This window comes from Halomonas sp. E19, assembly GCF_052439355.1.
Lineage (GTDB): Bacteria > Pseudomonadota > Gammaproteobacteria > Pseudomonadales > Halomonadaceae > Halomonas.
The window spans coordinates 1,254,286-1,310,283 of the sequence record NZ_JBNFWU010000001.1 but is presented as its reverse complement, the minus strand read 5'-3'; the positions used below and the strand labels follow the sequence as shown (position 1 = coordinate 1,310,283).

General features: G+C 66.5%; 49 protein-coding genes and 17 pseudogenes (2 of these 66 cut by a window edge). 44 read left to right on the top strand and 22 right to left on the bottom strand.

The genetic code is table 11. The features are described from left to right. The 5 genes from ACUDAL_RS07030 to ACUDAL_RS07010 form a co-directional block, all read left to right on the top strand. Positions 1-38, top strand: the final stretch of a protein-coding gene (locus ACUDAL_RS07030) for a GNAT family N-acetyltransferase (protein ID WP_444677633.1). The gene continues 451 nt to the left of window position 1, outside the view; 38 of the gene's 489 nt are visible here — the last part of the coding sequence; its start codon lies off the left edge, out of view; the stop codon is at positions 36-38. A 104-nt stretch (positions 39-142) separates the two neighbouring features. Beyond that, positions 143-1,138 (top strand): TRAP transporter substrate-binding protein, encoded by a 996-nt coding sequence (locus tag ACUDAL_RS07025; RefSeq protein ID WP_444677632.1) that lies wholly within the window; start codon positions 143-145, stop codon positions 1,136-1,138. Continuing rightward, a complete protein-coding gene (locus tag ACUDAL_RS07020) occupies positions 1,139-1,681 on the top strand; it encodes a TRAP transporter small permease (RefSeq protein ID WP_444677631.1) in 543 nt (180 codons plus the stop codon). It begins immediately after the preceding gene. Then, entirely contained in the window at positions 1,678-1,875 is a 198-nt protein-coding gene (locus tag ACUDAL_RS07015; RefSeq protein WP_444677630.1) for a hypothetical protein, read from the top strand. Before ACUDAL_RS07020 ends, ACUDAL_RS07015 begins: the two co-directional genes overlap by 4 nt. Then, entirely contained in the window at positions 1,851-2,858 is a 1,008-nt protein-coding gene (locus ACUDAL_RS07010) for a TRAP transporter large permease (protein ID WP_444677629.1), read from the top strand. The genes ACUDAL_RS07015 and ACUDAL_RS07010 overlap by 25 nt, the downstream gene beginning before the upstream one ends. A gap of 74 nt (positions 2,859-2,932) precedes the next feature. Here ACUDAL_RS07010 and ACUDAL_RS07005 read toward each other — a convergent pair whose 3' ends face one another. After that, on the bottom strand, positions 2,933-4,252 hold the full coding sequence (locus ACUDAL_RS07005) for an IS1380 family transposase (RefSeq protein WP_444677628.1): 1,320 nt from the start codon (positions 4,250-4,252) through the stop codon (positions 2,933-2,935). A 65-nt stretch (positions 4,253-4,317) separates the two neighbouring features. On the opposite strand from ACUDAL_RS07005, the gene ACUDAL_RS07000 reads away from it, so the two are divergent. Together ACUDAL_RS07000 and ACUDAL_RS06995 are read left to right on the top strand one after the other, a co-directional pair. Beyond that, on the top strand, positions 4,318-4,515 hold the full coding sequence (locus ACUDAL_RS07000) for a TRAP transporter large permease subunit (RefSeq protein ID WP_444677627.1): 198 nt from the start codon (positions 4,318-4,320) through the stop codon (positions 4,513-4,515). A gap of 71 nt (positions 4,516-4,586) precedes the next feature. After that, the gene (locus ACUDAL_RS06995; protein ID WP_444677626.1) at positions 4,587-4,784 is read left to right on the top strand and encodes a hypothetical protein; all 198 of its coding nucleotides are present in this window, start codon (positions 4,587-4,589) and stop codon (positions 4,782-4,784) included. 13 nt (positions 4,785-4,797) lie between these two features. On the opposite strand, the pseudogene ACUDAL_RS06990 reads toward ACUDAL_RS06995, so the two are convergent. From ACUDAL_RS06990 to rluF, 3 genes and pseudogenes are all read right to left on the bottom strand, one after another. Then, positions 4,798-5,384: pseudogene (locus ACUDAL_RS06990) on the bottom strand (DUF938 domain-containing protein). A gap of 79 nt (positions 5,385-5,463) precedes the next feature. Further along, positions 5,464-5,616, bottom strand: coding sequence for a hypothetical protein (locus ACUDAL_RS06985; protein WP_444677625.1), 153 nt, complete (start codon positions 5,614-5,616; stop codon positions 5,464-5,466). Positions 5,617-5,844: 228 nt separating this feature from the next. Further along, the gene (gene rluF / locus ACUDAL_RS06980; RefSeq protein ID WP_444677624.1) at positions 5,845-7,113 is read right to left on the bottom strand and encodes a 23S rRNA pseudouridine(2604) synthase RluF; all 1,269 of its coding nucleotides are present in this window, start codon (positions 7,111-7,113) and stop codon (positions 5,845-5,847) included. A 215-nt stretch (positions 7,114-7,328) separates the two neighbouring features. On the opposite strand from rluF, the pseudogene hutC reads away from it, so the two are divergent. From hutC to ACUDAL_RS06945, 7 genes and pseudogenes are all read left to right on the top strand, one after another. Then, positions 7,329-8,044, top strand: a pseudogene (hutC, locus tag ACUDAL_RS06975) (histidine utilization repressor). A gap of 208 nt (positions 8,045-8,252) precedes the next feature. Next, positions 8,253-9,501: pseudogene (gene hutI / locus ACUDAL_RS06970) on the top strand (imidazolonepropionase). Further along, positions 9,482-10,315, top strand: coding sequence for a formimidoylglutamase (gene hutG, locus ACUDAL_RS06965; RefSeq protein WP_444677623.1), 834 nt, complete (start codon positions 9,482-9,484; stop codon positions 10,313-10,315). Before hutI ends, hutG begins: the two are co-directional and overlap by 20 nt. Next, positions 10,216-10,458: an arginase family protein gene (locus tag ACUDAL_RS06960; protein ID WP_444679331.1), complete on the top strand. Its 243-nt coding sequence runs from the start codon at positions 10,216-10,218 to the stop codon at positions 10,456-10,458. Before hutG ends, ACUDAL_RS06960 begins: the two co-directional genes overlap by 100 nt. Positions 10,459-10,499: 41 nt before the next feature. Continuing rightward, a complete protein-coding gene (gene hutU / locus ACUDAL_RS06955) occupies positions 10,500-12,191 on the top strand; it encodes a urocanate hydratase (RefSeq protein WP_444677622.1) in 1,692 nt (563 codons plus the stop codon). An 11-nt stretch (positions 12,192-12,202) separates the two neighbouring features. After that, positions 12,203-13,750, top strand: coding sequence for a histidine ammonia-lyase (gene hutH, locus ACUDAL_RS06950; RefSeq protein WP_444677621.1), 1,548 nt, complete (start codon positions 12,203-12,205; stop codon positions 13,748-13,750). A gap of 107 nt (positions 13,751-13,857) precedes the next feature. After that, positions 13,858-15,204: a Na+/H+ antiporter family protein gene (locus ACUDAL_RS06945; RefSeq protein ID WP_444677620.1), complete on the top strand. Its 1,347-nt coding sequence runs from the start codon at positions 13,858-13,860 to the stop codon at positions 15,202-15,204. Between the two features lie 9 nt (positions 15,205-15,213). Here the strand turns inward: ACUDAL_RS06945 and ACUDAL_RS06940 are convergent, their stop codons facing one another. The 3 genes and pseudogenes from ACUDAL_RS06940 to ACUDAL_RS06930 all read right to left on the bottom strand — a co-directional run. Continuing rightward, positions 15,214-15,669: a YchJ family protein gene (locus ACUDAL_RS06940; protein WP_444677619.1), complete on the bottom strand. Its 456-nt coding sequence runs from the start codon at positions 15,667-15,669 to the stop codon at positions 15,214-15,216. Beyond that, a complete protein-coding gene (locus ACUDAL_RS06935; RefSeq protein WP_444677618.1) occupies positions 15,641-16,468 on the bottom strand; it encodes a diguanylate cyclase in 828 nt (275 codons plus the stop codon). Before ACUDAL_RS06935 ends, ACUDAL_RS06940 begins: the two co-directional genes overlap by 29 nt. Positions 16,469-16,602: 134 nt before the next feature. Next, positions 16,603-16,956 (bottom strand): annotated as a pseudogene (locus tag ACUDAL_RS06930) (PAS domain-containing protein); the annotation flags it as partial. 210 nt (positions 16,957-17,166) lie between these two features. Between ACUDAL_RS06930 and ACUDAL_RS06925 the strand changes: the two are divergent. The 17 genes and pseudogenes from ACUDAL_RS06925 to ACUDAL_RS06845 all read left to right on the top strand — a co-directional run bounded on the left by ACUDAL_RS06925 (position 17,167) and on the right by ACUDAL_RS06845 (position 25,153). Then, positions 17,167-17,808: an HAD-IC family P-type ATPase gene (locus ACUDAL_RS06925; RefSeq protein WP_444677617.1), complete on the top strand. Its 642-nt coding sequence runs from the start codon at positions 17,167-17,169 to the stop codon at positions 17,806-17,808. 106 nt (positions 17,809-17,914) lie between these two features. After that, complete coding sequence (locus tag ACUDAL_RS06920) at positions 17,915-18,871, top strand: HAD-IC family P-type ATPase (protein WP_444677616.1); 957 nt, start codon at positions 17,915-17,917, stop codon at positions 18,869-18,871. Continuing rightward, positions 18,778-19,812, top strand: coding sequence for an HAD-IC family P-type ATPase (locus tag ACUDAL_RS06915; RefSeq protein WP_444677615.1), 1,035 nt, complete (start codon positions 18,778-18,780; stop codon positions 19,810-19,812). Before ACUDAL_RS06920 ends, ACUDAL_RS06915 begins: the two co-directional genes overlap by 94 nt. Continuing rightward, positions 19,809-19,937: a hypothetical protein gene (locus tag ACUDAL_RS06910; RefSeq protein WP_444677614.1), complete on the top strand. Its 129-nt coding sequence runs from the start codon at positions 19,809-19,811 to the stop codon at positions 19,935-19,937. Before ACUDAL_RS06915 ends, ACUDAL_RS06910 begins: the two co-directional genes overlap by 4 nt. Next, complete coding sequence (locus ACUDAL_RS06905; protein WP_444677613.1) at positions 19,921-20,181, top strand: hypothetical protein; 261 nt, start codon at positions 19,921-19,923, stop codon at positions 20,179-20,181. Before ACUDAL_RS06910 ends, ACUDAL_RS06905 begins: the two co-directional genes overlap by 17 nt. Positions 20,182-20,239: 58 nt before the next feature. After that, a complete protein-coding gene (locus tag ACUDAL_RS06900; protein ID WP_444677612.1) occupies positions 20,240-20,416 on the top strand; it encodes a Na+/H+ antiporter subunit E in 177 nt (58 codons plus the stop codon). Next, positions 20,413-20,706, top strand: a complete 294-nt coding sequence (locus ACUDAL_RS06895; protein ID WP_444677611.1) for a monovalent cation/H+ antiporter complex subunit F — start codon at positions 20,413-20,415, stop codon at positions 20,704-20,706. Before ACUDAL_RS06900 ends, ACUDAL_RS06895 begins: the two co-directional genes overlap by 4 nt. Beyond that, on the top strand, positions 20,699-21,079 hold the full coding sequence (gene mnhG, locus ACUDAL_RS06890) for a monovalent cation/H(+) antiporter subunit G (protein ID WP_444677610.1): 381 nt from the start codon (positions 20,699-20,701) through the stop codon (positions 21,077-21,079). The genes ACUDAL_RS06895 and mnhG overlap by 8 nt, the downstream gene beginning before the upstream one ends. Beyond that, the gene (locus tag ACUDAL_RS06885) at positions 21,076-21,507 is read left to right on the top strand and encodes a Na(+)/H(+) antiporter subunit B (protein WP_444677609.1); all 432 of its coding nucleotides are present in this window, start codon (positions 21,076-21,078) and stop codon (positions 21,505-21,507) included. The genes mnhG and ACUDAL_RS06885 overlap by 4 nt, the downstream gene beginning before the upstream one ends. Continuing rightward, complete coding sequence (locus ACUDAL_RS06880) at positions 21,411-22,001, top strand: MnhB domain-containing protein (RefSeq protein ID WP_444677608.1); 591 nt, start codon at positions 21,411-21,413, stop codon at positions 21,999-22,001. The genes ACUDAL_RS06885 and ACUDAL_RS06880 overlap by 97 nt, the downstream gene beginning before the upstream one ends. Further along, on the top strand, positions 21,998-22,279 hold the full coding sequence (locus ACUDAL_RS06875) for an NADH-quinone oxidoreductase subunit K (protein ID WP_444677607.1): 282 nt from the start codon (positions 21,998-22,000) through the stop codon (positions 22,277-22,279). Before ACUDAL_RS06880 ends, ACUDAL_RS06875 begins: the two co-directional genes overlap by 4 nt. After that, positions 22,276-22,515 carry a hypothetical protein gene (locus ACUDAL_RS06870; RefSeq protein ID WP_444677606.1) on the top strand — a complete coding sequence of 80 codons (240 nt, stop codon included), beginning with the start codon at positions 22,276-22,278 and terminating at the stop codon, positions 22,513-22,515. The genes ACUDAL_RS06875 and ACUDAL_RS06870 overlap by 4 nt, the downstream gene beginning before the upstream one ends. Next, positions 22,515-22,850, top strand: coding sequence for a hypothetical protein (locus ACUDAL_RS06865; RefSeq protein ID WP_444677605.1), 336 nt, complete (start codon positions 22,515-22,517; stop codon positions 22,848-22,850). Before ACUDAL_RS06870 ends, ACUDAL_RS06865 begins: the two co-directional genes overlap by 1 nt. Beyond that, positions 22,802-23,704, top strand: a complete 903-nt coding sequence (locus tag ACUDAL_RS06860) for a complex I subunit 5 family protein (RefSeq protein ID WP_444677604.1) — start codon at positions 22,802-22,804, stop codon at positions 23,702-23,704. The genes ACUDAL_RS06865 and ACUDAL_RS06860 overlap by 49 nt, the downstream gene beginning before the upstream one ends. Then, positions 23,587-24,279: pseudogene (locus ACUDAL_RS06855) on the top strand (proton-conducting transporter transmembrane domain-containing protein); the annotation flags it as partial. The gene ACUDAL_RS06860 and the pseudogene ACUDAL_RS06855, both read left to right, overlap by 118 nt. A gap of 44 nt (positions 24,280-24,323) precedes the next feature. After that, positions 24,324-24,503 (top strand): annotated as a pseudogene (locus tag ACUDAL_RS06850) (proton-conducting transporter transmembrane domain-containing protein); the annotation flags it as partial. Between the two features lie 290 nt (positions 24,504-24,793). Further along, entirely contained in the window at positions 24,794-25,153 is a 360-nt protein-coding gene (locus ACUDAL_RS06845; protein ID WP_444679445.1) for a hypothetical protein, read from the top strand. Between the two features lie 30 nt (positions 25,154-25,183). Here the strand turns inward: ACUDAL_RS06845 and ACUDAL_RS06840 are convergent, their stop codons facing one another. The 4 genes from ACUDAL_RS06840 to ACUDAL_RS06825 form a co-directional block, all read right to left on the bottom strand. Then, positions 25,184-25,588, bottom strand: a complete 405-nt coding sequence (locus ACUDAL_RS06840; RefSeq protein ID WP_444677603.1) for an ATP-dependent helicase C-terminal domain-containing protein — start codon at positions 25,586-25,588, stop codon at positions 25,184-25,186. Positions 25,589-25,892: 304 nt separating this feature from the next. Beyond that, entirely contained in the window at positions 25,893-26,933 is a 1,041-nt protein-coding gene (locus ACUDAL_RS06835) for a helicase-related protein (protein ID WP_444677602.1), read from the bottom strand. Further along, the gene (locus ACUDAL_RS06830) at positions 26,882-27,382 is read right to left on the bottom strand and encodes a hypothetical protein (RefSeq protein WP_444677601.1); all 501 of its coding nucleotides are present in this window, start codon (positions 27,380-27,382) and stop codon (positions 26,882-26,884) included. The genes ACUDAL_RS06835 and ACUDAL_RS06830 overlap by 52 nt, the downstream gene beginning before the upstream one ends. Next, the gene (locus ACUDAL_RS06825) at positions 27,376-27,711 is read right to left on the bottom strand and encodes a hypothetical protein (protein WP_444677600.1); all 336 of its coding nucleotides are present in this window, start codon (positions 27,709-27,711) and stop codon (positions 27,376-27,378) included. Before ACUDAL_RS06825 ends, ACUDAL_RS06830 begins: the two co-directional genes overlap by 7 nt. Positions 27,712-27,803: 92 nt before the next feature. Here ACUDAL_RS06825 and ACUDAL_RS06820 point away from each other — a divergent pair. After that, positions 27,804-28,837: pseudogene (locus ACUDAL_RS06820) on the top strand (ArsJ-associated glyceraldehyde-3-phosphate dehydrogenase). Next, positions 28,834-30,041, top strand: a pseudogene (gene arsJ / locus ACUDAL_RS06815) (organoarsenical effux MFS transporter ArsJ). The pseudogenes ACUDAL_RS06820 and arsJ overlap by 4 nt, the downstream one beginning before the upstream one ends. On the opposite strand, the gene ACUDAL_RS06810 reads toward arsJ, so the two are convergent. After that, the gene (locus tag ACUDAL_RS06810; RefSeq protein ID WP_444679330.1) at positions 30,013-30,687 is read right to left on the bottom strand and encodes a TetR/AcrR family transcriptional regulator; all 675 of its coding nucleotides are present in this window, start codon (positions 30,685-30,687) and stop codon (positions 30,013-30,015) included. The pseudogene arsJ and the gene ACUDAL_RS06810 overlap by 29 nt on opposite strands. 245 nt (positions 30,688-30,932) lie before the next feature. Here ACUDAL_RS06810 and xdhA point away from each other — a divergent pair. The 8 genes and pseudogenes from xdhA (at position 30,933) to ACUDAL_RS06770 (ending at position 41,764) form a co-directional block, all read left to right on the top strand. Beyond that, positions 30,933-32,403: pseudogene (xdhA, locus tag ACUDAL_RS06805) on the top strand (xanthine dehydrogenase small subunit). Then, positions 32,387-33,591, top strand: a pseudogene (locus ACUDAL_RS06800) (molybdopterin cofactor-binding domain-containing protein); the annotation flags it as partial. The pseudogenes xdhA and ACUDAL_RS06800, both read left to right, overlap by 17 nt. Further along, positions 33,571-34,866 carry a molybdopterin cofactor-binding domain-containing protein gene (locus ACUDAL_RS06795; RefSeq protein WP_444679329.1) on the top strand — a complete coding sequence of 432 codons (1,296 nt, stop codon included), beginning with the start codon at positions 33,571-33,573 and terminating at the stop codon, positions 34,864-34,866. The pseudogene ACUDAL_RS06800 and the gene ACUDAL_RS06795, both read left to right, overlap by 21 nt. Continuing rightward, positions 34,866-35,730, top strand: a pseudogene (gene xdhC / locus ACUDAL_RS06790) (xanthine dehydrogenase accessory protein XdhC). The gene ACUDAL_RS06795 and the pseudogene xdhC overlap by 1 nt, the downstream one beginning before the upstream one ends. A 176-nt stretch (positions 35,731-35,906) precedes the next feature. Next, on the top strand, positions 35,907-37,223 hold the full coding sequence (guaD, locus tag ACUDAL_RS06785) for a guanine deaminase (RefSeq protein ID WP_444677599.1): 1,317 nt from the start codon (positions 35,907-35,909) through the stop codon (positions 37,221-37,223). Positions 37,224-37,348: 125 nt separating this feature from the next. After that, a complete protein-coding gene (locus ACUDAL_RS06780; protein ID WP_444677598.1) occupies positions 37,349-38,011 on the top strand; it encodes a hypothetical protein in 663 nt (220 codons plus the stop codon). A gap of 15 nt (positions 38,012-38,026) precedes the next feature. Then, complete coding sequence (locus ACUDAL_RS06775; protein ID WP_444677597.1) at positions 38,027-40,216, top strand: putative bifunctional diguanylate cyclase/phosphodiesterase; 2,190 nt, start codon at positions 38,027-38,029, stop codon at positions 40,214-40,216. A gap of 175 nt (positions 40,217-40,391) precedes the next feature. Further along, positions 40,392-41,764 (top strand): annotated as a pseudogene (locus ACUDAL_RS06770) (NCS2 family permease). A gap of 48 nt (positions 41,765-41,812) precedes the next feature. On the opposite strand, the gene ACUDAL_RS06765 reads toward ACUDAL_RS06770, so the two are convergent. Further along, positions 41,813-42,412 (bottom strand): sulfite oxidase heme-binding subunit YedZ, encoded by a 600-nt coding sequence (locus ACUDAL_RS06765; protein WP_444677596.1) that lies wholly within the window; start codon positions 42,410-42,412, stop codon positions 41,813-41,815. Positions 42,413-42,443: 31 nt separating this feature from the next. Further along, positions 42,444-43,406, bottom strand: a pseudogene (gene msrP / locus ACUDAL_RS06760) (protein-methionine-sulfoxide reductase catalytic subunit MsrP). A 219-nt stretch (positions 43,407-43,625) separates the two neighbouring features. Here msrP and ACUDAL_RS06755 point away from each other — a divergent pair. Then, a complete protein-coding gene (locus tag ACUDAL_RS06755) occupies positions 43,626-44,630 on the top strand; it encodes a cytochrome-c peroxidase (protein WP_444677595.1) in 1,005 nt (334 codons plus the stop codon). Positions 44,631-44,707: 77 nt separating this feature from the next. Here the strand turns inward: ACUDAL_RS06755 and ACUDAL_RS06750 are convergent, their stop codons facing one another. From ACUDAL_RS06750 to ACUDAL_RS06715, 8 genes and pseudogenes are all read right to left on the bottom strand, one after another. After that, positions 44,708-45,703, bottom strand: coding sequence for an adenosine deaminase (locus ACUDAL_RS06750; RefSeq protein ID WP_444677594.1), 996 nt, complete (start codon positions 45,701-45,703; stop codon positions 44,708-44,710). A 42-nt stretch (positions 45,704-45,745) separates the two neighbouring features. Beyond that, positions 45,746-47,464: a thiol reductant ABC exporter subunit CydC gene (cydC, locus tag ACUDAL_RS06745; RefSeq protein WP_444677593.1), complete on the bottom strand. Its 1,719-nt coding sequence runs from the start codon at positions 47,462-47,464 to the stop codon at positions 45,746-45,748. Then, positions 47,451-47,750, bottom strand: a complete 300-nt coding sequence (locus tag ACUDAL_RS06740) for an ATP-binding cassette domain-containing protein (protein ID WP_444677592.1) — start codon at positions 47,748-47,750, stop codon at positions 47,451-47,453. The genes cydC and ACUDAL_RS06740 overlap by 14 nt, the downstream gene beginning before the upstream one ends. Next, on the bottom strand, positions 47,735-48,346 hold the full coding sequence (locus tag ACUDAL_RS06735) for an ATP-binding cassette domain-containing protein (protein WP_444677591.1): 612 nt from the start codon (positions 48,344-48,346) through the stop codon (positions 47,735-47,737). The genes ACUDAL_RS06740 and ACUDAL_RS06735 overlap by 16 nt, the downstream gene beginning before the upstream one ends. Continuing rightward, a complete protein-coding gene (locus ACUDAL_RS06730; RefSeq protein ID WP_444677590.1) occupies positions 48,283-49,137 on the bottom strand; it encodes an ABC transporter transmembrane domain-containing protein in 855 nt (284 codons plus the stop codon). Before ACUDAL_RS06730 ends, ACUDAL_RS06735 begins: the two co-directional genes overlap by 64 nt. Before the next feature lie 3 nt (positions 49,138-49,140). After that, a pseudogene (gene cydB, locus ACUDAL_RS06725) lies at positions 49,141-50,150 on the bottom strand (cytochrome d ubiquinol oxidase subunit II). Positions 50,151-50,153: 3 nt separating this feature from the next. Then, positions 50,154-51,565, bottom strand: a pseudogene (locus ACUDAL_RS06720) (cytochrome ubiquinol oxidase subunit I). Positions 51,566-51,893: 328 nt separating this feature from the next. Beyond that, positions 51,894-52,858: pseudogene (locus ACUDAL_RS06715) on the bottom strand (calcium/sodium antiporter); the annotation flags it as partial. A 251-nt stretch (positions 52,859-53,109) separates the two neighbouring features. On the opposite strand from ACUDAL_RS06715, the pseudogene ACUDAL_RS06710 reads away from it, so the two are divergent. Both ACUDAL_RS06710 and pqiB read left to right on the top strand, forming a co-directional pair. Next, positions 53,110-54,362, top strand: a pseudogene (locus ACUDAL_RS06710) (PqiA/YebS family transporter subunit). Then, positions 54,363-55,998: the 5' portion of an intermembrane transport protein PqiB gene (pqiB, locus tag ACUDAL_RS06705; RefSeq protein WP_444677589.1), read on the top strand. 41 nt of this gene lie beyond the right edge of the window; only the first 1,636 of its 1,677 coding nucleotides appear in the window; it begins with the start codon at positions 54,363-54,365; its stop codon lies off the right edge, out of view. It begins immediately after the preceding pseudogene.

Below are 55,998 nucleotides of genomic sequence, written 5' to 3'. Positions count from 1 at the left end.
GGTTGGTCGATGGGCATGTCATGTACCGCCTGCTTTAGCCTTGGTCGAGTCCTGTTCGCACCTTCTGAGCAAGGCGATTGACCCTGCCGGGTCGGCTGGGGCATGCTCCACAACGGTTTGACCCAAAAAGGAAATTAGAAAAATGAAATCCTTCTCACGTTGCACGCTGGCACTTGGCGTCTCTTTCGCCTTCATCGCTACCGCCCAGGCGTCGGACTTCGCTGACATGGACCCGGTCACCCTGCGCCTGGCCCATGTGGTAAACGAACAGGACGGCTTCCATATCGCCGCGGTGAAGTTCCAGGAACTGGTCGCCGAGCGCACCGAAGGCGCGGTTTCGATCGACATCTATCCCAATGCCTCGCTGGGTGACGAGCGCACCCTGCTCGAAGGCATGCAGATCGGCACCGTGGACATGGGCGTGATCACCAACGGGCCGGTCGCCAACTTTATCGAAGAGATGGCGGTGTTCGAACTGCCGTTCCTGTTCCCCTCGCCGGAATCCGCCTATGCCGTGCTCGACGGCGAGATCGGCCAGGAGCTACTCGACAAGCTCGCCGATGTCAATCTCAAGGGCTTGGCCTATGCCGAGCGCGGGTTTCGCAACCTGACTAACAGCGAGCGGCCCGTGCGTACGCCGGATGACCTCGACGGGCTGCGTATTCGCGTGATGGAAAACCCGGTCTATACCGACACCTTCCGTACCCTGGGCGCCAATGCCATCCCGATGGCCTGGACCGAAGCGTTGACCGCCATGCAGCAGGGCACCATCGACGGCCAGGAAAACCCGGTGAACGTCATCCATTCGTTCAAGCTCCACGAGACCCAGAGCCACATGACCCTGTCGCGGCACACCTATGCCCCGGCCCTCTTTGTTATGGGCATGCCGGCCTGGAACCGCCTTCCTGAAGCCGCTCAGGACGTACTGACACAGGCTGCGCAGGAAGCCGCGGAGCACGAGCGCCGGGTCAATGCCGAGATGGAAGCCAGCCAGCTCGAGGCGCTGCGTGCCGCCGGCATGGAGATCGTCGACGACCCGGACCTGGAGGCCTTCCAGGAGGCGGTGGCTCCGGTGTACGAGAAGTACGGCGCCCGCTTTGGCGACTACCTGACTCGTATCCAGGAGGCGCTGCAATAAGTGAGCGCTCTGCTGCACGCCCTCACCGGGCTCCTGCAGCGCATCGAACGCGCTCTCGACGCCGTCATCCAGCCCATCGTGTTTATGGGCATGGCGGCGTTGATCGGCGTGATCACGCTGCAGATCGTCTCGCGAGTCTTCTTCACCGCGGTGGGCTGGACCGAGGAAGTGGCGCGGTTCCTGCTGATCTGGGTCACTTTCCTAGGAGCGACTCTAGCCTTCCAGCGTGGGCGACATATCGCAGTGACCTTCGTCGTCGACGCGTTGCCCAATCGCCTCGCTCAGTTGGCTCGCATCGCAGCGGTCCTGGTGGCACTCGGCTTCATGCTCGCTCTCATGGTCATCGGCTATCGCTACATGCAGATACAGAGCTTCCAGCGCTCCGCCTCGCTGCGTCTCTCCATGACGTATATCTATGCCGTGATTCCCCTCTCGGCGGCCATCATGGCCTGGTATGCGCTGGTCGATATCGTCGAACTGATCGCCAAGGGGCCGCGCGCCGTTGAGACCGGAAGCGGCAACGCCGAGGAGCCACCGGCATGACGGGCCTGCTTTTCCTGCTGTTTTTCGCCTTCATGCTGCTAGGTGTGCCGGTCGCCCTAGCCATTGGTGCAAGCACACTGCTGGCTCTCAACGCCCAAGGCGTGCCGTTGATGGTCGTTACCCAGCAGATGTTCCAGGGATCAACTCCTTTGCACTGGTCGCCGTTCCAATGTTCATCCTGGCCGGCGACCTGATGGCCCAGGGCAAGGTAAGTGAAAAGCTGGTCGACTTCGCCGATGCCCTGTTCGGCTTTTTGAAAGGCGGGCTTTCCATTGTCTCGGTCGGGGCCGGCATGTTTTTTGCGGCCATCTCGGGTTCGGGTGCCGCCACCACCGCTGCGGTGGGGTCCAGCCTGGTGCCAGAACTCAAGCGAAAGGGCTACGATCCAGCGTCGGCAGCCAGCCTGATCGCTGCCAGTGGCACTATCGGCGTGGTCATTCCTCCTTCCGTACCGATGATTATTTACGCGGTGGTTGCCCAGCAATCGGTATCGAAGCTGTTCCTGAACGGCATCCTGCCTGGGGTTCTGATGGGCATTGGGCTTGGCACCATCGCCATTATCCAGGCCTACCGGCGCAATTACCCGCGCGGAACGACACTATCCCTGGCCACGATATGGCGCACCTTCAAGAGCGCCTGCTGGGGCTTGATGACGCCGGTTATCATCCTCGGCGGCATTTTTTCCGGGATCTTCACGCCGAGCGAGGCCGCCGTGGTGGCCGTCAACTATGCTCTTCTGGTATCGCTGTTCGTCTATCGCGACCTCACCTTCAGCGAGGTCTATCGCATACTGATCCGCTCGGCGATCACGACATCGGTCATCATGCTTGTCATCGCCACCTCTGCCGTGTTGAGCTGGACCCTCTCGAGCTGGCAGGTACCGGGTGCCATCGCCCAGGCAGTGCTTTCGCTGTCTACCAACCCTTACGTGATCATGCTGCTTATCGTCGCGGTGATCCTGCTCACCGGCGTGTTCATCGAAACCGCCAGTGCCCTGATCATCCTGACCCCTGTCCTGCTGCCACTGGTGTTGCAGCTGGGCATCGATCCGATTCATTTCGGCATCATTATCGTGATGGGTCTAGCCCGGATGTTGCACCGGGTCAGTCAGAAGTCCCCAGATGCCAGGCTCGGTGGGGATAAAAGGGATCTGGGGTGGAGTTTGGCTGCTTTTTGATCAAGTTCCTGTGCTCAGGGCGCACCTCCCCCACCCCCATGTCTTTTCTGTGCCGGGGACAGCACGCCGCGACGCTATCCCGGCACCAGCTTGCTGGCCAACATCAGGAAGAGGTCCTGCTCCGGATACTGGCTGTTCAACATCAGCCGAATGGTCCGTGTGTTGCGAGTGATGACGGCGCCGATCTTCAGCAGCTTCAGGCGGATGGTGTTGACCTGGGCTTGGGCGAAGGCGGTGCGCTTAAGGTAAATCCGACGCAGCCGCTCCAGGAGCAGGTAGGCCAGCCCCGAGAGCAGCAGTCGGTACTGATTGGACCACCATTGGTGGCAGCTGGTGCGGTCTGAGAACAGGAGCTGCTGCTCCTTGATGCGGTTCTCCATCTCGCCTCGGGCGCAGTAGCGGTGGTCGTAGAGCCACTCTGCGCTGCAGCCGCGCAGGTTGGTCACCACGTAGCGGGTGTTGAAGCCACGCCAACTGGTCTCGGATTTGACGACCACCTTTCGTCGGCGCTTCTTCCAGCTCTTGGCGGCGTACTCGATGAAGCCGAAGACTCGCTGCTTCTCACGGGTCTTCTCGAAGCGGATAGCTGACTCGTAGTCGATATCCAGGGCTAGCTTGGCCAGCCGCGGGTTGCCGGCGAGGCCGACGATGTAGTCGACACCGTGGCGCTCGCACCAACTGAGGATCAGCGGGCGGCAGAAGCCGCTGTCGCCGCGGAATACGACCTTTACCTCAGGCCACGCCTGGCGCAGCCGCCGAACCAGCAGGGCAAGAATGGCGCCGGCGTGGTGGGCGGCATCTCGGTAGGCCGGGCGAAGGTAGCTGACCAGCAGCTGATCGCCACAGAACACGAACAGCGGCAGAAAGATGTAGTGGTTGTAGTAGCCGTTGAAGTGCCGCCCGAGCTGCTGGCCGTGCACCCGGTCGTCGGTGGCATCGAAGTCGAGGTAGAGCGGCTTCTTGGGTGGCCGCCGGAACGAGCGGATGAACTGCTCGATCATTTCCTCGTGGATGGTGACCGCCCAGTCCCGATCGGCTTGCTGCTCGAAGCGACACAGCGTGGACTGGCTGGCCAGCACGCCGTCGGTATCGACGGCGGTCTGCAGGGCGATGTCGTGACGCAGCGCCTGGTGGTCGTTGAGATCCTCGTAGCCCAGCGCCAGGCCAAACACGCGCTGCCGAACCAGGGTTTCGGTGCGATGCAGGCAGCGTTGAGGATCGCGGTCATCACTCAGCCGGCGAGCGATAGCGCGGGTCAGGCCCATCTCGCGGTCGAGCTGCCGCAGCAGCAGGATGCCACCGTCAGAGGTGACCTCGCCGCCATCGAAGCTGGCGGTGATCTGACGGCCTTTGCAGCGTGGAAAGGTGGCGGTGGGCGTGGTACATTTTGTCATGGCGGCTGTGTCGGCTAATTCTTGGTTAGGCTCTTGAATTATAACCGATTTTCAGCCGCTTTTTCATGCCTGGTGCAATATTCGGGCTAGCGATCGGCATGATCACCCCGCCGGTGGCGATCAATCTCTATGTGGCATCCTCGGTAACCCAACTGCCACTGGAGCGCATCACGCGCGCCATAGTTCCGTACTTGCTGGGGCTGATCGGCGTGCTGCTGCTGGTAGTTTACGTGCCGATTCTGCTCGGCCTGTCAGGGCATTAAGTCGCACTTGACGCCCAGCCAGCCTGGCCTCAGGCTGGCCAAACCATCGCTGCCTCGCTAAGGAATCCTTCGTGCACCACTCGATTCGAGCCGCCTTCATGCTCGCCGGCCTGTCACTCCTCCTGACCGCCTGTACCACCTATACCTACGACGACGGCAGCCGCAAGACCCTATGGGGTATTCCAGCGGAAGAGGAAACTCGCCGCTACGAAGACGACCACCAGGCAGATGGCGTACGCTACCGCGTACCCGGACAGATCGAAGAATAACGCGGCCGTTGCCTCAGCGGTGGTAGCGCAGCACCACGCTGAGGTTGTTCGCCGGCATCTCGATGGCCTGCTCCAGCATGAAGCCGTACGGGTGGGCCTCGGCAACGACTCGCTCGAGATCGCGCACGCCCCAGCGTGGATCGCGCGCCTTGAGATCGGCATCGAAGGCCGCATTGCTCTCGGCGGTATGCCGGCCATCGCGGCGATAGGGGCCATACAGGTACAGCACACCCCCTCACGCAGCCGCTCAGCGGAACGAGCCATCAGTGCCTCAGTAACTTCCCAGGGCGAAATATGCACCAGGTTGATGGCGACCACGGCATCGAAGGGCCCGGAAGGCCAGATTCCACTGACATCCAGCGGCAAGGGCTCACGGAGATTGCCAAGCCCAGCATGGGCACACCAGGCTGAGATGGACGCCCGCGCCTCCGGGTTCGGGTCGCTTGGCTGCCATGTCCAGCCAGGCCGAGCCTGCGCGCAGTGCACGCCATGCTCACCGCTACCGCTGGCCACTTCCAGCACCACCGCGTGGTCAGGTAACACCTGAGACAGCACATCAAGAATCGGCTGGCGATTGCGTGCGGCGGCGGGACTATTCATTCGGCGATTCATGAAAGCTGAGGGTCCTGCAATACGTGGGGAGAAGAGCAATGCCCCAGCAAGGTGCCGGGGCAAAGCGTCAACGGCGGCGCTGGGAGTCCTGCCCTTGCGAAGAGCGATTCTGGCGGCCGCGGAAGCCATCCAGCATCTGCTTGCCCTTGCGCTTGAGTCTCGCGCGGTTTTCCGGCTTGCGCAGCCACCAGGCGGCTGCCATTCCTAAAAGCTTCCTCATCCTGACCTCCTTTGTCCGGCATTGCCCTTTCTGTATGGCTTGCGGTTTGCGAAGAATCAAGCGTAAGCGGTCCATGGCGCCCAGCGGTCGCAAAGACAGCCATTCTTTGCCAAGGTAAGACAGCCACTATCATCAAGGAGGACGCCATGACGCGCACGGCACGTGTCGAACCCATCACGGAAGAGCAGCCTGAGGCCATCCTCGTATCAGGCTGGCGGGTTGTGGATGTCACGGATCCAAGTTCGCCGCAGGAGATTTCACGTCACGAGACCGAGCCGGAGGCCATTCGCGCGGCCCGCGAGTATGAACACGAGACGACGCAAGAGCCCGACTCTTCTCCTGACGACACCCAGGACTACGACGCTTCCGACCCCAAGGGCGGCAAGAACCTGTCCTGATAGCACACCCGGCGCACGCCGGGTGTGCGTTTCGGCTCAACGCAAGAAGGACCGCCGTCGGATTATCTCCCCGACTTCGTCCGGCTGGGTTTCGTGCCTTTGCCTCTCTGGCCGCCGGCTGGCTTGGGCTTCCCTGCCCAGGCTTTCGGTTACTCGATTTGCCAGCGTTCTGGGCCACCTTCCCCTTGCCAGCGGCACGCTCCTTCGGCGCCTTCGCCGCGCCTGTCTTGGCCTTGGCCTTGGCAGAAGCGTTGGCAGGTGTCCTACCCTTGTCGTCGCGCCCGCCTTTGGCCGCGGATTGCCCTGCTCCCTTGACCGTCCGGCGCTTGCCAAGTGTCCGCTCGGGCGACGTCCTTGCGTCACCCGGTGATGCTTCGGACTTCGAAGCCTCGGTCAAGGCAATGATCGTTTCGAGCTCCTTGCGGGTCAGGTCGCGCCAGTCTCCAAGCGCCAGACCCTTGAGCGAGACGTTCATGATGCGGATTCGCTCGAGCCGGGTGACTTCATAGCCAAATTTTTCGCACATGCGGCGGATCTGGCGGTTCAACCCCTGCACCAGGGTGATATTGAAGACGAACGTCGACTCCTTGATGACCTTGCAGCGCTTCGTCACCTCGCCCAGGATGCGCACGCCACTGCCCATGCCGGCGATGAATTCGTCGGTGATCGGCTTATCGACGGTGACCCGATACTCCTTTTCATGATGGTTGCTGGCCCGCAGGATCTTGTTGACCATATCGCCATCGTTGGTCAGGAAAATCAGCCCCTGGGAATCCTTGTCCAACCTGCCGATAGGAAAGATGCGCACCCCATGCTGGATGAAATCGACGATATTGTCCTTCTCATTCGGGTCGGTGGTGCTGACGATGCCCACCGGCTTGTTCAAGGCGATGAAGACGCGATCCTCAGCCTCCTGGGGCTCGATAAGCTGACCGTTGACCTTGACTACGTCACCCGGGAAAACCTGGTCTCCCGTCTTGGCACGCTTGCCGTTGAGCCACACATTGCCCTGCTCGACATAGCGATCCGCCTCGCGCCTGGAACAAAGTCCGCTCTCGCTGATGTACTTGTTGATACGTGTAGATGAACCGATGGCCATGACGCGCTCTTACCGGAGTGATACGGAAACTGTCCCGCATTCAAGCATGCCACGCCATGTACGTGAAAGCCTTGTCGCAGCGGTCCATGTCGAGTGATATCAAGGCTGGCCGCTTGACACGTCATGGGCAAGCCCTCCTGCCGCGAGGCTGTAACAAGGAGGCGCTGGGAGTAGACTATGTATAGACATGAACGTCACAGGACACCCGCTTGCCCATGAACAGCACGCCTCCACTCTACCTGCAGATCCAGCAACACCTGCTAGAAAGGATTCACAGCGGCGAGTGGCCGGCACATCACCAGATTCCCCGGAGGAGCGCCTGGCGCGCGATTTTGGCGTCAGCCGCATGACCGCCAACAAGGCGATCCGCGACCTGGTGCAACGGGGCTACCTGACCCGTCAGCCGGGGCTCGGCACCTTCGTCACTGACCGCAAAGCCGAATCGTCGCTGGTCGACGTGCACAATATTGCCGAGGAGGTTCGCAGCCGCGGGCATCACCACGACAGTGACGTACTTCTGGCACAAGCCATCGCCGCCGACGATGAAGTAGCGCTGCGACTTGGCGTGCGTCTGGGCACGCGGGTGTTCCACACACGCATCGTGCATCGTGAGAACGGCGTGCCGATTCAGCTCGAGGACCGTTTTGTAAACCCACGCTGGGTGCCGGATTACCTTGACACCGACTTCAGCCGACGTACGCCCAACGAAGTGCTGGTAGCGGCCTGCCCAATCACCGACGTGGAGCACGTGGTCGAGGCGGTGCAGGTTGACGCCCCAACCGCCGAACGGCTCGAAATGGAAGCCGCGCAACCCTGCCTGAGCATGATACGGCGCACCTGGTCCGGCGAGCACCTGATCAGCTACGCCCGGCTGATCCATCCTGGTCATCGGTATAAGCTGCGCTCGTCGCTATCACGCCGCACCGGCTGAACCGGCTCGAAAGCCGCCAGCCATCCCAAAAAGTCGCCAGCCATCCCAAAATGTATAGACATAACGTCTTCACACCTCCCTACTCCAGCCCAGCGCTATAGCGCGGCTTCATTAGCAGCCGTCCTGAATGAACCTCTCTTCTGCTTGACGTGGCGGACCTCATTGCACTTAATGTATATACATTAAAGCAACGACCGCAGGACTCGCCATGCCCGCAGCCACACGACCGCGCCTTCTCTGGCGCGAGGTCACGCTCTTCGACGGTCACGACACCCTGCCCGAACCGATGGCGGTGATCGTGGCGGGCGACACCATCGAGCGTGTCGTGCCCATGCGTGAGCTCGACCCGAACGAGACCGCCGACTGCCAGCCCCTCGGCCAGGGCGGCGTAATGACCCCGGTCTGGTCGACTGTCACACCCATCTGGTATTCGGCGGCTCACGGGCCGACGAATTCGAACGCCGTCTCGAGGGCGCCAGCTACGAGGAGATCGCCCGCCGCGGCGGCGGCATCCTCAGTACCGTGCGTGCCACCCGGGAAGCCAGCGAAGCGCAGCTGTTCAGCCTGGCCAGGCCGCGCCTGGAAGCGCTGATGCGCGAAGGCGTGACCACGGTGGAGATCAAGTCCGGCTACGGCTTGAGCGTGGCCGACGAGCTGAAGATGCTGCGCGTGGCGCGCCGCCTCGGCGAGACGCTGCCGGTGCGGGTGGTGACCACCCTGCTGGGGGCCCACGCCCTGCCACCGGAGTACAAGGGCGACAGCGACGGCTACATCGAGCTGGTGTGCCGCGAGATGATCCCGCCGCCGCCGCCGAAGGACTGGCCGATGCGGTGGACGTGTTCTGCGAGAAGATCGCCTTCTCGGTGGCCCAGTGCGAGCGCGTCTTCGAGGCCGCCGAAGCCCACGGCCTGCCGATCAAGGCCCATGCCGAGCAACTCTCGAACCTGGGCGGCAGCGCCATGGCGGCCCGGCATGGCGCACTTTCCGCCGATCACATCGAATATCTCGACGAGCAAGGCGTCAACGCCCTGCGCGAGGCCGGCAGCGTCGCGGTGCTGCTGCCCGGCGCCTTCCACACCCTGCGCGAGACACAGCTGCCACCCATCGCCGCGCTGCGCGAGGCCGGCGTGCCCATGGCCATCGCCACCGATGCCAACCCCGGCAGCTCGCCGCTGTTCATGCCGACACTGATGCTGAACTTCGCCTGCACCCTGTTCCGCCTGACGCCGCGCGAGGCCCTGGCCGGCATGACCGCCCACGGCGCCCGGGCGCTGGGCCTGCACACCCGGCAACTGGGGCGCATCGTCCCGGGCGCACCGGCGGACCTGTGCCTGTGGGACGTCGGCTCGCCCGCCGAGCTGGCCTACGCCGTACAGCCCGGTCGTCTGCGCCAGCGCATCTTCCAGGGCCAACGCAGCTTGCATGGAGAACCAAGCCATGACCAAACCCAGCACTGACCTGCACCTGGTCGACCCATCCATCGACATGTCCCTGTGGGCCGGCCGCGAAGACCCGGAACCCGACAGCCTGCGCTGGCATCAGGTGATCACCCCGGTGAGACCGGACAGCGCCCCTGGCGCCGCCCTGCTCGGCTTTGCCTCGGATGCCGGCGTGGCCCGCAACCAGGGCCGCGTGGGTGCCGCCGAAGGCCCGCGGGCCATTCGCCGCGCACTGGCACCGCTGGCCTGGCATCGCAGCGCCCCGGTGTTCGATGCCGGCGACGTCAGCTGCCACGGCAACGACGACCTGGAAGCGGCACAGCAGCGCCTGGCAGAGCGCATCGCCAGCCTGCTCGCCCGCGGCCACCTGCCGCTGGTGCTGGGTGGCGGCCACGAAGTGGCCTTCGGCAGCTGGTCGGGCCTGGCGCGTCACTTCGAGGCTCAAGGCGAGGCCCACCCGCGGATCGGCATCGTCAACCTCGATGCCCACTTCGATCTGCGCGACCCGACCCACGTGCGCTCCTCCGGCACGCCCTTCGCCCAGATCGCCGCCGAGTGCCACGCCCGCGGCTGGCCGTTCCGCTACGCCTGCCTGGGCGTTAGCCGTGCCAGCAACACCCGCGCCCTGTTCACCCGGGCCAGGGAGCTGAACGTGCTGGTACGTGAGGACCACGAGATCGACGCCCTGCGCCTCGATGCCATCGTGCGCGAACTAGGGCGCTTCATGGCGCGCTGCGACCACCTCTACCTCAGCATCGATCTCGACGTGCTGCCCGCCGCCGAGGCCCCGGGAGTGAGCGCCCCCACCGCCCGCGGCGTGCCCTGGCGCTGATCGAACCGCTGCTCGAGGCCGTCCGCGACAGCGGCAAGCTGCGCCTGGCCGACGTCGCCGAGCTCAACCCGAGCTTCGACATCGACGGCCGCACCGCCAAGGCCGCGGCACGCCTGATCCACCGGCTGACGCTGGATACCTGAACCGACCCACAACGATTTGCAACACCAGAGAGAACACAACGATGAACAGCCATACCACGCCTGCCGATCCCCGCCACGACGCCAGCCGGCAAGTTGCCTCCCCCACCGGCAGCGAGCTCAGCTGCAAGAGCTGGCTCACCGAAGCGCCCATGCGCATGCTGATGAACAACCTCCACCCCGACGTGGCCGAGCGCCCCGAGGACCTGGTGGTCTACGGCGGCATCGGCCGCGCCGCCCGCGACTGGCAGTGCTACGACACCATCGTCGCGACCCTCAAGCGCCTGGAGGACAACCAGACCCTGCTGATCCAGTCGGGCAAGCCGGTGGGGGTGTTCGAGACCCACAAGGACGCCCCGCGGGTGCTGCTGGCCAACTCCAATCTGGTGCCGGCCTGGGCCAACTGGGAGCACTTCAACGAGCTCGACCGCAAGGGTCTGATGATGTACGGCCAGATGACCGCCGGCTCGTGGATCTACATCGGCTCACAGGGCATCGTTCAAGGCACCTATGAAACCTTCGTCGAGGCCGGGCGCCAGCACTACGGCGGCGACCTCACCGGCCGCTGGATCCTCACCGCCGGGCTCGGCGGCATGGGCGGCGCCCAGCCGCTGGCGGCAAGCCTGGCCGGCGCCTGCTCGCTGAACATCGAATGCCAGCAGTCGCGCATCGACTTCCGCCTGCGCACCCGCTACCTGGACGAACAGGCGGACGACCTCGACGACGCCCTGGCCCGCCTCGAGCGCTACACCGCCGAGGGCAAGGCGATCTCCATCGGCCTGTGCGCCAACGCCGCCGACGTGCTGCCGGAACTGGTCAAGCGCGGCGTACGGCCGGACATGGTCACCGACCAGACCAGCGCCCACGACCCGCTGCACGGCTATCTGCCTTCCGGCTGGCGCTGGGACGAATACGTGGCCCGCGGCAAGCACGAGCCCGAAGCGGTGGTCAAGGCCGCCAAGCAGTCCATGGCGGTGCACGTGGCGGCCATGCTCGACTTCCAGAAGATGAGCGTACCCACCTTCGACTACGGCAACAACATCCGCCAGATGGCCAAGGAAGAGGGCGTGGCCAACGCCTTCGACTTCCCCGGCTTCGTCCCGGCCTATATCCGTCCGCTGTTCTGCCAGGGCATCGGCCCGTTCCGCTGGGCCGCGCTCTCCGGCGATCCGGAGGACATCTACAAGACCGACGCCAAGGTCAAGGAGCTGATCCCCGACGACCCGCACCTGCACCGCTGGCTCGACATGGCCCGCGAGCGCATCAGCTTCCAGGGGCTGCCCGCGCGCATCTGCTGGGTCGGCCTCAAGGACCGCGCCCGCCTCGGCCAGGCCTTCAACGAGATGGTCAAGAACGGCGAGCTCAAGGCCCCCGTGGTCATCGGCCGCGACCACCTGGACTCCGGCTCGGTGGCCAGCCCCAACCGCGAGACCGAAGCCATGATGGACGGCTCAGATGCCGTCTCCGACTGGCCTCTGCTCAATGCCCTGCTCAACACCGCCGGCGGCGCCACCTGGGTCTCGCTGCATCACGGCGGCGGCGTGGGCATGGGCTTCTCCCAGCACGCCGGGGTGGTGATCGTCGCCGACGGCACCGACGACGCCCACGCCCGCCTCGGCCGGGTGCTGCGCAACGACCCCGGCACCGGGGTGATGCGCCACGCCGATGCCGGGTACGATATCGCCAAGCAGTGCGCCCGGGAAAATGGGTTGGATCTGCCGATGCTCGATAAATAAAGGAGCCATTCATGACCCATCTCGACATTCGACCCGGCAAGATGACCCTGGCACAGGCGCGCCAGGTCTTCGAGGCGCCGCTGCGCGTGACGCTGCCCGACAGCGCCGACGCCGCCATCCAGCGCGGCGTCGACTGCGTCAATCGTGTCGTCGCCGAGGACCGCACCGTCTACGGCATCAACACCGGCTTCGGCCTGCTGGCCCAGACCCGCATCGACCACGACAACCTGGAAGAGCTGCAGCGCTCGCTGGTGCTGTCCCACGCCACCGGCGTGGGCGAGCCCATGGAAGACGCCCTGGTGCGCCTGATCATGGTGCTCAAGGTCAACAGCCTGGCGCGCGGCTTCTCCGGCATTCGGCGCGAAGTGCTCGACGCCCTGCTCGCCCTGGTCAACGCCGAGGTCTATCCGCACATCCCGCTCAAGGGCTCCGTGGGCGCCTCCGGCGACCTGGCACCGCTGGCCCACATGAGCGTGGTGCTGCTCGGCGAAGGCAAGGCACGCCATCGCGGCGAATGGATTCCTGCCCGTCAGGCCCTCGAGATCGCCGGGCTCCAGCCGCTGCGGCTCGCGCCCAAGGAGGGCCTGGCGCTGCTCAACGGCACCCAGGTCTCCACCACCTACGCCCTGAAAGGCCTGTTCGAGGCCGAAGACCTGTTCGCCGCCGCCACGGTGTGCGGCGCACTGACGGTGGAAGCCACGCTCAGCTCACGCTCGCCGTTCGATGCCCGCATCCACGACGCCCGTGGCCAGCGCGGCCAGATCGATGCCGCCGCCGCCTACCGTCACCTGCTCGGTGAGCGCAGCGAGATCAGCGACTCCCACGCCCACTGCGACAAGGTGCAGGACCCCTACTCGCTGCGCTGCCAGCCCCAGGTGATGGGCGCCGTACTGACCCAGATTCGCCAGGCCGCCGAGGTGCTGGCCGTGGAGGTCAACGCGGTCTCCGACAACCCGCTGGTGTTCAGCGACGAAGGCGACATCCTCTCCGGCGGCAACTTCCACGCCGAGCCCGTGGCCATGGCCGCCGACAACCTGGCCCTGGCCCTGGCCGAGATCGGCTCGCTCACCGAGCGCCGCGTCTCGCTGATGATGGACACCCACATGTCGCAGCTGCCGCCGTTCCTGGTGGAGAACGGCGGGGTCAATTCCGGCTTCATGATCGCCCAGGTCACGGCCGCGGCGCTGGCCAGCGAGAACAAGGCCCTGGCCCATCCGCACAGCGTCGACAGCCTGCCCACCTCGGCCAACCAGGAAGATCACGTCTCCATGGCGCCGGCCGCCGGCAAGCGGCTGTGGGAGATGGCCGACAACGTGCGCGGCATCCTGGCCATCGAGTGGCTGGCGGCCTGCCAGGGGCTCGATTTCCGCGTCGACGGCAGCGGCCATCGCCTGACCAGCACGCCACGCCTCGAGCAGGCCAGGAAGGCGCTGCGCGGCCAGGTCGACTACTACGACCGCGACCGCTTCTTCGCTCCCGACATCGAGAGCGCCACCCGCCTGCTCACTTCGCGGGTGCTCAATGCGTTGGTGCCGGTGGAGCTGCTGCCCAGCCACTGACCCAGCCGCCCCATTGAGGTAAGATACGCTGCCCCGGCGCTTCGGCCCGGGGCTTTATGCTGCAAAACCCGCATCATCACACCCGTTTATTCATCCAAGAGCCACACATGAATGCCATCGTTCTGGCCATCCTGGTCATGGTCGCCTTGAGCCTTGCCCGCGTCTCCGTCGTCTTCGCCCTGATCGCCGCCAGCCTGGTGGGAGGCCTGGTGGCGGGCATGCCGCTGGGTGCGATCATGGATGCCTTCAACCAGGGCCTGGGCAAGGGCGCCACCATTGCCCTTTCCTACGCCGTGCTGGGTGCCTTCGCTGTAGCGCTGTCACGCTCCGGCGTCACCGAACTGATTGCCAGCCGAGCCATCCGCGGGCTGCACCTGGACGACCAGCCGTCGAGCCGCCGCTGGGTCGCCTTCACCCTGCTCGGCGCCCTGCTCGCCACTGCGGTCAGTTCGCAGAACCTGATCCCGGTGCACATCGCCTTCATTCCGGTGCTGGTGCCGCCGCTGCTCAAGCTGATGAACCACCTGCGCCTGGATCGTCGCGTGGCGGCCTGCGTCATCACCTTCGGCATCACCGCGCCCTACATGCTGCTGCCGGTGGGCTTCGGCGCGATCTTCCTCAACGACATCCTGCTGGCCAATCTCAACGAGAGCGGCGCCGAACTGGGCCTGGAGGTCACCCGCGGCATGGTGCCGATGGCCATGCTGATGCCCATCGGCGGCATGGCGCTGGGGCTCGCCGTCGCCGTGCTGTTCAGCTACCGCCGGCCGCGCCACTACGAGGACCGCGACCTGGCTCACGGCGACGAGACACCCGCCGAGGCGGCCAAGCACCTGGCGCCGTGGCAGATGGCGGTGCTCGGCGCCGCACTGGTGGGCACCGTGGCGATCCAGTTGCTCTCGGGTTCGATGGTGCTGGGCGGGCTGTTCGGCTTCGCCCTGCTCTCGGTCAGCGGCGTGTTCCGCTGGCACGAACAGGACGACATCTTCACCGAAGGCATGCGCATGATGGCGCTGGTGGGTTTCATCATGATCAGCGCGGCGGGCTTCGCCGGGGTGATGCAGGCCACCGGCGAGGTGCCCGCGCTGGTGGCGGGCTCGGCGGAGCTGATCGGCGACAACAAGGGCCTGGCGGCGCTGATCATGCTGCTGGTCGGCCTATTCATCACCATGGGCATCGGCTCGTCGTTCTCCACCGTGCCGATCATCGCCTCGCTCTACGTGCCGCTGGCACTCAGCTTCGGCTTCTCGCCCATGGCCACCATCGCCCTGGTGGGCACCGCCGCGGCGCTGGGCGATGCCGGCTCGCCGGCCTCCGACTCGACCCTGGGCCCCACCGCCGGGCTCAACGCCGACGGCCAGCACGACCATATCTGGGATACCGTGGTGCCGACCTTCCTGCACTACAACGTGCCGCTGATCGCATTCGGCTGGGCGGCCGCCATGCTGCTGTAGCGTCGAGCCTCACATCGTCCCGCAGCAGCTCTTGAACTTGCGGCCGCTACCGCAGGGGCAAGGGTCGTTGCGGCCGGGCTTGAGGCGCGCCAGGGTCGGCTCGCCGTCGACATAGCACCAGCGCCCCGCCTCGTGCACGAAGCGTGAGTTCTCCTCCAGCACACCCCGGCGCCTGCCTTCGCGGAAGGTGGCGCGAAAATGCACATGACCACGCTCGCCCGCCGCGCGGTGATCGAGCACCTCGAGCCGTATCCAGTGGGTGGCCTCGTCCCGGTTCAGGTCCGTTGGGCGAGTGCTGGCGTGCCAGGTCGCCAGCAGGTAATCGTCGAGCCCCAGGGCGAAGGCACTGTAGCGGGAGCGCATCAGCGCCTCGGGGGTCGGCGCCGCCTCACCCGCATGAAAGCGGCCGCAGCAGCCGGCATAGGGGCGGGTCGGATCACAGGGGCAGCGTGCCGGGTCGCTCATGCTTGCTCTCGCTCAGTTCGATCGAGGTCGCATCATAGCGCATCACTCCGTTGCGCCCTGCTCGCTTGGCGCGATACATGGCCACATCGGAGGCCTCGAGCAGCACTTCGGGCGTCGTGGCGTGCTCTGGATAGCTTGCGATACCGATGCTGGCTGAAATGCAGGCCTTGATCTCACCAATCAGGAAGGGCTGCGCCAGGTCATGGCACAGGGCTTCGCCCAAGCGAAGGGCATCCTCAGCGCCCGTTCCTTCCAGCAGCACCAGAAACTCGTCGCCACCCAGGCGCCCCAACACGTCGGACTCACGCAGCCGGGCGCGCATTCGCAGCGCCACCGCCGTCAGCAACTGGTCTCCCAGGGCGTGGCCATGGGTGTCATTGATGGGCTTGAAGCCATCCAGGTCGATGAAAAGCAGCGAAAGCAGCCCATGGCGGCGTTGAGCCAGGACCAGCGCCTGGTGCAGGTGGGCCATCAACAGGGCCCGATTGGGCAGGCCGGTGAGTGGATCGTGCTGGGCCTGGTGCTCCAGGCGTACCTGAAGCTGCTTCTGCTCGGTAATGTCGTTCACATAGCCGGTGGTAAGCACGCTGCCATCCTCAAGCCGCTGCGGCAGGTCGTAAGCCTCGACCCACAGCATGTGGCCTTCCCGGTGGATCATGCGGAACTCACTGTGCCACGGCCGGAGCAGCTCCACGCACGCCAGGCTCTCCTCCATAACGCGCGAATAGTCGTCGGGATGGATACGGTTGAACAGCATGCGGCTGTCTCGCCTGGCGTCTGCCGCTTCCACGCCGAACATTTCGTGGACACGCCGTCCAACGAACGTGAAGTGCCACTCCCCTCGCTGGTGTAATGGAGCTGATAGATGAACCCCGGCAGCCAGTCCGCCACCTGCTCCAGGCGATGAGCAAGGTGACGATCCCAGGTGATATCGCGGGCCACGCCGAGTATTCGTACCACGGTGCCGTTGGCATCGAAGATCGGCGTCAGGCTCAGCTGCCAGGCGAGCTGGCCGGCGGGAAAGTCCAGCGTGGCATCGAAGACCCGAGGGGTCTTAGCACGAACGCAGGCGCGCAGCTGCTTCGCCAGCCACCTGGCCTGGGCCGGTGGCAGCAATTCCTGCCACTGGCGGCCTACATAGCACTGAGGAGTGAGGCCAGTCTTACGGGCGGCAGCAGCATTCACCAGCCGAAACTGAAACACCTTTCCCCCAGTGACATCCATGACGAAACACACGTCCGTGCAGTTCATGAAAAATTCATGAAGCAGACCGTCACTTTCGTTCATGACGACGTTCCCCCTACACTGGAACCACTAGCATAGGCCGAGCACGCCCCATGCCTATTGTCCTATGGCCCAGTGACCCTTAATTGACAGCAGGATGCGTCAATGTGTCGCAGTCATGGGTTAGCGAACAAAGCTTGCCCTGCATCACTGCAGCGCAGCATGCTGCTGTGATACAACGAGTTTATCCCATTTGCAATCGGAGAAAAGGAAATGCCCGATCGCCAAGACGCTCCCCGTACCGCCTGGCACGCCATGTCCCTCGACGAGGCAATGGCCAAGGTCGAAAGCAGCCGCGACGGATTGAGTGATGACGACGCCTCCTCACGACGCGAACAGCATGGTCCGAATCGGCTGAAGCAAGAAAAGGGGCGGCCTTGGTGGCGGCGATTGCTCGAACAGTTCAACAACGTGCTGATGATCATCCTGCTGGTGGCAGCGGTGGCGAGCCTTTTCCTCGGCCACACCCTGGATGCCCTGGCCATCGTCGCGGTGGTGATCATCATCGCCTTGATCGGCTTCTTCCAGGAGGGCAAGGCAGAGCAGGCCCTGGAGAGCATTCGCAACATGCTCTCGCCGCAGGCCAGCGTGCTGCGCGACGGCAAGCGCCAGACCATTTCGGCGGAGGACCTGGTGCCGGGCGACATCGTGATGCTGGAAAGCGGCGACCGTGTTCCCGCCGACCTTCGCCTGCTGGAAGCCAAGCGGCTACGCACCGAGGAAGCGGCGCTGACCGGCGAGTCCACGCCGGTCGACAAGCAGACCGATCCCGTGGATGAGGATGCCGACCTGGGCGATCGCAGCGCCATGGTCTATGCCAGCACCATTGTGGTGCAGGGCACCGCCCAGGGGTAGTGGTGGAAACCGGCACGCGCACGGAGATCGGGCGAATCTCCGAGATGCTGCGCGGTGTCGAACAGCTCAAGACCCCCTGCTCAGGCAGCTAGACAGCGCGGGCCGCGTGCTGGCGATCTTCATTCTTGCCGCGGCGGCCATCACCGCTGCGATCGGCGTGGTGGTGCACGACGAACCCGTCAGCGCCATGTTCATGGCCGCGGTGGGCCTGGCCGTGGCCGCCATCCCCGAAGGCCTGCCGGCCATCGTCACCATCACCCTGGCGCTGGGCGTCCAGGTCATGGCCAAGCGCAACGCCATCATCCGGCGCCTGCCTGCGGTCGAGACCCTGGGCTCGATCTCGACCATCTTTTCCGACAAGACCGGCACCCTCACCCGCAACGAGATGACCACCCAAGCGATCTGGCTTGCTGAAGGCGAGTACCGGCTCTCGGGCATCGGCTTCGCCCCGGAAGGCAAGCTGCATGAGGCGCCGCAGGATCCGGAAAGCGCCGAGCATGGCGACGAGATCCGCCTGGACGACCATCCTGCGCTGGCCCACTTCCTCAAGGTCGGCACCCTGTGCAACGACGCCGAGCTCGCCCAGGAGGAGGAGCGCTGGGTCATCCACGGCGACCCCACCGAGGGTGCCCTGGTGGTGGCCGCCGCCAAGGGCGGCTTGGACACCCACCAGCTGCGTGACGAACACCCCCGCCAGGACGCAATCCCCTTCGAATCCGAGCGCAAGTACATGGCCACCCTCAACGAGCTGGACGGCAAGCGCCTGCTGGTGAAGGGCGCCCCGGATCGGCTGCTGGAGATGTGCCACAAGGTACGCACTGCGGATGGCGACCAGGAGCTCGACCCAGCCGAGTGGGAGGAGCGCATCCATGCGCTCTCGTCTCGCGGCCTGCGCGTGCTGGCGCTGGCGGAGAAGGACGCCGATGCCCTCTCGGGGAACTCGACGATGCCGACGCGGAAGAAGGGCTGGTGCTGCTCGGCCTGGTCGGCCTGCTCGACCCGCCGCGCGAAGCCGCCATTGAAGCCGTCAAGCAGTGTCTCGAGGCGGGGATTCGCCCGGTGATGGTGACCGGCGACCATGCCGTGACCGCGCGCGCCATCGCCGAACAGCTCGGCTTCGCCCATACCGACAAGGCGCTGACCGGGCGCGAGGTCGAAGCGATGTCCGATGAGGAGCTCGAGTCGTGCATTCTCGAGATCGACGTCTTCGCCCGCGCCGCCCCAGAGCACAAGCTGCGCCTGGTCAAGGCGATGCAGGCCCAGGGCGGCATCTGCGCCATGACCGGCGACGGCGTCAACGACGGGCCGGCGCTCAAGCGGGCCGACGTCGGCGTGGCCATGGGCATCCAGGGCACCGAGGCGGCCAAGGAAGCCGCCGAGATGGTGCTGGCCGACGACAACTTCGCCACTATCGTCGGGGCCATCGAAGAGGGCCGCAAGGTCTACGACAACATCCGCAAGACCGTCACCTTCATCTTGCCCACCAACGGCGGCCAGGGCCTGGCCATCATGCTCGCCGTGCTGGGCGGCACGCTGCTGCCGGTCACGCCGCTGCAGGCCCTGTGGGTCAACATGGTAGTGGCGGTCACGCTGGGCCTGGCGCTCGCCTTCGAAAAGAGCGAGGACGACATCATGCGGCGCGAACCGCGCGACCCGTCCGCCGCGCTGCTCGACCTGTTCCTGCTCTGGCGCGTGGTATTCGTCTCGATCCTGCTGCTGATCGGCGTGTTCGGCATGTTCAGCTGGATTCTGCAGGTCCAGGGCGGCAGCGAGGAGCTGGCACGCTCCGGCGCCGTCAACATGCTGGTCATGGGCAGCGCGGCCTACCTGATCAACAGCCGCTTCCTGGTCAACAGCGCCCTCTCGCTGCGCGGCATCTTCGGCAGTCGCCCCGTGTGGCTCGCCATCGGCTTGGTGGTGATGCTGCAGCTCGGCTGGACCTACCTGCCGTTCATGCAGGCGGTGTTCGGCAGTGCCGCCCTGGGGCCCTGCACTGGCTGGTGATCCTGGCCGCCAGCGTGGCGCTGTTCCTGATCGTGGAGCTGGAGAAGTGGGTGCTGCGCAAGCGGAGCGCTCACGGCACACCCAAGTCCGGTCAGCGCGACCAGGCCAGTGCCGCCACCCAGTAGCATCGCTCGCTGGGCCCGGCGCCTGGCGCTGCCGGCGCTGCTGTGGTGGGCCATCAGCGGCGGGGATCCTGACGGCTGGCGCTGGGGGCTGCCCGCCGTGGTGGTGGCGGCGCTGGTGATGCCGGCTCCTACCTGGCCGCTCAGGCCGTTGGCCTGGTTGCGCTTCCTGCCAGCTGCCCTCTGGCTCGGCCTGCAGGGCGGCATTGAGGTTGCTTGCCTGGCCTGCCGCCGCCCCTCGAGCTAGATACCCGCGTGATCGAGCACCGCTGGCAGCAGCTGCCGGACGGCCCGGGCGGCTGTTCATGGCCAGCCTGATCAACCTGATTCCCGGCACGCTCAGCGTACGTATCGAGCACGATCGTCTGCACGTGCATGTGCTGCATTACCGCCACCACATTCCCACCGCACTGCAGCGGCTGGAGCGCCGTGTCGCCCCGCTGTTCGCTGCCCCTCGCACGTCGGAAAAGGAGGCTCGATGACCGCACTCTATCTCGCTGCCGCCGGCCTGCTGCTGGCCAATGCCGGCGTGGGTGCCTGGCGCATCCACCGAGGCCCCACCAGCGCCGACCGTATGGTGGCCGCCGAACTGATCGCCACGTCCACCATCGCCGTGCTGCTGCTTCTGGGCAGCCAAGGTGCCACGCCGCTCACCGACGTGGCGCTGCTGTTCGCGCTGCTGGCCGCCATCGGCATGGCCAACTTCGTCACCCGCACCTGGACGCTGCTGCGCGAGGAAGGCGAGACCCGCGAGGAGGCACGCCATGACTGACGCACTTTGGGTGGTGGGACAGCTGTTGATCGGTGCCGGGGTGCTGTTCTTCCTCGCCGGCAGCCTCGGGCTGATCCGCTTTCCCGACGTCTACGCGCGGCTGCACGCCCTGACCAAGGCCGACAACCTGGGCCTGGGGCTGATCTGCCTGGGCCTGGCCCTGCAGGCACAGGGCCTAGCCGAGGCGGTCAAGCTGCTGCTGATCTGGGGGCTGATGCTGGCGGCCTCGGGCATCGGGGCCACCCTGATCGCCTCGACGGCCATGGCCTGCGGCATCACTCCACGCACCTCGGCTCACGCCAGCTCGGACGCCGGATCCGGGCAGGGCGGCGACGAGATGCCTGCCGTGAAGGAGGAAGGAGTGCGCAAGTGACAACATTGGCCTGGGGCTTCGACGCGCTGCTGGCAGCCGGCATGCTGTGGCTGGGCTGGCAGGCACTGTTCCTGTCCCGCCGCTTCGCGGCAGTGGTGCACTTCATGGCGTTTCAGCTGCTGATGGCACTTGCCTGGGTGCGCCTTTCGGCGCCGGACATCGCCCTGGCCGAGGCCGCCGTCGGTGCCGGGGTTACCGGCGCACTGCTGCTGACCGCGCTAGGCCGGCTGCCGGCCGGCACCAGCCTGGGAGCTCACCCGCACCGCTGGCAGCGCCCCTGCGCTGGATGGCGCTTGGCGCCGCCTGCCTCAGCGCTGGCTGGCTGGCCTGGGTGGCCCACTCTCTGCCTCGCCCCGGCCTGGCGCTGGAGGTCACCGGCGCACTCGATGCGACAGGCGTCAGCCACCCTGTCACTGCGGTGCTGCTGAACCTGCGCGCCCTCGATACGCTGCTGGAAGTAGCCGTCATGCTGGGCGCCGTCATGCTGATCTGGTCGCTGGGGCCGGCACTTCGCCCCTATGCCCCGGCCATTGCCCTGCCCGGCCTGCCCGCCCTGTCGCGCCTGCTGCATCCGCTCTTCCTGCTGGTGCCCGTCTACCTGCTGTGGCGTGGCTCACACGCGCCTGGCGGCGCCTTCCCTGCCGGCGCCGTGATGGGCGCCGGCGGCGTGCTGCTGCTGTTGGCCAATGGCGTCACCTGGATCCATCGGCCGGCCAAGCAGCCGCTGCTGCGCCTGCTGCTGTGCGCCGGCCTGGCACTGTTTCTCGCCGTGGGGCTCGGCGGCCTGCTGTTGACCGGCACCTTCCTGGCCTTGCCGATTCAACTGGCGACCGCGCTTATCGTAGCCGTCGAAATCGCCACCGCACTCTCCATCGCACTGATGCTGATGGCTTTCTATCTCTACGGGGAGCCCGGGCAATGAGCGCCTTCTACACCTTCATCGCGACCCTGCTGTGCGGCATGGCGGTGGTCGGGCTGTTCCAGACCCACGACCTGCTGCGCCGTATCCTGGCACTCAATGTGCTGGCCAGCGCCGTGTTCCTGCTGCTGGTGGGCCTGGCCAAGACCCCCGCGGGCATCGACCCGGTTCCCCATGTGATGGTGCTGACCGGCATCGTCGTGGCGGTAAGCACCACCGCCGCCGCTCTGGCACTGGTGGTCAGGGCCGAGGTACGCAGACGGCAAGAGGCCAAGCGGTGACACCAGTCCAGTCGGTGGCGCTGGCGCTGATCGTCGTCGCGCCCCTGTGCCTGGCGCTGACGGCGGTGCTCGGCTGGCTCGGCGCGCGGCAACAGGTGGGCCTGGGCCTGGCGCTGATCCTGGGCAGCCTGGCCACGCTCGCCAGCGCGCCCCTTCAGGGGCAAGCGCTGCAGCTGGCGCTCGGCAACTGGCCGCCGCCCTGGGCATTGCCTGGCAGCTGGATCTGCCCACCCTGATGATGCTGGGCATGACGGCGTGCGTGGCCGCCGCGGCCAGCCTGGCGCTGCTGGCGGATCGCGCCAGCGCCGACGACCGCTACCTGTGGCCGCTGTGGTGGCTGCTGTGGGCCGGCCTGAATGCGCTGCTGCTGTCGCAGGACCTGTTCAATCTCTACGTCACCCTGGAATTGGTCACCCTGGCGGGGGTCGGTCTGGTGGCGCGTTCGCCGGGCGACCCTATGGCGCGGCGGCACTGCGCTACCTGCTGGCATCGCTGCTGGCGTCGCTGCTGTTCCTGCTGGGCGTGGCCCTGCTCTATGGACAGACGGGCCGCCTCGATATCGCCCTGCTGAGCCAGGCCGTGCAGGACGACTCCACCCTCCGGCTGGCCGCCACCCTGATGACGCTGGGCCTGCTGATCAAGTCGGCCATGGTTCCGCTGCACACCTGGCTTCCTGCCGCGCATGCCCGGGCCCAGGCGCCGGTCAGCGCCATGCTGTCGGCGGTGGTCGTCGCGGTCACGCTGTTCTTGACCTGGCGACTCTGGCTGGGGCCGTTCGCGATATTGCACAGCCTGCAGACCCACTGGCTGGGGCTGACCGGCGCCGTCGCCCTGGCCTGGGGCGGTATTCAGGCCGCCCTGCAGACCCGTCTGAAATTGCTGATCGCCTGGTCGACGCTGTCGCAGAGCGGCTATGCCCTGCTGATGCTGAGCCTGCCAGGTCCCACCCGCTCGACCCCGACGCTGGCGCCGCAGGGCCTGGCCTTCGACGGCGCGCTGCAGGTGCTGCTGGCCCACGGCCTGGCCAAGGGCGCGCTGTTCCTGGCCGCCGGTGCCATCATCGCGGCGCATGGGCACGACCGGATGAGCCGCCTGGCCGGCAGCGCCCAGCACCTGCCGATGGCCTGGCTGGCCATGGCCCTGGCCGGGGCCAGCCTGCTGGGCATCCCGCCGACGGGTGGCTTCGTCGGCAAGTGGTGGCTACTGCAGGCATCGCTGGAAAGCGGCAGCGTCGCCATCTCGGCGGCGGTGCTGCTCGGCACGTTCTTTACCGCCGCCTGCCTGTGGCGGCTGTTCGATATCGGGCTATGCCCCTGCCCAGGCGCCCGGCAACGCAGGCCACCCCAGCCGGTGCCAATCGCACCTCCCGCCACCTGGCCGTGCTGGCGCTGGGGCTGGCCGCCCTGGCCTGGGTCTGGGGGCTAGTGCTGCTGGGCCGAGGGCAGGCGGGCCTTCACGGCCTGCGCCTCGACTCGATCGGGCTTGCCTTCCTCGCCCCTGCCCTGGTCGTCTGGCCGCTCGTGATCCTGGCCACCCGCTACTGGCGCGCCACCTTCCCGGCGGCGAATCGCCTGCTGGGTCTCCTGCTGCTGGGTGCGGCGGTGCATGTCATGGCGCTCCTCGCCGACGACCTGCTCACCTTCTATACCGGCGCCGCGCTGCTAAGCCTGCTGGGCTGGGCCATGGTGCAACACGACGGTCACCGGGCGGCACGCCTGGCCGGCGCTGGCTACCTGGGAATGATGCTGCTGGCTGAAGTGGCCATGCTGCTGGGCCTGGCCTTGATCGCCAACGAGAGCCGCGACCTGCGGTTCAGCCAGCTCGGCAGTGAGGCACTTTCGCCGCTCGCACTGACGAGCCTTGGCCTGGGGCTGGCCATCAAGGCCGGTGTTCTCGGTGTACACGCCTGGCTGCCCGTGGCACACCCCGTCGCGCCGCCCATGGCCAGTGCCATCCTGTCGGGGCTGATGATCAAGCTCGGCCTGCTCGGGGCGCTGCGCCTGCTGCCCTGGGGGAAGCGACACCCGGCTGGGGCGCGCCGCTGGTGGTGCTGGGCTTCGCCGCGGCGTTCTATGGTGCGCTGCGCGGCGTGTTCCACACCCATACCAAGGCGATTCTCGCCTGGTCGAGCGTCAGCCAGATGGGGTTGCTCACCGCCCTGCTGGGGCTGGTGCTGCAGGCCAGGGCAACCCAGGCCGCCATGGCGGCACTTCTGCTGCTGGCCGCCACTCACGCGCTGGCCAAGGCCGCGCTGTTTCTCGGGGCAGGCATGGCCAACCGCCTGCAGGGGCGCGACCGTCGGCGGGCGCTGTGGGGCCTGGTGCTTCCTGCGGCCGCCCTTGCCGGCGTGCCGCCAGGCGGCGGCGCGCTGGTGAAGGCGGCGATGGAGTCGGCGTTCCACGCCAGTGGCTGGCCCGCCTGGCCGCTGTTCGGTGCCGGCCTGGCGACCACGCTGCTGATGCTGCGGCTGTTCTGGCGCCTGCATCGTACGTCCCCGAGCAGCAGACCCTGGCGGTGCCGGCCTGGCTGTGGATCGCCTGGTGGCTGCTCGGCGCGCTTCCCGTGCTGCTGGCTTGGGCTTGGCACTGGCAAATGCCGCTCACCGAAACTCCCGGCTATGCCCTGGCTTCGGCGGCCATCGCGCCGCTGCTGGCGCTGGGGGTGCTGCTGCTGGCGCGAATGGGCCAGCGCTTCCGACCGAGCCTGAAGCTCCGGCGCCTGCAACTGCGCCTGGGCGCCAAGGGCGAACGCACGCTGATCCGGCTGGCCTGGCGGCTAAAGCGGGGCGAGGCGTGGCTGATGCCCTGGCCGGCGTTTGGCATTGCACTCGGTGTCATGGCGCTCGGCATGGCCGCCGGCGCCCTGCTGGGATAATGACGACGGCGGCAGGCCTGGAACCGAGCCTCAGCGTCGCTTGGTCCGCGCAGTGGCCTCGGCGGTGGTGGGGTCCACGGGCCAGGGGTGCTTGGGGTAGCGGCCGCGCATCTCCTTGCGCACATCGGGGTAGCCGTTGGCCCAGAAGCTGGCGAGATCCGCGGTGACCTGCAGCGGGCGCCGGGCCGGCGACAGCAGGTGCAGCAACACGGCGACACGCCCCTCGGCGACACGCGGCGACTCCCGCCAGCCGAAGGTCTCCTGCAGCTTCACCGCCAGCACCGGTGGCCGCCCCTCCAGGCACGGCGTGTAGTCGAGGCGTATCTGCGAGCCGCTGGGCACTTCGAGACGCTCCGGCGCCAGCGCATCGAGGCGGCTGCGCAGCGACCAGTCGAGACTGTCGAGCAGAAAGCGGCCCAGCGGCAGCCGCGCCACCGCGTCGAGGCTTCTGACGCCGTCGAGGTGCGGCCCCAGCCAGGCGTCGAGCTCGTCGAGCAGCGCCGGCAGCGACCAGTCGGGCCAATCCTGCTCATCCTCACAGTCTTGATCCCCCGAGAGCCCAACGCCTGGCGCAGCAGCGCTGCCCTGCCGCGCAGCTGCTCGGCGCTGTCGTCGAAGGGCAGCTCGCCGCGCCGGCGCAGGGCGTCGAGCAGCGCCTGGCGCACCGCCTCCGGCGGCAGCGACTGCAGCGGCTTGCGCTCGAGCACCACCGCCCCCAGGCCGCGTACCTGCTCGCCGATCAGGCGCCCCTGCTCCTCCGACCACTCCAGGCTCGCCCGCCACTCTTGTGTTTCGGGAAACAGCGCCTCGAGCCGCGCTCGCTCGATGGCCACGCCGCGGAAGATGCGCGCACCGCTGGCCTGGCCGTCCAGCTCGGCGGCCACCAGCAGCTCGGCATGGGCCAGTGGATGGCGCTCGGGCAGGGTCGCCAGTCCGCCGGAGGCCAGGCGGAAGCGACCCGGCCCGGCATCGTGCTGGATACGCTGCGCGACGCGGTCCGGATAGGCCAGCGCCAGCAGCTCCCCAGCGGCGCCAGGCTCGAGACCTCCAAGCCCACGCCGCCAATCCGCGCCAGGCGCTGGGCCTCGCGCTGCCATTGACGGTGAGCGGTGGGCTGCGCCAAGCGGGCCTGCAGCGTGCGCTCCAGGTCCTGTTCGCCGTCGAGATCGCGCCCCTCCAACGTCGCCACCAGGGCACAGGCCAGCGGCGCGGCGTCGAGCTCGCCGGCACGCGCCAGCATCGCCGCCAGGCGCGGATGGGTGGGCCAGCGTACGCAGCTTCGACCCAGCTCGGTGAGCAGGAAGCCCTCATCCATCAGGCCGAGCCGCTGCAGCAAGCGCCGCCCCGCCGCCAGCGCCCCGACGGGCGGCGGCGTGATCCAGGCCAGCCCGGCCGGGTCGACGATGCCCCAGCGGGCCAGCTCGAAGGCCAGCGGAGCGAGATCGGCCTGCAGCATCTCGGGCTCGCCGTGAGCCGGCAGCGGCTGCTCCTCGGCCCACAGGCGCAGGCAAAGCCCCGGCCCCTGACGCCCGGCCCGGCCACGGCGCTGGTCGGCGCTGGCACGGTTGACGCGACGGGTCTCCAGCCGGCTGAGCCCGCTGCGCGGCTGGAACACCGGCACCCGCTCCTGACCGGCATCGATGACGATGCGTACGCCATCCACGGTGACGCTGGATTCGGCGATGGCAGTGGAGAGCACCACGCGCCGCCGACCGTCGGGCTCGGGCTTCAAGGCGCGGCGCTGCTCCTCCAGCGGCAGCCGCCCGTGCAGCTCGCGCACCGCCAGTTCGGGCCGACGGCTGGCCAGCTCCTCGCCAGGCGGCGGATCTCGGCCACCCCGGGCAGGAACACCAGGGCATCGCCTTCGCTCAGGGCAAGGGCCTCCCCTACCGCTATCGCCTGCTGGCTTGCGGCATCGTCGCGAGAGCTGGAGCTAGAGTTGGAGTTGGAGTTGGAGCGAAAGCTGAGCGGACGATAACGAGTCTCCACCGGGAAGCTTCGCCCCTGGCTTTCGAGCAGCGGCGTGGCTTCGCCGAGCACGCCGAGCAGCGCCTCGACGTCGAGGGTGGCCGACATCACCAACAGGCGCAGATCGTCACGCACCGACTGGGCATCCAGCGCCAGGGCCAGTCCCAGGTCGGCCTCCAGGCTGCGCTCGTGAAACTCGTCGAAGACGATGCCGCTCACCCCTTCGAGCAGCGGGTCGTCCTGCAGCATCCGCGTCAGCACCCCTGGGTGACCACCTCGAGCCGCGTGCTGGGCCCCACCCGGCTCTCGCCGCGCATGCGGTAGCCCACGGTCTCGCCGACTCTTTGACCCAGGCTTTCCGCCATGAAGCCGGCGGCCAGGCGCGCGGCCACCCGCCGCGGCTCCAGCAGCAGCAGGCGGGCTGCGCCGCGCTCACCCAGGCACCAGGCCTCGTTCAGCAGCGCCAGCGGCACCCGGGTGGTCTTGCCCGCCCCGGGTTCGGCGACGAGCAGCACGCGGGAATGCGCGGCCAGCGCCTGGCGAATCGCCGACAGCTGGGCATCGATGGGCAGTTCGCCGCCGGGCGTCATCGAATTGTCATCTCGCTTCATATACGATTTGCCATATATTTCGCCACCCGACATTCACTCACGACTTTCTCTACAGACACGAGAGCCCCGACATGACCCTACGCATCGGCATCAACGGTTTCGGTCGCATCGGTCGCTTGGCGCTGCGCGCCGGCTGGACCCACCCGGACCTCGAGTTCGTGCGCATCAACGACCCGGGCGGCGACGCCGCCACCTTCGCCCACCTGCTGCAGTTCGACTCGGTACACGGCCAGTGGAGCGGCGGCGGCGATGATATCACGTCGACCGAGGACGCCATCGAAGTGGCCGGCAAGCGCATCGCCTTCAGCACCAATCGCGAGATCGCCGACACCGACTGGTCCGACTGCGACGTGGTGATCGAGTGCTCGGGCAAGATGAAGAGCAGCGCCAAGCTCCAGGGCTACCTGGACCAAGGCGTGAGGCGCGTGGTCGTCAGTGCCCCGGTCAAGGAGGAGGGCGTGCTCAACGTCGTGCTGGGGGTCAATGATCATCTGTTCGACCCGGCCAAGCACCGTATCGTCACCGCCGCGAGCTGCACGACCAACTGCCTGGCACCTGTGGTCAAGGTGATTCATGAAAAGCTCGGCATCCGGCACGGCTCGATGACCACCATCCACGACATCACCAACACCCAGGTGATCCTGGATAGCCCACACAAGGATTTACGTCGTGCCCGGCCTGCGGCATGAGCCTGATTCCGACGACCACCGGCTCGGCCAAGGCGATCACCGCGATCTTCCCGGAGCTCACCGGCAAGCTCAACGGCCACGCCGTGCGGGTCCCGCTGGCCAATGCCTCGCTCACCGATGTGGTCTTCGAGGTCGAACGCGAGACCACCGTGGAAGAAGTGAATGCCCTGCTCAAGGAGGCCACCGAGGGCGAGCTTGCCGGTATCCTGGGCTATGAGGAGCGCCCGCTGGTCTCCATCGACTATCGCTCCGACCCGCGCAGCTCCATCGTCGACGCCCTCTCCACCATGGTGGTCGCCGGCACCCAGGTGAAGCTCTACGCCTGGTACGACAACGAGTACGGCTACGCCTGCCGGACCGCGGAGCTGGCCGCCAAGGTGGGGAACGCCACCGGGGTGGAGAGCAACAAGGAATGATCGCCCGCGTTGCCGCCCTGCCCCGCGAGGTGCGCCAGTACCTGCTGGTGACCGGCAACTATTGGGGCTTCACGCTCACCGACGGCGCCCTGCGCATGCTGGTGGTGCTCTACTTCCACCAGCTTGGCTATTCGGCGCTGGAAGTGGCGCTGCTGTTCCTGTTCTACGAGTTCTTCGGCGTGGTGACCAACCTGGTGGGCGGCTGGCTGGGTGCGCGGCTGGGGCTCAACCGCACCATGAACCTGGGGCTGGGCCTGCAGATCGTCGCCCTGGCCATGCTGCTCCTTCCCACGGCCTGGCTCACGGTGCCCTGGGTGATGGCGGCCCAGGCGCTCTCGGGCATCGCCAAGGACCTCAACAAGATGAGCGCCAAGAGCGCGATCAAGGGGCTGGTGCCGGCGGGCGACTCAGGACACACCTCGCTCTACCGCTGGGTGGCGCTGCTCACCGGCTCGAAGAACGCGCTCAAGGGAGTGGGCTTCTTTCTCGGCGGGCTGCTGCTCACGCTGATCGGCTTCCAGGGGCGATACTGGCCATGGCGCTGATGCTCGCCGGCGTGCTCGGCCTCTCGCTGCTGCGCCTCGACGCCGACCTGGGCCGCGCCAAGGCCAAGCCCAAGTTCCGCGAGATCCTCTCCAAGAGCCGGGCGATCAACATTCTCTCGGCGGCGCGCATGTTCCTGTTCGGCGCCCGCGACGTGTGGTTCGTGGTGGCGCTGCCGGTGTTCCTCGCCACCCAGTTCGGCTGGGACCATTGGCGGGTCGGCGGCTTTCTGGCGCTGTGGGTGATCGGCTACGGGGCGGTGCAGGCGGTGGCGCCACGCATCACCGGGCGTACGGCGGGCCGCAGCGCCGCCATCGCCTGGGCCGCGGCGCTGGCGGCGCTACCGGCATTGATCGCGCTCGGCCTTCAGTGGGAATGGCAGCCGCACGTGGTACTGCTGGGCGGGCTGTTGCTGTTCGGCGCGGTGTTCGCGGTGAACTCCAGCCTGCACAGCTTCCTGATCGTGCGCATGGCGCGCTCGGACGGGGTCTCGCTGGACGTGGGCTTCTACTACATGGCCAACGCCATGGGCCGGCTGATCGGCACCCTGCTCTCCGGCTGGCTCTACATGACCGGCGGCCTCAGCGCCACGCTGTGGGTGTCAAGCGCCATGCTCTTGGCGACGGTGGCGATCAGCCTGGCGTTGCCGAAGGAGGCTTGACCCCACACCCCTTGAGGATCACCTGGGTCAGGAAGCGGGTGATCCGCTCCAGGTCGGCGTCACTGAGCTCCTCCTTTCCAGTGATGCCGAGCACCTGGGCCTGGAAGTCGGCGTAGTGCTGGGTGGCCGACCAGATCAGGAAGATCAGCCACACCGGATCGACCGGATCCATCAGCCCGCGCTCGGCCCACTGTTCGAAGACCTTGGCTCGGGTTTGCACCCACTCGCGCAGCCCACCGCGCAGGTAGTCCTGCAGGAACGGGGCGCCGCCGAGGATCTCCGCGGCGAAGAGGCGTGAACCTTCGGGGTGACGCTGCGAGAGTTCCATCTTGCTGCGAATGAAGGCTTCGAGCACCTCAGCCGGGTCGTCCTCCACGCTGATATCGTCGAGCAGGGCGTTCCAGCGCGCCATCATGCGCTCCAGCAGCCGCACGTAGAGGCCCCGCTTGTTGCCCATGTAATAGAGCACGTTGGACTTGGGCAGCCCGGCCTCCTCGGCAATGGCCTGCACGCTGGCCCCGCGATAGCCGTACTGGGCGAAGACACGCTCGGCGGCTTCGAGTATCTCGCGCTCGTTGCGCTTGCGCGTGGCGCCGTTGCCATCGCTACCCGAACTGGGGCGGCACAGCGACTCGGTTTCAGACATATCGGACATCGGAACCTACCCTGGTGCGAAGGGAAGGCCAAAGAGTGCCTGAGCCCCTTCGCGCTGCCAATGGCGCTTTAGGAGAAAACGGGCGCGGCGCACCCCGACCAGGCAACCGGGTCTTGCAAAACAGTGGATCCTGGCCCAAGCTGATGACATCTTGACCACATGGTCAACACAAGACTTATTACGCTTCCCCGCAGGCCGTCAGGTCTAGAATCACAAGGTCAACAAGAGACAAGACGATGATCCACTTTCTGCTCAATGGGCAGCCACGCCAATGCGAGGCGCTGCCCGAAACCAGTGTGCTCGACCTGCTGCGCGAAACGCTCGGCGCTACCGGCACCAAGGAGGGCTGCGCCTCGGGCGACTGCGGCGCCTGCACGGTGGCCATCGGCGAACCCGGCCCCAATGGCGAGCTGCGCTATCACAGCGCCAACGCCTGCATCACGCCCGCGCACCAGCTCAACGGCCGCTACCTGGTCACCGTCGAGGGTCTTGCCCAGGGCGAAAAGCTGCATCCCGCCCAGGCCGCCATGGTCGCGTGTCATGGCAGCCAGTGCGGTTTCTGCACGCCGGGCATCGTGATGTCGCTGTTCACCCTGCATGAACAGCAGCGCCATACCCCGCTCCCTCACGCCGCAGCGCCTGGAAGCCGCGCTGGGCGGCAACCTGTGCCGCTGCACCGGTTATCGCCCGATCCGCGATGCCGCCCTGAGCATGAACCAGCATCCCGAGAATCGCCCGCTGTGGCTCGATGCCGCCGCAGAGACCCAGCCAGCAGAGCCCAAGAATGAGGCGAAGGCGGCCGATAACGACGCCGCCTTCCTGCAGCCCACCACGCTTGCAGCACTCACCGATTGCCTGAAGCGGCACCCCAAGGCGCGGCTCGTCGCCGGTGCCACCGACCTGTGGCTCGAATCGACCCAGCGCCTGGCGCGCTTCGAGCACGTCATCGACGTGACCCGGGTCGCCGAACTCAACGACATCGACGATGCCACGCTGGAAGACGGCCGCAGCGGCTGGTGGATCGGCGCCGCCGTCACCTACTCGCGTCTCGAACCGCTGCTGGAAGCGCACTACGACGCCTTCGCCCACCTGCTGCACCGCCTCGGCTCCCAGCAGGTGCGCAACCGCGGCACCCTGGGCGGCAACGTCGCCAACGCCTCGCCCATCGGCGACACCCCGCCGGTGCTGCTGGCGCTGGGCTCGCGTCTGCGCCTGGTCGGCCCCGAGGGTGAGCGTGAATTGCCGCTGGACGACTTCTTCCTCGACTACAAGCGCACCGCGCTGCGTGAGGGCGAAGCCATTCGCGCGATCTTCCTGCCCCACCCCGAGGCGGGCCAAACTCTCAAGGTGTGGAAGCTGTCCAAACGTCGTGAGGACGACATCTCGGCGGTGCTGGGCGCCTTCGCCTACCGCCTGGAGAACGGCGTGATGCGAGATGTGCGACTCGCCTTCGGCGGCATGGCGGCCATCCCCAAGCGGGCCGCCAATGCGGAAGCGGCCCTGGAAGGCAAGGCGCCGGACCTGGAGGCCTTCCAGGCGGCTCGCGAGGCCCTGTCGAACGACTTCCAGCCCATGAGCGACGTGCGTGGCAGCGCTCACTACCGCCGGCTCTCCGCCGCCAACCTGCTCGAGCGCCTGCGCCTTTCGATCGCCCAGGCCGACACCGACAGCCCCCGGGAGGTGATGCTCCATGCGTACGCTCACTAAGCTGAAGAAAAATGCCGACGACATGAGCGCGGACTCCGCCGTGGCGCGCGAGGAGCTAGAAGGCCGCATTCAAGGTGCCAGCCCGCTGGCCCGCGATACCGTCACGCCGGGCACGCATCCGCACTCTCGCGCCCACGAGAGCGCGATCAAGCACGTGACCGGCCGCGCCGCCTATATCGACGACCTCAAGGCACCGGCTGATGCCCTGCACGTGGCGCTGGCGCTCTCGCCCGTCGCCCATGGCCGGCTGACCCGGCTCGACCTGGACAAGGTGCGCAGCATGCCCGGCGTGGTCGACGTGGTCGGCTTCCACGACGTGCCGGGACACACCGATATCGGCCCCGTGTTCCCGGGCGATCCGATCTTCGTCGAGGAGGAGATCAGCTACGTCGGTCAGGTGCTGTTCGCCGTGGCCGCCGAGAGCCATCGCGCCGCTCGCGAGGCGGTGAACACGGCGCTGGCCCAGGGCATCGCCGAGATCGACGAGCAGCCGGCCTGCCTCGATCCGGTGGCCGCCGCCGAGCGCGGCGAATTCGTGCGCCCCACCCACGTGCAGCAGAGCGGCGATTGGGAACAGGCCCTGGCCAGCGCCGCCCACGTGGTCGAGGCGGAGCAGTTCGTCGGCGGTCAGGAGCACTTCTATCTGGAAGGTCAGGCCTGCCTGGTGCAGCCAACCGAAGACGAAGGCGTGATCGTGCATACCTCCAACCAGCACCCCAGCGAGACCCAGAAGCTGGTGGCCGAGGTGCTCGGCATTCCGTTCCACGCCGTGACCGTGGAAGTGCGCCGCATGGGCGGCGGCTTCGGCGGCAAGGAGACCCAGGCCTCGCCCTGGGCCTGCATCGCCGCGCTGATCGCCCGGCGCACCGGCCGTACCACCCGCGTACGCCTGCCCCGCGCCGACGACATGCGCGCTACCGGCAAGCGCCACCCGTTCCACAACCGCTACCGCCTCGGCGTGGATGAGCAGGGCGTGATCCAGGGCGGCGAGATCACCGTGATCGGCGACTGCGGCTACTCCCCGATCTCTCGGACGCCATCGTCGACCGCGCCATGTTCCACAGCGATAACGCCTACTCCCTGGGCGAAGCCCGGGTGACCGGCCACCGCGCCCGCACCCACACCGCCTCCAACACCGCCTTCCGCGGCTTCGGCGGCCCCCAGGGCATGATGGTGATCGAAGCGGCGATGGACGACATCGCCCGGCGCATCGGCGAAGACCCGCTGACGGTGCGCAAGCGCAACTTCTACCGCCCCGGCCGGCAGACCACCCACTACGGCCAGCAGGTGGATCAGATCAAGCTGCTGCGCGAGCTGGTCGAGCAGTTGGAGACCAGCAGCGAGTACTGGGCGCGGCGGCGTGCCATCACCGAGTTCAACGCCGAGAGTCCGATCATCAAGCGCGGCCTGGCGCTCACCCCGGTGAAGTTCGGCATCTCCTTCACCGCCAAGCACCTCAACCAGGCCGGTGCCCTGCTGCACGTCTATACCGACGGCAGCGTGATGATCAATCACGGCGGCACCGAGATGGGCCAGGGCCTGCACACCAAGATCTGCCAGGTGGTGGCCCGCGAGCTGGGGCTCGACGTCGACGAGGTGCGCATCACCGCCACCCGCACCGACAAGGTGCCCAACACCTCACCCACCGCGGCCTCCAGCGGCGCCGACCTCAACGGCCAGGCCGCCCGCGACGCCTGCGTGAAGCTCAAGCAGCGCCTGTTCGACTTCGCCCATGAGCACCTCTACAAGGATCAGGGGCTCGACCGCGAAGAGATGCGTATGGAAGCCGGCCACCTGGTGGCGGGCCACGGCGAGAGCGAGCAGCGCATTCCCTGGGGCGAGCTGGTCCAGTCCGCTTACCTCAACCGCATCTCGCTCTCCGAGAAGGGCTTCTACGCCACGCCGCTGATCCACTACGACCGCAACGTCGGCCAGGGCCGCCCCTTCTACTACTACGCCTTCGGCGCCGCTGTGGCGGAAGTGAGCGTCGACACCCTGAGCGGCGAGTACCAGGTCGAGCGGGTCGACATCCTGCACGACGTGGGCGACTCGCTGAACCCGGCCATCGACATCGGCCAGGTGGAAGGCGGCTTCATTCAGGGCATGGGCTGGCTGACCAGCGAGGAGCTGAAGTGGAACGAGGCCGGCCGGCTGATCTCCGACGGCCCCGCCACCTACAAGATCCCGACCTATGGCGATCTGCCGCCGGTGTTCAACGTCAAGCTGATGGAGGGCCACCCCAACTCCATGGCCAGCATCTATCGCTCCAAGGCAGTGGGCGAGCCGCCCTTCATGCTCGGCATGGCGGTGTGGTCGGCGCTGCGCGACGCCCTGGCCAGCCTGGCCGACTACGCCGAAGCGCCGCGACTCGACACCCCGGCCACGCCGGAGCGGGTGCTGCTGGCCGCCGAGGAGCTGCGTAGCCGCTACGACAGCGCGCGGCTGGAACGAGGCGCGCCGTAATGAACGCGCCACGGCCCACTCCCTGGCACGAAGCGCTGCACCGACTGCAGCGCGAGGGCTGCCCACGCGCTGGCCACCGTGGTGACCAGCGCCGGCTCCACGCCCCGCGAGCCCGGCGCGCGCATGGTGATCAGCGAGAGCGACGTGTTCGACACCCTGGGTGGCGGCACCTTCGAGTTCCAGGTGATCGACGCCGCCCGCGAGAAGCTGGCACAGGGCGACGCCGGCATGAGCCTCGAAGCCTTCGCCCTGGGCGGGCGCAGCGGCCAGTGCTGCGGCGGCTTCGTCAACGTGCTGCTGGAGGTGTTCCCCGGCAGCGCGGCTACGCTTGCCATCTTCGGTGCCGGCCACGTCGGCAACGAACTGGTACGCCTGGCCGCCCCGCTGCCCTGGCGGGTGCTGTGGCACGACAGCCGTGAGGGCGTATTCCCGGCCTGGACCACGGAACAACCACGCCTGGCCTGCCGTCACGCGCCGGACCCGCAGGCTGCCGTGGCGGCACTGCCCGCAGGCAGCCACGCGCTGGTGCTGACCCACGACCACGCCGAGGATCGCGCCCTGGTCGACGCCCTGCTCCAGCGGGACGACATCGCCTCCATCGGCTTGATCGGCTCCAAGAGCAAGTGGGCCAGCTTCCGTTCGCGGCTCACCGATGCCGGCCACGACGACGCGGCCCTGGCCCGGGTGCGCTGCCCCATCGGCATGACCAGGGACGCAAATGGCGAACCGGCCCGAGGCGGCGACAAGACGCCCTACGCCATCGCCATCGCCGCCCTGGCCGAGCTGCTGCCGATGGTGGGCAATGCCGAACGCGCCGACCAGCGTGGCCTGGAGCCGGCCGAGCTGCGCCGAATATTCGACTAGCAATTTTATCCGGCGGGAGCTTTGCCGCTGGCAGGCCTCCGCGAAGGCGCTGTGAACCCTTCCATGGGCGCTACATTTGCCATCCATGGCAAATGACCTTCGCTACGACCTGCCACCGGCCGCTCCTGTGCCATGCTCAGACAAGCTCAAGCTTCAATGGATAACGAGCCCCAGACATGACGAACAACGACTCCCGCGTGATACGCGCCGAACTGCTGAGCTTCGATGCCGATCCCGGCGAAGGCGACAGCCCCGCCGAAGGCAGCGTGCGCCATTACGCCGACGGCGCGCTGTGGCTGGAGAACGGCCGCATCAAGGCCATCGACGACTACGCAGCGCTGGCGCCACGCCTGCCCGAAGGCATCGAGACGGTGGATCATCGCGGCAAGCTGGTGATGCCCGGCTTCATCGACAGCCACGTGCACTACGTGCAGTTGGAGATCATGGCCTCCTACGGGCGTCAGCTGCTGGACTGGCTGAACGAGTACACCTTCCCCGAAGAGTGCGGCTTCGCCCAGCGCGAGCGGGCCGAGGTGATCTCCAACGCCTTCCTCGACGAGATGCTGCGGGTCGGCACCACCACCGCCCAGGTGTTCTGCTCCAGCCACCCCACCTCGGTGGAAGCCTTCTTCTCGGCCTGCCGCGAGCGCGACCTGCGCATGCTGGCCGGCAAGGTGCTGATGGACCGCAACGCCCCCGAAGCGCTGTGCGACGACACCTACGGCGGCATTCGCGACACCGAGCGGCTGATCGCCGAGTGGCACGGCACCGCGCGCCTGGGCTACAGCCTGACTCCGCGCTTCGCGCCGACCTCCACCCGCCAGCAGCTCGACGCCACCGGCGGCCTGCTGCGCAACGACCCGAGCCTGTGGCTGCAGACCCACCTCTCCGAGAACCCCGGCGAACTCGACTGGGTGGCCGAGCTGTTCCCCGAGAGCCGCGACTATCTCGAAGTCTACGAGCAGTCCGGCCTGGTCGGCCCGCGCAGCACCTTCGCGCACGGCATACACCTCGACCAGGAGATGCGTGGCAGGCTGGCCGAGCGCGGCGCCAACATCGCCTTCTGCCCCAGCTCCAACATGTTCCTCGGCAGCGGCCTGTTCGACCGCCTGGCGGCACGCGAGGTCGGCCTCAACATCACCTACGCCAGCGACATCGGCGGCGGTACCGATCTCTCCGGCCTCGCCACGCTCAAGGCCGGCTATCAGGTAGGCCAACTGCGCGGCCAGCCGCTCACCGCCTGGCAAGGCCTATACGGCCTCACCCTGGGCAACGCCAAGGCGCTCTCGCTGGACGACAAGATCGGCCGCCTCGCCCCCGGCATGGAAGCCGACTTCGTCGTGATCGACCCCGACGGCTCACCGCTGCTTGGGCGGCGTCACGCGCGTTGCAAGACCCTCGGCGAGCGGCTGTTCGCCCTGATGATGCTGGGCGACGACCGCAGCATTCTGGAAACCTGGGCCGGGGGACGCTGCCAGCATCGCCGTACCTGAGCAGGCAGTACCAGGTCATCATCATGACAAACAAGGAAGCTATTAGGTCGACTAACGAGGTACTGGTGGCGTCGTCATGCTGCATGGCATTATTCGCTTAATGCGAATGTTATGTAGGTAAAGTCGTGGCGACCCATCACAAGAAGACTCATCGGCACGCGACCCGTTGGCGGCACCTGACCGCTCTTGTCGGGCTGACGCTTCTTTTCGATGCGCATGCGGTGGCGCACACGCCCCAGCTGCCAAGCGAGCATCTGCTGGCAGCGCTCTATCAAGGCGGCCATGTCCTTTACCTGCGCCATGGTCCCACGGACGCCGGTGTGCCTGATCAGGTGCCGGTAGACCTCGCCGATTGCACCACCCAACGTCCCCTGTCCGCTGAAGGCAGGCAGCTCATAGCGGTGCTGTCCGAACAGCTTGCGCATTTCGACTGGCCTCTTCACGAGCCCATCCGCGTCAGCCCCTTCTGCCGGGCACTGGACACCGCCCGTGCGGTCTTCCCCTCCGTGCGCCTCGAAGCCGACCACTACCTGCAATACACCGCTGCCATGACCGACAGCGAAAAAGCGCCAGTGATTGCGCGTACGCGCGAACTGCTGAGCAAGCCCGTCGCCGCAGGTGCCAACCGCGTCGTGGTAGCACATGGCCCCAACCTGGCCGACCTGATGGATTACTTTCCCCCGGAAGGCACCCTGGTCATCTTCTTGCCCCAAGGTAACGGCGACTTTCTCTACCGCGCTTCCATCCAACCCGACCAGTGGCCGGAGCTGATGAAGCCAGAACCTTGAGCGGGGAGGTTGGGGATGAAGCCGGGCCGACGCCTGACCACGCTATTCCTGTTGCCGACAATGCTGGTGCTGGCCCCGGCCCTGCTTCTTGCCTATGTGGCCATGTCAGGGCTGCAAGAGCAAATCGGGCAGAATCACAGCCGCCAACTGGCCGATCTCAATACCCTTCAACAGGCCGCTGAATACGAGCGCGCGCTGGCTCAGCTGCATGCCGAGGTCATCGAAACCCTGGACCTGGCCCATGCCGGCGAGCTTGATGCCCTGGCCCGCTACCGGCGGCACTCCGCTTTCGTGAATGCGCTGGCTGACCTCGGCCAGCAAGTGACCGAACTCAGCGAATCCCCGCTGCTGGTTGACCTGAATCACGGCAGCGCCGCGGCCATGCTCGGGGCATTTGGTGAGTATCGTCGCTTCATCATCATGGCCAGCGATAGCGCCACCATCGATGCCAACACCGCACAGCACTACATGATGGCAGCCCAGGGCCAGTTCATTCGCTTTTCCAGCCTGGCCCATCATTTCTCCGCCGCGCTGGCGGAACGCGCCGCCCAGCGCAGCAGCGATTCCCATGCAGCCCAGCTCCGCCATTTCAATCGCCTGGGCTTTTATGCAGGGATAGCGCTACTGATACTGCTCGGCGTCGCCATCCTTTCTGCCAGACGGCTGAATCGCAACCTGCTGATACTGGCCAATGCCATCGTGGGACTGACCAAGAAGCGCGACGGCATGCCCGAGTTGGAGAGTCTCCAGGCCATGGCTGATGACACCCGAGGTGAGCTACGCCCTATTGCCACAGCCCTGCTGCAGCTGCGCGAGAGCGAGAAGCAGCGCCGATTGGCGGAAGAGTCACTGCACCGGTTGACCTACTTCGATAGCCTGACCGCCCTGCCCAACTGGCGCATGATGGCCGAACAGCTTGACCATGCGCTGCAGCTGAGCAATCGCACCCGGGCCTACGGCGCGTTGATCTATCTTGACCTCGACCTGTTCCAGAGCGTCAACGACAGCTATGGCCATGGCACCGGCGACCGGCTGCTGCGAAAGGTGGCTCAGCGCCTGGAAACGCACAAGCTGGAAGGCTGTACGGTAGGTCGGCTGGGCGGCGACGAATTCGTGCTGATCCTCGACTCGCTCTCGACCCGCTACAAGCAGGCCGCTACCGATGCCGAAGCGTTCGCCGATCGGCTGCGTCATTGCCTGACGCAGCCATTCAGCATCGATGAAAAGCAGATCTTCATTTCCGCCAGCCTGGGGGTCGCCATGTTCCGTGGCGAGGAAGACAGCACGGAAGCGCTGTTCAAGTATGCCGACGCCGCCTGCCACCAGGCCAAGAAGTCAGGGCGAAATGCGATCTTTTTCTACGATCCGGATGTTCAGGCCACCCTGGAGTACCGCAACGAGCTGAAGCGCGACCTGCGTCTTGCCCTGGAACGCGAGGAGTTCTTCGTCGTCTACCAGCTGCAGTTCGATACCCAGGGCCACCCCATCGGCGCCGAGGCCCTGGTGCGCTGGCAACACCCCCAGCGGGGCCTGGTCTCGCCGGCCGATTTCATTCCCCTGGCAGAGGAAAGCGGCCTGATCGTGCCGCTGGGATACCAGGTCATGGAGAGCGCCTGCCGCCAGCTTGCCCTGTGGCAGCAGGATCCGCGAACCGACCACCTGACCCTGGCCGTGAACGTTAGCGCCCGCCAGTTCTACCAGGGCGACCTGGTGGAACAGATCGAGCGGATCCTGGCCGTGACCGGCGCCAGCGCACAGCAGCTCAAGCTGGAGCTCACCGAAAGCACCCTGCTGGACAAGATGGATGACGTCGTTGCCACCATGCATCGTCTAAAGATGCTGGGGCTGCGCTTCGCCATCGACGATTTCGGAACCGGCTACTCCTCGCTGCAGTATCTCAAGCGCCTGCCGCTCGACCAGATCAAGATCGACCAGAGCTTCGTCAACGATTTTGCCCACAACCCGGACGGCATTGCGATCGTCAGGGCCATCATCGCCATGGGCCTGGCACTTCAGCTCGACGTGATTGCTGAAGGGGTGGAAACGCAGGAACAATGGCAACTGTTGAGCCAACACGGCTGCCATGCCTTCCAGGGCTATTTCTTCTGCAAGCCGCTGCCCGCCGATCAGCTTCACGCTTTTCTCGCATCGGCCTCCTCCAAGCCTACTGCCGCTGGCCACGCCTCGCCTACACCCCGACCCTGAAAGCTTTCCTGGTTCAGCCCGGGTGCCTTTAAGCGCCTGTGGGCTACGACGTTAGTCGGCACCACCTGTCCAACCGGTCAGACATTGGCTAGGCTGAGGGTCGCGCATACCTGACCACCCGGTCAAACTCATGCCCGATGACAACGACGACATACCAACAACAATGGACGCTGCAATGGAACCGACCTCCCTGACAGACAAGGTGACGCCTCAACCGCGTGCGAACGAACTGGCGCGGGCGCGCTGGCTGGATGCCTACTTCGGCGTGACCCGGCGCGGCTCGACGCTCAGGACCGAGATCCTCGCCGGCATCGCCACCTTCCTGGCTTCGATGTACATCATCGTGGTCAACCCGGCGATTCTCTCCGACGCCGGCATCCCTTCTCGGCGGCGCTGTCCGCCACCGTGCTGATCAGTTTCATGAGCAGCCTGGCCATGGGCCTGTATGCCCGCAACCCGATTCTGGTGGCGCCGGGCATGGGCATGAACGCGCTGTTCACTTACACCCTGGTGCAAGGCGCCGGGCTTTCCTGGGAAGTGGCACTGGGCTGCGTGTTCTGGTCCGGCGTGCTGTTCGCCACCCTGGCGATGTTCAACGTGCGCGAAGCGATCATCAATGCGATTCCGCCTTCGCTGCGCTATGCCATCACCTGCGGCATCGGTCTGTTCATCACCTTCATCGGCTTCAAGAACGCCGGTTTCATCGTCGGAAGCGACGCCACCCTGGTCACCCTGGGCAGCATGGACGCCTCGCTGATCACCTTCTTCATCGGCATGATGGCCACCGCCATCCTGGTGATCATGCGCTTCAACGGCGCGCTGATCCTGGGCATTGCGCTGACCACCCTGCTGGCCACGCCCATGGGGCGGATGTGGGGCGGCGACGTGGTGGTGGAGTGGAGCGGTATCGCCGCCTGGCCCGACTTCAGCGCGGTAATGCAGGTGGATATCTGGGGCGCGCTCAAGGTCGCCTACCTGCCGTTCATCTTCGTCATGCTGTTCACCAACTTCTTCGATGCGCTGTCGTGCTTCATGGCGCTCTCCGAGTCCGCCGATCTCAAGGACAAGGACGGCAATCCGCGCAACCTCAAGCGCTCCATGACCGTGGACGCCTTCGCCTCGATGATCGCCGCACCGCTGGGCACCAGTGCAGCGCAAACCTTCATCGAGTCCGGCGCCGGCGTGGCCCAGGGCGGGCGTACCGGCCTGGTGGCGGTCACCATCGCCCTGCTGTTCCTGCCGTTCCTGTTCCTCTCGCCGCTGCTGTCGCTGGTGCCCGGCATCGCCACCGCACCGGCCCTGGTGCTGGTCGGGCTATTCATGCTGGCGCCGGTGAGCAAGATCGACTGGACGCAGTTCGAGCAGGCGTTCCCGGCCTTTCTGGCGATCATCCTGATGCCGCTGACCTACTCGATCACCCTGGGCATCGCCTTCGGTTTCCTGAGCTTCGTGTTGATCAAGCTGGCCACCGGCAAGCTCTACGACATCAAGCCGGCGATGTGGGTCTCGGCTGCGCTTAGCGTGGTGATGCTGGTTACTACGCACTAAGGGACTGAGCCTAAGAGGCGAAGGGGCGAGCACTTGCCCGCACCCTTTTCATTGGCGATGGATGGCGGCGTCGATGAGCCGGAACAGCACCAGCGCCGCCAGCGCGGCGGCGAAAAGCGTCGGCAGCAGGTAGTCGGCGCGGGTCAGGATCCAGAAATGCACCACGCCAAGCGCCGCCGCCACGTAGACCAGGCGATGCAGCCAGTGCCAGGCCGTCCAGCCCATGGCCTTCCGCACACGTGCGAAGGAAGTAACAGCCAGGGGTACCAGTAGCAGCAGCGCAGCCACGCCGTAGCGAATGTAGGGCAGCTCGACCATTTCACGGCGAATCCAAGGCCAGTCCCAATACTGGTCCAGCCCCATCCAGGCCAGCATGTGGGCCACCAACCAGAAGAAGGCCCACAGGCCGATTTGGCGGCGGGCTACCATGAAGCCGACCCAGCCGGTGAAGCGAAAGGCCGGGCTGAAGGCGATCGTGGCCAGCAGCAGGGTCAGCCCCGTCTTGCCGGTGAAGTGCACCACCGCCTCACCGGGCACGGCGCCCAGGTCTCCGTAGAACCATTGCCACCCCAGCCAGAGTGCCGGCAAGGCCCCGATGGCCAGCACCAGCAGACGAAAGATGGTGATGCGCGCGCGCCCGCTCAGCATGAGCTGACTCCACGCGAAGCTCGTCGCTTCATCAGTAGTGCTCACTCAGGTCCATGCCGGCGTAGAGCGACGCCACCTGCTCGCCGTAGCCGTTGAACATCAGCGTTTCGCGCCTACCGCTCTCGCCGATCCTGCGCTCCCGCGCCTGGAGACCAGCGTGGATGGTCAACCTGCGGATTGACGTTGGCATAGAAGCCATACTCGGCGGGGTTCTGCGCCACCCACGAAGGCGTGGGGCGTTCCTCCACCAGGGCGATGCGCACGATCGACTTGATGCTCTTGAAGCCGTATTTCCACGGCACCACCAGGCGGATCGGCGCACCGCTCTGGTTGGGCAGGACTTCGCCGTAGAGGCCGACGGCCAGCAGCGTGAGGGATGCATCGCCTCGTCGATGCGCAAGGCTTCGCGATAGGGCCACTCGATGATGGAGCGGCGCTGGCCGCGCAGGTTGTCGGGGTCGTGGATCGATTCGAACACCACGTAGCGGGCGCGCGAGGTCGGCTCGTGGCGTTTGAGCAGGGCCGCCAGCGGAAAACCGATCCAGGGCACTACCTTCGACCACGCCTCGACGCAGCGAAGGCGGTAGATGCGCTCCTCCAGGTCCTGGTGCTTCAGCACATCCTCGAGGGCAAAGGTACCTGCCTTGTCCACTTCCCCTTCGATGGTCAGCGACCAGGGGTCGGTGACGAGCCGGTGCGCGAAGGTCTCGGGGTCGCGCTTGCCGGTGCCGAACTCGTAGAAGTTGTTATAGGTGGTGATGTCACGCAGCGAGGTCAAGGGCTCTCCGTTTGCCAGCGATACGCTGGGCAAGTCAGCGGCAAGGCTGGCCTGCAGCCCGTCGCGCCTGGCGCTGGCGGAAGGCGACCAAGCCAGCCCCGGCAGGGCCGCCGCCATCCCCAGGGCCGCCCCATGACGCAAGAAACGACGGCGTGACTCGAACAGCGCCCTGGGAGTCACTTCCGACTCGGGAATCCTCGGGTAACGATAGCGCACGGTACGGGCCTCCTCTGGCAGAGACAGAACAGGGAACACGAAAGTCAGCGTAGTACAAGGGTTATGCAAACAAGCGTTATAAATACCGAAAGACATTTTGACACAGCTCAAACCCCACCCTATTCCGAGCATTCCACTTGGTTGATATGCGTCAAGCCAAAACCCTAAGCTTGCAGGGCAACAAGACCCTTATGCCTTAACTCCTGCTGGAGATTCGCCATGATTCAACACGCTCTTGCTCGACCGGCCCGTCTCGTCGCCGCAGTCTCTCTGGGCGCCGCGCTTGCGGTTTCGGGCGGCGTGGCTGCCGATGATGGCCTCGGTGACTATCGCGACCGCTTCGAACCACTGCCCCACCTTCCGCCCATTCCGGCACACAACTCCTTGACCGAGGAGAAAGTGCAGCTTGGCAACATGCTGTTCTTCGAGCCGCGAATCTCCTCCAGCGGCGTCATCAGCTGTGCCACCTGCCACAACCCGGCGCTGGGCTGGAGCGACCGCATTCCGCGCGCTACCGGCCACGACGGCCAAATCGGCGACCGCAATACCCCCACCGTGCTGAACTCCGGCTTCCTCAACGCACAGTTCTGGGACGGCCGCGAGCCCGATCTCGAGGGCCAGGCGCTGGGTCCGATCCAGGCAGATATCGAAATGGCCATGGACCTCGATGCAGCCCTGGAGCGGCTCGAAGGCTTCGAGCTTTACCAGGAGAAATTCGCCGAGGCCTTCCCCGGTGAAGAGAATCCGATCAACAAGGAGAACCTGGCTCAGGCGCTGGCCAGCTTCCAGCGCACGTTGAACACGCCGAATTCCCCGTTCGATCGCTACCTGCAGGGTGACATGGCGGCGCTCAACGACCAGGAGAAGCGCGGCATGCAGGCCTTCGTCGACACCGGCTGCATCGCCTGCCACAGCGGCCCGGCGCTCACCGACAGCAACTTCTGGGCGATTCAGGTGCCCGGCTCCACCGATGTGGGTCGCTTCGACGTGACCGGTGACGAAGCCGACATGTACAAGTTCCGCACCCCGACCCTGCGCAACGTGGGCGTGACCTACCCGTACATGAACAACGGCGCCACCGAGACACTGGAAGAAGCCGTGGCCATCATGGGTCGCGAGATGCTGAACCGTGAGTTCGAGGACGATACTATCGCTGATATCACCGCCTTCCTGCACACCCTGACCGGCAAGATGCCCGAGTTCGAAGTGCCGGCGCTGCCTTAGGCTGGCCCAGTCGCAGGGACATTTGAAGGGAACAACAATAACGACACGCCCCGGCACTCGCCGGGGGTATTTCGTTGTCAGACGCTGCTGGCCAGCTGGCGATGCAGCTCGAGGCGGCGCTTGTCGCTTATGAAAGCCGCCTCGATAGCCGTGCCGGCCAGCTGCACGAAGACCTCACGCGACCAGCCGAAGGCTTCGTGGCAGGCAAGGAAATTGGCCAGCATGCCGCCACCGAAGTAGGCGGGGTCGTCGGAGTTGAGCGTCACGCGCAGCCCGGCGTCAAGCAGCTGCGGCAGCGGGTGGGACGCGAGATCCTGCACAACCTTTAGGCGCACGTTGGAAAGTGGGCACACCGTGAGCACCACGCCCTCGTCACGCAGCCGGTTCACCAGTGCCGGATCCTCCAGACAGCGTACCCCATGGTCGATGCGACACACCTCGAGCAGATCGAGCGCTTCGCGGATATATTCCGGCGGCCCCTCCTCCCCGGCATGGGCCACCCGGGGAATGCCCAGCATCTTCGCGCGCCGGAACACTTCGGTGAATTTCGACGGCGGGTGACCCCGTTCAGCGCTGTCCAGACCCACGGCATCGAGCAGCTCCCAGTAGGGTGCCGCTCGTTCCAGCACCGCCATGGCCTCCTCGGCGGGCCGGTCGCGCAGGAACGCCATGATCATGGCGGTCGACATGCCCAGCTCGCGCTCGACCTCACGGCAGGCCAGGCCAAGCCCTTCCATCACCGTTTCCAGTTCGACGCCGCGGGCCAAGTGTGCCTGGGGGTCGAAGTGCATCTCCACATGCACCACGCCGTCGGCATGGGCACGGCGAAAGTAATCCATCGCCAGGTCATGGAAATCCTCTGCGCTCCTGAGCACACTCATGCCCTGGTAATAGAGATCGAGGAACCCCTGCAGGTCGTCGAATTCGTAGGCCGCCTTTACCGCCTCGACAGAATCGTAGGGCAGCGTGACACCATTGCGCTCCGCCAAGGTAAACATCAGTTCCGGCTCGAGCGAGCCTTCGATATGCAGGTGCAGCTCCGCCTTGGGCAGCCGCTGGAGGAAATCGCGCATGAGGTCACCTCGTTGCCGGTTTTCTTGTCATCCTGAGACATATCAGCGATTTGCGCAAACGGTCAGCTTTCCTGCCAGCAGGCGCACCTCGCGGTCGATACCGGGCGGGTCGATGCCGCCCGCACCGCGCTGATGGACCAGGTAGAGCACGGTTCGCCCCGTTAGCCAGGTATCCAGGTGCAGCGCCAGCCGCGCCGCGGTGGCGGCATCCAGGCCGGCGAACGGCTCATCGAGAATCACCAGCCCCGGGTCGCGCAGCCACAGCCGCGCCAGCGCCAGGCGCCTGGCCTGCCCGCCGGAAAGCGCGCGCCCACCCTCGCCTACCGGGGTCTCGAGCCCGGCCGGCAGTTCACGGGCCCATGCCGCCAGGTCCACCCACTCCAGCGCCTGCCACAGGCGGGCTGTGTCCGCCTCGGGCGCCGCCAGCCGCAGGTTGGCGGCCAGGCTGTCCTGGAACAGGTCGATACGCTGATCGAGCACCGCCACCCGCGCCCTCAGGTCGGGCTCCGCCACCCGCTCCAGCGCCACGCCCCCCAGCGTGATCGCACCTTTGGTAGGCGGCAGGCGCCGCGTGACGAGCGCGGCTAGGCTCGACTTGCCGGCACCCGAGGTGCCGGTCACGGCCACGCGTTCGCCTGCCGCTATCGCCAGGTCGATGCCCTGCAGCGCTGGCTCCAGGGCATCCTGATAATGCAGCGCAACGCCATCGAGCCCGAGTGCCAGAGGCCCTTGCGGCAAGGGCGAGTATGAAGCTTGGCCCTGCCGTGGCGCCGCCCGCTCCAGCCGGTTGAGGCGCTCAGCGGCGCCATAGGTAGCACCCATTTGAGTGAAGGCGACAGGCAAGCCGGCCAGGGCCTCGCCCACGGCCAGCACGGCCAGCGGCACCATGACCATGACAGCACCGCTGATGGCCTGCTGCTGCCAGGCCAGGGCGGCCAGCCACAGGCACAGCAGCATGCACAGACCCACCATGGCATTGACCAGCGCCATGCCCAGCCCGCCCCGCCACCCCAGCCGGGCCTGGTCCCGCTGCAGCTGCGCCTCCTGCGCCAGCAGCGCCTGGCCGTGATGTTGCCGCGCATCGTAGGCCTCGAGTTCGGCCTGCCCCTGCACATGCTCGATGGCGAGGCTGCGCAGGCGCTGCAAGTGCGACACCTGGCGCCGGCTGGGCGCCATACCCCACCAGGCCTGCCCGGCCGTCAGCCACAGCCAGGTCGGCCCCAGCAGCAGCAGCACGGCAAGCCCGGCGGCGGGGACCCACAGCGCCAGGAAACCCGCCAGCAGCAGCAGCGCCAGTAGCGCCACCGCCGGCGGTGCCAGCAGGCGCAGATAGAGCGCGTCCAGCGTATCGATGTCTGCCGTGAGCCGGTTGAGCCAGTCGCTGGCGCGCTGGCGCTGCAGGGTGCGCGCGTCCAGCCTCGCCAGGGCGGCAAACAGGCGGCCGCGCAGATCGGCCAGCAGGCGCAGCACCGTATCGTGGTTGTAGAGTCGCTCCAGGTAGCGCGCCACGGTACGGGTCACGGCGAACAGGCGGATGCCGCCTCCCGGCACGTAGACGTCCAGCCGCGCGGCGAGGCCGGCGGCCAACGCCAGGCCGGTCAGGGCACTGGCGGTGATGAACCAGCCCGATAGCGCCAGCAGGGCGATGGCGGAAAACAGCGTCAAGGCCAGCAACAGCACCCCGACGGCAAGGCGCCGACGGCGCTGTGCCAGCAGGCGCAGCCAGGGCGCCAGCGTGGTCGAGAGCCTAGGGTCCGCCATGGCCATCCTCCTGGCGCGGCAGCAGCCCGCCGGCCTCGAGCATGAGGTGCCGCGTCGCCAGGCCTTGCAGCGCCGGGTGGTGGCTGGCCACGACCAGCGTACGCCCGCGCCGGCGCAGCTCGGCGAGCGATGCAATCACCTGCGCCTGGGTGGCGTCGTCAAGGCTGGCCGTGGGCTCGTCGAGCAGCACCAGCGGCGCGTTGGACAGAAACACCCGCGCCAGCGCCAGGCGCTGGGCCTGGCCGCCCGACAGCCCGACGCCGCGCTCGCCTAGCGGCGTGGCCATGCCGTGCGGCAATGCCGCCACCAGGGGCCGAGGCCGACCAGCGCCAAAGCGTCGCGCAACTGGGACTCGCTTGCATCGGGCGCTGCCAGGCGCAGGTTGTCGGCCAGGCTGCCGTGGATGAGCAGCGGGCGCTGGTCCATCCACGCCAGCGTCAAGCCGGTGCGCGCCTGGCGCTGGCCTTGGTTCGGCGTCACGAAGCCGGCCATCACCTGCAGCAGCGCCGACTTTCCGGCGCCCGAGGGGCCGGTGAGAAGCAGGCATTCGCCCTCCTGTATCACCAGGCTGAGCGGGCCAAGCACGCGCCCCCGTCCCGGATGCTCCAGCGTGATCTCGCTGAGTCTCAGCAGCGGACCCGGGGCGGCCAGCGTCACCGCGGCGGCAGGATTCGCCCTGGGGGTCTCGTTGAGGAAGGCCAGCAGCCCATCCGCGGCTCCGAGCGCAGCCGCCCGGTCATGGTAGTGCTGGGCCAGGGTGCGCAGCGGCTGGAAGAACTCTGGCGCCAGCAGCAGCACCAGCAGGCCGCTGAACAGCGTCAGCGCCTCCGAGGGGCCGTAGTCGATGTAGCCCAGCAGCCCGAAGCCGACGTAGATCGCCACCACCGCGATGGCGACCGAGGCGAAGAACTCGAGCACCGCGGAAGAGAGAAGGCGACGCGCAGCGTGCGCATGCTCAGGCGTCGGTAGTGATCGGCGGCCAGGTGCACGTCCGCGGTCGCCTCGCGGGTGCGATGGAAGAGCTGCAGCGTGGCAATGCCGCGCACCCGGTCGAGGAAATGACCTGCCAGCCGGCTGACCGCGGCAAACTGGTCGCGATTCAGACGCTCGGCCCCCATGCCGACCAAGGCCATGAACAGCGGAATCAGCGGCGCCGACAGCAGCAGGAACAGCGCCGCCAGCCAGTCGAGCCAGAACACCACGGCTAGAATCAGCAATGGAATGGCCACGGCCAGGCGAAGCTGGGGCAGGAAGCGCGCGAAATAGCCGTCCAGCGCCTCCACCTGCTCCACCAGCTGGCTGGCCAGGCTCGCCGAGTGGCGCTCGCCGGCACGCACCGGGCCCAGCGCCGCGAGATGCGCCAGCAGTTCACGCCGCACCGCATGACGAATGCGCAGGCTGGCCTGCTGGCCGGCTACCTCCTGTCCCCACTGGGCCAGGGCACGTACCAGCAGCAGCGAGACGATAGCCAGGAAGGCCCCGCTCAGCGAGGCAAGCTCGGCGCCATCGACCAGCAGCCGGCTGATGATCCAGGCCAGCCAGGCCAGCTGGGCGACCGTGGCCGCCCCGGCCGCCACCCCGCCCAGCCAGGCCAGCGCCAGCCAGCCCTGCTGCTTGGCGCCGTGCGCGGCAAGCCAGCCGCGCGGGGTGCGCTTCCCCGGTGATTCGCCCATGCGCTAGTGATAGCCTTCGCCGGCCCTCACCTTGCCGCGGAACACCCAATACGACCAGAACGTGTAGCCCAGCACGAAGGGCAGCACGAACAGCACCCCGATCAGCAGGAACAGCTGCGATTCTGGCGCCGAGGCGGCATCCCAGATGGTGTAGTTGGGCGGCACGATCCAGGGCCACTTGCTGACCACCAGCCCAAGGTAGGTGAACAGGAACATACCCAGCGTAGCCATGAACGGCAGCAGCTCGCGCTGGCGGCGCACCGACCAGAACACGCCGAACATGCATAGCAGGGTCAGGGCGGGGAGGATCCAGATCACGTGAAGGTGTCCGAACCAACGCTCCCACACCACATCGTTCACCAGCGGTGTCCATACGCTAATGATGGCGAAGATCACCAGCACCGCGATCAGCAGCGGCGTGGTCAGCTTGTAGGCCCAGGCCTGAATGTAGCCCTCCGACTTGAGGATCAGCCAGGTGGTGCCCAGCAGCGCATAGCCGAACATGATGCCGATACCGGTCAGCACTGTGAACGGCGTCAGCCAGTCGAAGGCACCGCCGACGAAGACACCGTTCTGGGTCTCGAAGCCCTGAATATACGTGCCGACCACGGCCCCTGGGCAAAGGCGGCCACCGCCGAGCCGCCGCTGAAAGCAAGGTTCCACAGGCGCCGGTTGCGCCGGTCGCGCCGCGACTTGAAGCGCAGCTCGAAGGCCACCCCGCGAAACACCAGCCCCGCCACCATCAGGAACACGCCGATATAGAGCGCCGGCAAAAACACGGTGTAGACCAGCGGAAAGGCCGCCAGCAGCCCGGCACCGCCCAGTACCAGCCAGGTCTCGTTGCCATCCCACACCGGCGCGACCGTGTTCATCATCACATCGCGGGCATCCTCGTCCGGGGCGAACGGGAAGAGGATGCCAAGGCCCAGGTCGAAGCCGTCCATCAGCACGTACATCATGATGCCGAAGCCGATGATCAGCGCCCAGATCAGGGAGAGGTCGAACATTTCCATGGCTCAGCCCTCGCTCTTGGCAGGATTGTCGTCAAACGGCGTATGCGTGGCGGAGAAGGGCCGCTTGGGTGTCTCGAAGTCGTCGACCATCTTCTCCTCGTCCTTGGGCTGCATGCCGTAGCGAATGACGCGGGTCAGGTAGTAGGTGCCGGCATAGAAGATGATGGCGTAAACGCTGATGTAGCCGATCAAGGTGAACAGCGCCATGCCGCCGGTCAGCGAGGGCGTGACCCCTTCGGCGTGCGTCATGATGCCGTACACCAGCCACGGCGCCCGCCCCGACTCGGTGGTGATCCACCCTGCCAGCACGGCAATGAACGGCGTGACCGACATCAGCCGCAGCGTCTGCAGATAGCGGCGCGAGTGATAGAGCCTGCCGCCGCGGCGCAAGTAGAGCCCCACCAGCGAGACCGCAATCATCAGGAAGCCGATGCCGATCATCGTCCGGAAGGACCAGAACACCAGGGCCACCGGCGGCTGCTCCTCGGGTGGCGCCTCGAGTATCCCGGGTACCTCCCCGTACAGCTCATGGGTAAGGATCAGGCTTGCGGCGTAGGGAATGCCGATCTCGAAGCGGTTCTGCTGGGCGGCCTGGTCCGGCCAGGCGAAGACCAGGAAGGGCGCCCCCTGCTTGGTCTCCCAGTTGCCCTCCATGGCCGCCAGCTTGGTCGGCTGGTACTCCAGGGTATTGAGGCCATGCAGGTCACCGACGAAGGCCTGGGTCGGGGTCAGTACCAGCAGCATCCACAGGCACATGGAGAGCGCCTTGCGGTTGGCCTCGACGTCCCGGCCGATCATCAGGTACCAGGCGCTGACGCCCGCCACCACGAAGCCGCCGGTGATGAACGACGCCATTGCCATGTGCGCGAAGCGGTAGGGGAACGACGGGTTGAAGATCGCTTCCATCCACGAGGTGACGCGGAAGCTGCCATCGATGAAGTCGACCCCGCCGGCGTGTGCATCCAGCTGTTGGCCGCCAGGATCCAGAAAGTCGAAATGAAGGTCCCCAGTGCCACCATGGAGGCGGCGAACAGGTGCACCCCTTGCGGCACGCGCCCGCGACCGAACAGCAGCACGCCGAGGAAGGCCGCCTCGAGGAAAAAGGCGGTGACCACCTCATAGCTCAACAGCGGACCAATGAAGTTGGCGCTGGCCTGAGAGAAGTTGCTCCAGTTGGTGCCGAACTGGAACGACATCACGATCCCCGATACCACCCCCATACCGAAGGCCACGGCGAACACCTTGGTCCACAGGTAAGCCAGGCGGTCCCAAGCGGGATTCTGCGTCTTGTAGAAGAGCGCATGCAGCACGGTGATGTAGGACGCCAGGCCGATGGTGAAGACGGGAAAGATGGCGTGGAACGATACGACAAAGGCGAATTGCAAGCGGGACAGGAGTAGGGGATCAAGCTCCATGACGTAATGCCTCTTGGCTGCCTAAGAGTTCACGTCCAAAGGGATGCGGGCGCACACATACAGGGGTGCATTGTTATGCCTGCGGCAGCGCTGCAAAGCGCTGCCGTGACGCATTCCTCCTCGGCACTTGGGTAGAGCCTAGAACAGAGCGCTATGCAAGGGATAGCTGATATACAAAACCCTACAATACGCTACCCAAACCAGGCTCCGAGACTACCGTGTCTTGTGCTTGTGATGTGCTTGAGCCGATCAAGCCTACTAGAGCGAAGCGCTCACGTCCTGTTATGACCTGTGACGTGTTGTCGCGTTCACCCCCGCCAGGCCCCTGCAGCACCAGCCACACCATGTACAGCAGATAACTCACGAAGCCCAGCAGCAGCGCCCGCCCTCCCAGCGGTTGATGCGCCCGGGGCGCCCTCGCCAGCCCAGGGCGAAAACCACCATCAGCGCCGTCATGACGGCCATGACGCTCCAGTCGCGCAGCAGCACCTCGCTGCCCACCTGGATCGGCTGGATCACCGCGGCCAGCCCGACCACCCCCAGGGTGTTGAACAGGTTGGAGCCCACCACATTGCCGACCACCAGGTCGTGCTCGTTGCGCCGCAGTGCGCTGAACGAGGAGGCCAGCTCGGGCAGCGAAGTGCCAATGGCCACCACCGTCAAGCCTATGATCAGGTCGCTCACGCCCAACCCCTGGGCGATCGCCACCGCGCCCCACACCAGGATGCGGGAACTCAGCACCAGCAGCGCCAGCCCTACCAGGGTCCAGACGATCCCTGCCCGCAGCGACATCGGCTTGGCATCAAGGCTCTCCTCGGTCTCGTCGGCCAGTGCATCGGGGCCGGAACGGCGCGCCTGGTGAATGCTGAGCGCGATGATACCGGCCAGCAACAGCAGCAGCAGGCTGCCTTCCAGCCGGCCGATCATTCCTCCCCACATCAGCAGCGCGGAGAGCAGGGTGACCCCGGCCAGCAGCGGCAGCTCGCGGCGGATCACGCCCGAATGCACGGCCAGGGGCGACAGCAGCGCCATGAGGCCGAGAATCAGCCCGATGTTGGCGATATTGGAGCCATAGCCATTGCCCAGCGCCAGGCCCGGGTTGCCCTGGCCGGCGGCCAAGGCCGAAACCATCAGCTCAGGCGCCGACGTGCCGAAACCGATCACCAGCATGCCGACCAGCAGCGGTGAAACGCCCAGCAGGCGCGACGTAGCCGCGGCCCCGTCGACAAAGCGCTCGGCGCTCCAGACAAGCAGCACCAGACCCACTGCCACGGCCAGAAAGGGAAGCCACATGGTATTTCCTCGGGAACATTCAGGGGCGAATGTTTGTATATGGTAGGCGCGCCGTCAACGTGTCACACTTCAAGAAGGCGAGGAATGCCACACCTGACTGGGTCGCGTAACTCAAGTTTTTGGCATCCCAGCCATCACTTCCTTGGTTCGCAGGTACTATCGCTCGTGTCGAGGTCCACTTTCAACAGCTCCCCCATGCGGCAACATCGCCGCCTGGTCGGGCACCTGCACAACGGCACAGCCGGCGACGTCTGCGCGCCTGCCATGAATGCGACCTGCTGGTGAAGCTGCCGCCACTGCGACCCGGAGAGCAGGCCAGCTGCCCGCGCTGTAGCCACACCCTGGTCAGCCGCCACCGACGACCCGCTCAGCGCAGCATGGCGCTGGCCCTCGCCGCCCTGATAGCACTGCTGCTGGCCGTGTCGTTTCCTTTCGTCAGCTTCAGCGTTGGCGGCTTCGGCAACCGCATCGAGCTCACCCAGACCGCCACCACCCTGATCGGTTTTCACCAACCGGTGGTCGCCATCGCCGTGATCCTGACCATCGCCGTACTGCCCGCCGTGTACCTGCTGGGCGTGATCTGGCTGCAGCTCGGCTTGCTGCAGCGCCGCCCGCTGCCGGCCAGTCGCGCCATCGCCCGCTCGCTCGCCCACCTCAACCCATGGATGATGGCCGATGTCTTCATCATCGGTGCGCTGGTCAGCCTGATCAAGATCGCCGGCATGGCGCAGATCGAATTGGGTATCGCCTTCTGGGCCTTCTGCGCCTTCGCCCTGCTGCTGCTGTTCACCATGCAGTCGATCGACGCCGACTGGATGTGGTTCTCGCTTGCCGGCGAGCCCCGGCCCCGCAAGGCGCCCGCACCGGAGTCACTGCCGCCGAACAAGGCCTGACCGGCTGCCCTACCTGCGGCCTGGTCAATCGGCTCGACGCCGACGGGCATGGGCAGTGCGGACGCTGCGGCGAGCCCCTCCATACGCGCCTACCGCACAGCCTGCAGCGCACCTGGGCCTTGCTCGCGGCGGCCACGATCCTGTATATCCCGGCCAACGTCTACCCAATCATGACCACCACCAGCCTCGGCCATACCGCACCCTCCACCATCGTCGGCGGCGTGGTGGAGCTGATCCAGTTGGGCTCCTGGCCCGTCGCCGCGGTCATCTTCGTGGCCAGCGTGATCGTCCCGGTCGGCAAGCTGGTTGCACTCGCCTGGCTGTGCCTGGTGGTAAAGCGCAGCAATGAACTCAACGCCACGAGCCGCACGCGGCTCTATCGCCTTACCGAATTCATCGGCCGCTGGTCGATGGTGGACGTCTTCGTCGTCGCCATCCTGGTCGCCTTGATACGGGCCGGCGCCCTGATGTCGATCACGCCCGGGCCCGCCGCCCTCGCCTTCGGTGCCGTGGTGGTGCTGACCATGCTGGCCGCCATGACTTTCGACCCGCGCCTGATCTGGGACTCGCCGCTGCCGCGCGAAGCCTCCTCCGTGCAAGGAACCCCCTGAATGAGTGTGTCACCTCACGACCGAACCGACTCCCGCGACCTGCACCGGGCACGCGCCACGCCCCAGCGCCGCCTGTCGCCGATCTGGATCGTGCCGATCGTGGCCGTGCTGATCGGGCTCTGGCTGGTCTATGACAACTATCGCAGCCGCGGGCCACTGATCACCCTGACCATGAGCAACGCGGAGGGCATCGAGGCGGGCAGCACCCTGATCAAGACCCGCAACGTCGAGGTCGGTCGCGTCGCCAGCGTGCGCCTCTCCGATGACCTCAGCCATACGGTGATCACGGCGCGCATGGCCCCCGATACCGAGGCCATGCTCACCGAAGGCAGCCGCTTCTGGGTAGTCAAGCCGCGCATCGGCCGAGAGGGCATCAGCGGCCTTGGCACCGTGCTCTCGGGTGCCTACCTGCAGCTGGCGCCAGGGCCCGGCGAACCGGGCGTGCGTGACTTCCAGGTCAGCGACCTGCCCCCGGTGGCGCCCGCCGATGCCGCCGGGCTGCGCGTGAACCTGATCAGCCAGCTCGGCAATTCGCTGCGCCCCGGCGACCCGGTCTCCTACCAGGGCTATACGGTTGGCCGCGTGGAGGAGGTCAACTTCAACGCCGAGTCGCGCCGCATGCATCAGCGCATCTTCATCGAAAGCCCCTATGACCGCCTGGTAACCGACAGCACCCGCTTCTGGTCAGCCAGCGGCGTGGACCTGCGCCTGGACGCCAACGGCATCCGGGTCAACGTCGAGTCCCTGGAGGCCCTGCTGGGCGGCGGCGTCACCTTCGGCGTGCTGGAAGACCTGCCGCGCGGTGCTCCGGTAGAGAACGACGCCACCTTCAACCTCTACGCCGATGAAGACAGCGCCCGCCAGGGCACCTTCAACCGCTACCTCGAGTACGTGCTGCTGGTCGAGGACAGCGTGCGCGGCCTGGCCCGCGGCGCCCCAGTCGAATTTCGCGGCGTACGCATCGGCACCGTCGCGGCCGTGCCCTGGCAGTTCACCGCCTCGCAGCCGGAAACCCGCAACGGCTTTGCCATTCCCGTGCTGATTCGCATCGAGCCCCAGCGGCTGGGGATCGAGAACCAGCAGGTCGACCTGCAAGAGTGGGACGAACGCTTCCTGCGCCTGTTCGGGGTCGGCCTGCGCGCCTCGCTGAAGTCGGGCAACCTGCTGACCGGCGCCATGTTCGTCGACGTCAACTTCCACCGCGACGAAGCCGACACCTACGTGGCCGAGACCTTCAGCGATCGCAGCGTCTTCCCCACCATTTCCGGTGGCTTTGCCCAGATCGAGGCCCAGGTCACCGCGCTGCTGGATAAGCTCAATGCGCTGGAGGTGGAACCGCTGCTGGCCGGGATCGAACGCAACCTGAACGCATCCGAGGCCATGCTGGATGAAGTGCGTCAGCTCAGCGGCTCGCTGCACACACTGCTGGAGGACCCGGCCACCCGCAGCCTGCCCGGCAACCTGAACGCCACGCTGGCGGCGCTGCAGGAGACCCTGGCAGGGGTATCGCCCGACTCCAGCGGCTACCGCGAACTCACCGCGGCGGCCGAGCGGTTGGAACGGCTGATGCGCGACCTGCAGCCGGTGACGCGAACGCTCAATGAGAACCCCCGTGCCCTGTTCTTCGACAGCCTGG

Bases quoted from the DNA above. Each gene is read 5' to 3' on its own strand.
- ACUDAL_RS06825 (WP_444677600.1), bottom strand. From the start codon at position 27,711: ATGACGCCCGGCGGCGAACTGCCCATCGATGCCCAGCTGTCGGCGATT.
- ACUDAL_RS06755 (WP_444677595.1), top strand. From the start codon at position 43,626: ATGATTCAACACGCTCTTGCTCGACCGGCCCGTCTCGTCGCCGCAGTC.
- ACUDAL_RS06795 (WP_444679329.1), top strand. From the start codon at position 33,571: ATGATGGTGATCGAAGCGGCGATGGACGACATCGCCCGGCGCATCGGC.
- ACUDAL_RS06925 (WP_444677617.1), top strand. From the start codon at position 17,167: ATGCCCGATCGCCAAGACGCTCCCCGTACCGCCTGGCACGCCATGTCC.
- ACUDAL_RS06750 (WP_444677594.1), bottom strand. From the start codon at position 45,703: ATGCGCGATTTCCTCCAGCGGCTGCCCAAGGCGGAGCTGCACCTGCAT.
- hutU (WP_444677622.1), top strand. From the start codon at position 10,500: ATGAACAGCCATACCACGCCTGCCGATCCCCGCCACGACGCCAGCCGG.
- ACUDAL_RS07005 (WP_444677628.1), bottom strand. From the start codon at position 4,252: ATGACAAAATGTACCACGCCCACCGCCACCTTTCCACGCTGCAAAGGC.
- ACUDAL_RS06875 (WP_444677607.1), top strand. From the start codon at position 21,998: ATGAGCGCCTTCTACACCTTCATCGCGACCCTGCTGTGCGGCATGGCG.
- ACUDAL_RS06895 (WP_444677611.1), top strand. From the start codon at position 20,413: ATGACCGCACTCTATCTCGCTGCCGCCGGCCTGCTGCTGGCCAATGCC.
- rluF (WP_444677624.1), bottom strand. From the start codon at position 7,113: ATGGCCATCGGTTCATCTACACGTATCAACAAGTACATCAGCGAGAGC.
- ACUDAL_RS06765 (WP_444677596.1), bottom strand. From the start codon at position 42,412: ATGCTGAGCGGGCGCGCGCGCATCACCATCTTTCGTCTGCTGGTGCTG.
- ACUDAL_RS06810 (WP_444679330.1), bottom strand. From the start codon at position 30,687: ATGTCTGAAACCGAGTCGCTGTGCCGCCCCAGTTCGGGTAGCGATGGC.
- ACUDAL_RS06775 (WP_444677597.1), top strand. From the start codon at position 38,027: ATGAAGCCGGGCCGACGCCTGACCACGCTATTCCTGTTGCCGACAATG.
- cydC (WP_444677593.1), bottom strand. From the start codon at position 47,464: ATGGCGGACCCTAGGCTCTCGACCACGCTGGCGCCCTGGCTGCGCCTG.
- hutH (WP_444677621.1), top strand. From the start codon at position 12,203: ATGACCCATCTCGACATTCGACCCGGCAAGATGACCCTGGCACAGGCG.
- ACUDAL_RS06985 (WP_444677625.1), bottom strand. From the start codon at position 5,616: ATGAGGAAGCTTTTAGGAATGGCAGCCGCCTGGTGGCTGCGCAAGCCG.
- mnhG (WP_444677610.1), top strand. From the start codon at position 20,699: ATGACTGACGCACTTTGGGTGGTGGGACAGCTGTTGATCGGTGCCGGG.
- ACUDAL_RS06865 (WP_444677605.1), top strand. From the start codon at position 22,515: ATGATGCTGGGCATGACGGCGTGCGTGGCCGCCGCGGCCAGCCTGGCG.
- ACUDAL_RS06945 (WP_444677620.1), top strand. From the start codon at position 13,858: ATGAATGCCATCGTTCTGGCCATCCTGGTCATGGTCGCCTTGAGCCTT.
- guaD (WP_444677599.1), top strand. From the start codon at position 35,907: ATGACGAACAACGACTCCCGCGTGATACGCGCCGAACTGCTGAGCTTC.
- ACUDAL_RS06940 (WP_444677619.1), bottom strand. From the start codon at position 15,669: ATGAGCGACCCGGCACGCTGCCCCTGTGATCCGACCCGCCCCTATGCC.
- ACUDAL_RS06935 (WP_444677618.1), bottom strand. From the start codon at position 16,468: ATGTTCGGCGTGGAAGCGGCAGACGCCAGGCGAGACAGCCGCATGCTG.
- ACUDAL_RS06740 (WP_444677592.1), bottom strand. From the start codon at position 47,750: ATGGCCACGCCGCTAGGCGAGCGCGGCGTCGGGCTGTCGGGCGGCCAG.
- ACUDAL_RS07010 (WP_444677629.1), top strand. From the start codon at position 1,851: ATGTTCATCCTGGCCGGCGACCTGATGGCCCAGGGCAAGGTAAGTGAA.
- ACUDAL_RS06730 (WP_444677590.1), bottom strand. From the start codon at position 49,137: ATGGGCGAATCACCGGGGAAGCGCACCCCGCGCGGCTGGCTTGCCGCG.
- ACUDAL_RS07000 (WP_444677627.1), top strand. From the start codon at position 4,318: ATGCCTGGTGCAATATTCGGGCTAGCGATCGGCATGATCACCCCGCCG.
- hutG (WP_444677623.1), top strand. From the start codon at position 9,482: ATGACCAAACCCAGCACTGACCTGCACCTGGTCGACCCATCCATCGAC.
- ACUDAL_RS06900 (WP_444677612.1), top strand. From the start codon at position 20,240: ATGGCCAGCCTGATCAACCTGATTCCCGGCACGCTCAGCGTACGTATC.
- ACUDAL_RS07025 (WP_444677632.1), top strand. From the start codon at position 143: ATGAAATCCTTCTCACGTTGCACGCTGGCACTTGGCGTCTCTTTCGCC.
- ACUDAL_RS07015 (WP_444677630.1), top strand. From the start codon at position 1,678: ATGACGGGCCTGCTTTTCCTGCTGTTTTTCGCCTTCATGCTGCTAGGT.